41 protein-coding genes, 1 tRNA gene and 2 riboswitches (1 of these 44 running past the window's edge) are annotated in these 57,671 nt (G+C 30.4%); of the genes, 8 read left to right on the top strand and 34 right to left on the bottom strand.

Annotation, left to right across the window (positions count from 1 at the left end; translation table 4 throughout):
- The 4 genes in view from ACNQ2T_RS00815 to pepF are tightly spaced (at most 10 nt apart) and all read right to left on the bottom strand, a layout consistent with a single transcriptional unit that may run on beyond the window.
- Positions 1-531, bottom strand: partial view of an ABC transporter permease gene (locus ACNQ2T_RS00815; RefSeq protein WP_416755676.1) — the beginning only. The gene continues 798 nt to the left of window position 1, outside the view; only the first 531 of its 1,329 coding nucleotides appear in the window; its start codon is at positions 529-531; the stop codon falls past the left edge of the window.
- Positions 531-1,703, bottom strand: a complete 1,173-nt coding sequence (locus tag ACNQ2T_RS00810; protein ID WP_418035745.1) for an ABC transporter permease — start codon at positions 1,701-1,703, stop codon at positions 531-533. The genes ACNQ2T_RS00815 and ACNQ2T_RS00810 overlap by 1 nt, the downstream gene beginning before the upstream one ends.
- Positions 1,704-1,713: 10 nt before the next feature.
- Positions 1,714-5,586 (bottom strand): OppA family ABC transporter substrate-binding lipoprotein, encoded by a 3,873-nt coding sequence (locus ACNQ2T_RS00805; protein ID WP_418035744.1) that lies wholly within the window; start codon positions 5,584-5,586, stop codon positions 1,714-1,716.
- Positions 5,587-5,595: 9 nt separating this feature from the next.
- On the bottom strand, positions 5,596-7,437 hold the full coding sequence (gene pepF, locus ACNQ2T_RS00800; protein ID WP_418035743.1) for an oligoendopeptidase F: 1,842 nt from the start codon (positions 7,435-7,437) through the stop codon (positions 5,596-5,598).
- 93 nt (positions 7,438-7,530) lie between these two features.
- Positions 7,531-7,698: riboswitch (Lysine riboswitch) on the bottom strand.
- 415 nt (positions 7,699-8,113) lie between these two features.
- On the opposite strand from pepF, the gene ACNQ2T_RS00795 reads away from it, so the two are divergent.
- Positions 8,114-8,833: a chromate transporter gene (locus ACNQ2T_RS00795; protein WP_418035742.1), complete on the top strand. Its 720-nt coding sequence runs from the start codon at positions 8,114-8,116 to the stop codon at positions 8,831-8,833.
- The gene (locus ACNQ2T_RS00790; RefSeq protein WP_418006247.1) at positions 8,833-9,489 is read left to right on the top strand and encodes a chromate transporter; all 657 of its coding nucleotides are present in this window, start codon (positions 8,833-8,835) and stop codon (positions 9,487-9,489) included. Before ACNQ2T_RS00795 ends, ACNQ2T_RS00790 begins: the two co-directional genes overlap by 1 nt.
- A gap of 67 nt (positions 9,490-9,556) precedes the next feature.
- Here ACNQ2T_RS00790 and ACNQ2T_RS00785 read toward each other — a convergent pair whose 3' ends face one another.
- The 12 genes from ACNQ2T_RS00785 to secG form a co-directional block, all read right to left on the bottom strand.
- A complete protein-coding gene (locus ACNQ2T_RS00785; RefSeq protein ID WP_418035741.1) occupies positions 9,557-11,710 on the bottom strand; it encodes a coiled-coil domain-containing protein in 2,154 nt (717 codons plus the stop codon).
- Between the two features lies 1 nt (position 11,711).
- Positions 11,712-11,987 (bottom strand): hypothetical protein, encoded by a 276-nt coding sequence (locus ACNQ2T_RS00780; RefSeq protein ID WP_418019724.1) that lies wholly within the window; start codon positions 11,985-11,987, stop codon positions 11,712-11,714.
- Between the two features lie 2 nt (positions 11,988-11,989).
- Positions 11,990-13,015 carry a carbohydrate ABC transporter permease gene (locus ACNQ2T_RS00775; RefSeq protein ID WP_418019723.1) on the bottom strand — a complete coding sequence of 342 codons (1,026 nt, stop codon included), beginning with the start codon at positions 13,013-13,015 and terminating at the stop codon, positions 11,990-11,992.
- On the bottom strand, positions 12,960-14,009 hold the full coding sequence (locus ACNQ2T_RS00770; RefSeq protein ID WP_418019722.1) for a carbohydrate ABC transporter permease: 1,050 nt from the start codon (positions 14,007-14,009) through the stop codon (positions 12,960-12,962). Before ACNQ2T_RS00770 ends, ACNQ2T_RS00775 begins: the two co-directional genes overlap by 56 nt.
- Complete coding sequence (locus tag ACNQ2T_RS00765) at positions 13,993-16,080, bottom strand: ATP-binding cassette domain-containing protein (RefSeq protein ID WP_418019721.1); 2,088 nt, start codon at positions 16,078-16,080, stop codon at positions 13,993-13,995. Before ACNQ2T_RS00765 ends, ACNQ2T_RS00770 begins: the two co-directional genes overlap by 17 nt.
- Positions 16,081-16,191: 111 nt before the next feature.
- A complete protein-coding gene (locus ACNQ2T_RS00760) occupies positions 16,192-17,577 on the bottom strand; it encodes a thermonuclease family protein (RefSeq protein WP_418019720.1) in 1,386 nt (461 codons plus the stop codon).
- A 105-nt stretch (positions 17,578-17,682) separates the two neighbouring features.
- Entirely contained in the window at positions 17,683-20,442 is a 2,760-nt protein-coding gene (locus ACNQ2T_RS00755; protein ID WP_418035740.1) for a P68 family surface lipoprotein, read from the bottom strand.
- 220 nt (positions 20,443-20,662) lie between these two features.
- On the bottom strand, positions 20,663-20,947 hold the full coding sequence (locus ACNQ2T_RS00750) for an antibiotic biosynthesis monooxygenase family protein (protein WP_418018318.1): 285 nt from the start codon (positions 20,945-20,947) through the stop codon (positions 20,663-20,665).
- A 45-nt stretch (positions 20,948-20,992) separates the two neighbouring features.
- On the bottom strand, positions 20,993-22,534 hold the full coding sequence (metG, locus tag ACNQ2T_RS00745) for a methionine--tRNA ligase (RefSeq protein WP_418035739.1): 1,542 nt from the start codon (positions 22,532-22,534) through the stop codon (positions 20,993-20,995).
- 9 nt (positions 22,535-22,543) lie between these two features.
- Positions 22,544-23,329, bottom strand: a complete 786-nt coding sequence (locus ACNQ2T_RS00740; RefSeq protein WP_416755657.1) for a tRNA1(Val) (adenine(37)-N6)-methyltransferase — start codon at positions 23,327-23,329, stop codon at positions 22,544-22,546.
- Positions 23,301-25,505: a ribonuclease R gene (rnr, locus tag ACNQ2T_RS00735; protein ID WP_418035738.1), complete on the bottom strand. Its 2,205-nt coding sequence runs from the start codon at positions 25,503-25,505 to the stop codon at positions 23,301-23,303. Before rnr ends, ACNQ2T_RS00740 begins: the two co-directional genes overlap by 29 nt.
- Position 25,506: 1 nt before the next feature.
- The gene (gene secG, locus ACNQ2T_RS00730) at positions 25,507-25,737 is read right to left on the bottom strand and encodes a preprotein translocase subunit SecG (protein WP_416741926.1); all 231 of its coding nucleotides are present in this window, start codon (positions 25,735-25,737) and stop codon (positions 25,507-25,509) included.
- Positions 25,738-26,152: 415 nt separating this feature from the next.
- Between secG and ACNQ2T_RS00725 the strand changes: the two genes are divergently transcribed.
- Entirely contained in the window at positions 26,153-26,674 is a 522-nt protein-coding gene (locus ACNQ2T_RS00725) for a variable surface lipoprotein (RefSeq protein WP_418035737.1), read from the top strand.
- A gap of 61 nt (positions 26,675-26,735) precedes the next feature.
- On the opposite strand, the gene ACNQ2T_RS00720 is transcribed toward ACNQ2T_RS00725, so the two are convergent.
- Entirely contained in the window at positions 26,736-27,404 is a 669-nt protein-coding gene (locus ACNQ2T_RS00720) for a putative type IV secretion/conjugal transfer ATPase (RefSeq protein ID WP_418035736.1), read from the bottom strand.
- A gap of 363 nt (positions 27,405-27,767) precedes the next feature.
- Between ACNQ2T_RS00720 and ACNQ2T_RS00715 the strand changes: the two genes are divergently transcribed.
- Together ACNQ2T_RS00715 and ACNQ2T_RS00710 are read left to right on the top strand one after the other, a co-directional pair.
- Positions 27,768-30,137, top strand: coding sequence for a hypothetical protein (locus ACNQ2T_RS00715; RefSeq protein ID WP_418035735.1), 2,370 nt, complete (start codon positions 27,768-27,770; stop codon positions 30,135-30,137).
- 8 nt (positions 30,138-30,145) lie between these two features.
- Positions 30,146-31,717, top strand: a complete 1,572-nt coding sequence (locus ACNQ2T_RS00710) for a hypothetical protein (protein WP_418035734.1) — start codon at positions 30,146-30,148, stop codon at positions 31,715-31,717.
- Between the two features lie 42 nt (positions 31,718-31,759).
- Here ACNQ2T_RS00710 and ACNQ2T_RS00705 read toward each other — a convergent pair whose 3' ends face one another.
- The 13 genes from ACNQ2T_RS00705 to ACNQ2T_RS00645 all read right to left on the bottom strand — a co-directional run bounded on the left by ACNQ2T_RS00705 (position 31,760) and on the right by ACNQ2T_RS00645 (position 51,947).
- A complete protein-coding gene (locus tag ACNQ2T_RS00705) occupies positions 31,760-32,848 on the bottom strand; it encodes a zinc-binding metallopeptidase family protein (protein WP_418035733.1) in 1,089 nt (362 codons plus the stop codon).
- Position 32,849: 1 nt separating this feature from the next.
- Positions 32,850-33,356, bottom strand: coding sequence for a redoxin domain-containing protein (locus ACNQ2T_RS00700; protein ID WP_416741922.1), 507 nt, complete (start codon positions 33,354-33,356; stop codon positions 32,850-32,852).
- A 117-nt stretch (positions 33,357-33,473) separates the two neighbouring features.
- A complete protein-coding gene (locus tag ACNQ2T_RS00695) occupies positions 33,474-34,457 on the bottom strand; it encodes a hypothetical protein (RefSeq protein WP_418035732.1) in 984 nt (327 codons plus the stop codon).
- A 122-nt stretch (positions 34,458-34,579) separates the two neighbouring features.
- Positions 34,580-34,663: transfer RNA gene (locus ACNQ2T_RS00690), tRNA-Leu, on the bottom strand.
- Between the two features lie 37 nt (positions 34,664-34,700).
- Complete coding sequence (locus ACNQ2T_RS00685) at positions 34,701-35,198, bottom strand: dUTP diphosphatase (protein ID WP_416755651.1); 498 nt, start codon at positions 35,196-35,198, stop codon at positions 34,701-34,703.
- 130 nt (positions 35,199-35,328) lie between these two features.
- The gene (locus ACNQ2T_RS00680) at positions 35,329-39,855 is read right to left on the bottom strand and encodes a DNA-directed RNA polymerase subunit beta' (RefSeq protein WP_416755649.1); all 4,527 of its coding nucleotides are present in this window, start codon (positions 39,853-39,855) and stop codon (positions 35,329-35,331) included.
- A complete protein-coding gene (gene rpoB / locus ACNQ2T_RS00675; RefSeq protein ID WP_416755648.1) occupies positions 39,848-43,480 on the bottom strand; it encodes a DNA-directed RNA polymerase subunit beta in 3,633 nt (1,210 codons plus the stop codon). The genes ACNQ2T_RS00680 and rpoB overlap by 8 nt, the downstream gene beginning before the upstream one ends.
- Before the next feature lie 220 nt (positions 43,481-43,700).
- Positions 43,701-45,374, bottom strand: a complete 1,674-nt coding sequence (locus ACNQ2T_RS00670) for an ABC transporter permease subunit (protein WP_418035731.1) — start codon at positions 45,372-45,374, stop codon at positions 43,701-43,703.
- Positions 45,367-46,092 carry an ATP-binding cassette domain-containing protein gene (locus tag ACNQ2T_RS00665; protein ID WP_418035730.1) on the bottom strand — a complete coding sequence of 242 codons (726 nt, stop codon included), beginning with the start codon at positions 46,090-46,092 and terminating at the stop codon, positions 45,367-45,369. Before ACNQ2T_RS00665 ends, ACNQ2T_RS00670 begins: the two co-directional genes overlap by 8 nt.
- Positions 46,092-47,330, bottom strand: a complete 1,239-nt coding sequence (cypl, locus tag ACNQ2T_RS00660; RefSeq protein ID WP_418035729.1) for an ABC transporter thiamine pyrophosphate-binding lipoprotein p37/Cypl — start codon at positions 47,328-47,330, stop codon at positions 46,092-46,094. Before cypl ends, ACNQ2T_RS00665 begins: the two co-directional genes overlap by 1 nt.
- Positions 47,331-47,358: 28 nt before the next feature.
- Positions 47,359-47,455: riboswitch (TPP riboswitch) on the bottom strand.
- Between the two features lie 16 nt (positions 47,456-47,471).
- On the bottom strand, positions 47,472-49,943 hold the full coding sequence (locus ACNQ2T_RS00655) for an MAG1360 family OppF-related protein (protein WP_418035728.1): 2,472 nt from the start codon (positions 49,941-49,943) through the stop codon (positions 47,472-47,474).
- A gap of 9 nt (positions 49,944-49,952) precedes the next feature.
- Positions 49,953-50,963, bottom strand: coding sequence for an ECF transporter S component (locus ACNQ2T_RS00650; protein ID WP_416755642.1), 1,011 nt, complete (start codon positions 50,961-50,963; stop codon positions 49,953-49,955).
- 135 nt (positions 50,964-51,098) lie between these two features.
- Positions 51,099-51,947 (bottom strand): HAD family hydrolase, encoded by an 849-nt coding sequence (locus ACNQ2T_RS00645; RefSeq protein WP_418019885.1) that lies wholly within the window; start codon positions 51,945-51,947, stop codon positions 51,099-51,101.
- A gap of 130 nt (positions 51,948-52,077) precedes the next feature.
- On the opposite strand from ACNQ2T_RS00645, the gene ACNQ2T_RS00640 reads away from it, so the two are divergent.
- Genes ACNQ2T_RS00640 through ACNQ2T_RS00630 form a run of 3 tightly spaced genes read left to right on the top strand, consistent with a single transcriptional unit; the run spans position 52,078 to position 53,544 of the window.
- Positions 52,078-52,545, top strand: a complete 468-nt coding sequence (locus ACNQ2T_RS00640; protein ID WP_418035727.1) for a hypothetical protein — start codon at positions 52,078-52,080, stop codon at positions 52,543-52,545.
- A complete protein-coding gene (locus ACNQ2T_RS00635; RefSeq protein ID WP_418018178.1) occupies positions 52,545-53,072 on the top strand; it encodes a hypothetical protein in 528 nt (175 codons plus the stop codon). Before ACNQ2T_RS00640 ends, ACNQ2T_RS00635 begins: the two co-directional genes overlap by 1 nt.
- A complete protein-coding gene (locus ACNQ2T_RS00630) occupies positions 53,065-53,544 on the top strand; it encodes a hypothetical protein (protein WP_416755639.1) in 480 nt (159 codons plus the stop codon). The genes ACNQ2T_RS00635 and ACNQ2T_RS00630 overlap by 8 nt, the downstream gene beginning before the upstream one ends.
- A gap of 72 nt (positions 53,545-53,616) precedes the next feature.
- On the opposite strand, the gene rplA is transcribed toward ACNQ2T_RS00630, so the two are convergent.
- The 4 genes from rplA to ACNQ2T_RS00610 form a co-directional block, all read right to left on the bottom strand.
- A complete protein-coding gene (gene rplA, locus ACNQ2T_RS00625; protein ID WP_416755637.1) occupies positions 53,617-54,312 on the bottom strand; it encodes a 50S ribosomal protein L1 in 696 nt (231 codons plus the stop codon).
- A gap of 2 nt (positions 54,313-54,314) precedes the next feature.
- A complete protein-coding gene (gene rplK, locus ACNQ2T_RS00620; protein WP_416741864.1) occupies positions 54,315-54,905 on the bottom strand; it encodes a 50S ribosomal protein L11 in 591 nt (196 codons plus the stop codon).
- A gap of 311 nt (positions 54,906-55,216) precedes the next feature.
- A complete protein-coding gene (locus ACNQ2T_RS00615; protein WP_418035726.1) occupies positions 55,217-56,164 on the bottom strand; it encodes an IS30 family transposase in 948 nt (315 codons plus the stop codon).
- Between the two features lie 295 nt (positions 56,165-56,459).
- Positions 56,460-57,233: a hypothetical protein gene (locus ACNQ2T_RS00610; protein WP_418035725.1), complete on the bottom strand. Its 774-nt coding sequence runs from the start codon at positions 57,231-57,233 to the stop codon at positions 56,460-56,462.
- Between the last annotated feature and the right edge of the window lie 438 nt (positions 57,234-57,671).

Below are 57,671 nucleotides of genomic sequence, written 5' to 3'. Positions count from 1 at the left end.
GAAGGCATAAGCATTAACCGAGATACTTTGAGTATCACTATTAATTTGTACAATCTTAATAGCATTATTAATATTGTCATCTCCAAAGTACATAAATCTATTTCATAACACTCCACTGTAGTATTCACTACTTGCTCATTCTTGAGTTATCTTAAAGAAGTTAGGAATGTTTTCCGAAGAATATCAAGGTGAAAAGAGTGGAGGTAAATTTTGTACATTTGGTGATGATGTTTCCAACATTTTACCATCTGGTAAATAGATTGGTACAGTTTGTGATAATGGTACAGTAGCTGAATATTTAGCAGCAGCTGTAACCACAATTGAAAGCACTAATATTGCGATAAAGACAATTAGTGAGAGCACTGAAACTCAACTAGTAAAGAAACGTTTAAAGATTTCAACTAGTAATTTCTTTGGCTTTCCAGCAATATTGTTAAGTAGCGATTCTTCACGTGGAGCAAACTGAGTAACGCTAGTTCTAAGTTGATTTAATGATAGATTGTATTTCTTTTCGAACTCTTTAGCATTCATTATTCATTTTCTCCTTTCGCTACGATTTGATTCATTTTAAATTGTTTATTTCTTTCTCTTCTGGCTAACATAAATTTAGTGTAGCTGTATGGAGAAGAAGCTGTATATTTAATTCTAGGGTCTAGTATTGCAAATGATACGTCGACAATAATTGTTGTAAATAAGCTCAAGGTTGTAAAGAAGACAGTTGAGAACATAATAATGTTGATTTCTCCTCTAGGGAAGGCTTGAGCAATAACTTGTGAAGTACCAGGTACATTTCAGTAAGTTTCAATAACAATTCCACCACTAAGTAGTCCAATATATGAAGGAATAAGAATAGCAGCTAGCGGAATTGAAATGTTTCTTAAAACATATTTAAAGAAGATTTCTCTTTTTGATAGTCCTTTTGATTTAGCAATCAAAATATAGTTTGAAGTTAATACAGTAATTACTTGGTTACGTGTATAAGTGATGTATCCTGATAGAGAACCTAATACAATGATAGCAATAGGTGGAATTCAGGAAGCAATCATTTTGCCTATACCATAGGCTTCTACATCTGTTTGGTTGTTAAAGTTAATGAATTGAGGTGGGATATTAACTGAGAATAGAATTGAGATTAAAATAGGTGCAATAACGAATGAAGGAAGGGCAATAAAGACTAGTGCAAAGAAGTTAATTCCTGCATCAAATATGCTTCCTCTTCTATATCCAGCTACAATTCCAAGAGTAATTCCTAAGATAGCAGCAATTACAAAGGCAGGAAGAGTAATGATAATTGAGTATTTAAGATATTTGAAGAAATATTGTGAAATACTTGTTGTATCAGTTTGTTGGAAAATAGTTTGATCGTATGGAACCCCAAATGGGTTAGCACGATTAGTAAAGAGATCTTGAATTCAGTAGCCAAAACGAATGAATGGACTAAGCTTCATAGTCATTCAAGTATCTTTTACTTGTTCATAATTTAAGTTGTTTGGAATTAAGTGATATTGAACTGATTTATCATACAAGTCTCTTAATTCTTTAGCAGTTGAGCTACCAGAGCTACCAGCAGATTGCTGTGCTTGCATAGCTTTTAATGCAAACGGGTTGTCAGAAAATTGCGCCACTAGCAAGTAAACCACACAGGTAATTGCTACTAGTGTAATAATGGCAAACCCTATCCGTTTAAGTATATACTTTCACATAGTTTCCTTTCTATTTCTTTGGTTTTGCTACTCTGTAGTTAGTATTATCAGTAAATCCATTAAAGGTAATTGGAATGATGTAATTTGGATTAGTTAATGCAGGAGCAAAAGGTGATTTAGAAGCTGTTAAATTAAACATGTCAGGAACAGCTCCAGTAATGTTTGAAATTTCTACAGCTAAATCAAGTAAATCTTTTTTAGTTACACTTGGATCATTGTTATATTCAAGTCAGAATTTAGCATTTAAATCATTGTATCCAATGTAATCAGCATTCATTTCACTTGCTTCTAGGGGAACAATTTGTCCATTAACATATTTGCTTGTTCCAAGTCAGTTTTCAATATCTAATATTTCACTTGAAGTTAAATTATTAGCTATATCTTGTAATGAAATTGAAAGTTTGTGGCCTGGTGCTTGGATAAATTTATTAAAGGCTTGGGCTACTTTGTAAAGTTGTGGGTAACCAATTTTTAGCTTATTAGCATATTCTTGGTTAACTATAATGTTTGCAAATACTGCATTAAGGTTTAATCCTTGAGCATAAGCTGTTAGACCTGAACCAATTCCATTATAGTCATATCCTCATCCAACTCTTAAAAATGGTGTAGTGTCATTTAATCAGTAATCAAAGAAAGCGTTTTTGTTTTCAGTAGGGAAGTCCCTAATTGTAAAGTGCATTCTAGGATCAAGTTCATTAATTGCTGCAGCATAGTTTTGGTATGCTAATTTTTGAGCTGGACTAATGTTTCCATATGCTCACATTATTTCCATTTGCACTTGTTGTCCTGAAATTTCAGGGTGTTGTTCATAAACTTGATCAAGTAAAGCTTTCATCCGAGCTTGCATTTGTTTGTAAGCTACTGATTTTGAAGCATTTTGTGCAGCTACGTTAAGGTTTTTTGTATCTGATGGTTTTAAGAATGTTTCTCCAGTTGCATCAAAAACAATTCTTTGCCCAGTTGCAGCATCAATAACAAAGGTACCATTAATAATATCGTGGTTAGGTCTTAAACTATTGTTTGGTAAGGTGCTATCTGAATCACTGGTTTTAATATTAGCATCAGGTGCAAGAGCTGTAATTCATGGGTATGAAGGGTTACCAATGCTTAATTGGTCAGCAAATGAAGCTCAAGCAATGGCTGATGAAATAATATTTCTAAATTCTCCACCAAGACCAACTGTTGTATAAGGTATAAATCCTTTAGCAGTTCCATTACTTAATTCTTTTAGTGAAGTTCCATACATTGCATAAGCAAAAGCTACATTAAAGTGAGGTGTATTAGATGCTTTAGGGAATAAGTTTCAAATGAAAGCTTTCATTAATGAGTCAGCTGCTAGCACTTGAACATATGATAAACCATAAGCCTTAGGATCTTTAAGTACTAGAGACTTGTTATTTTGAGTTAACTCATTAAATCTATAGTTTGCTAAACCACCAGAGATATATTTGTTATATGAACTTACTTTGTAAGCTTCTGGATCCATTGGTGATTGTAAATAACTGGTTGTCATTTTCAACATAGTTTGTTTTGAACCTGTATAGGTGGTATCAAAATAGTATGGATTTAAGTATTGAGATAATGAGAAAGTTTCAGCATCATAAGGTTTTCCATAGTATTTACCAGCAAATAAAGTTGTTTCAGGGTTAATACCATATCAGTAAATTCCTGTTTCACGAGCTAGTCCTGAAGCTGATTTAACAGCTTGCACGATTTCATCATAAGCTTTCTTATCGTTTCTGATTCCTACTTCTTGTGCATAGATATTTTCAGTATTATTAATAGTCATTTGATTAATGTAAGCTGAAGGAGCTGGCACGAAATCATAACCAGTAGCAATAGTATTTAAGAAGTTAATAAATTGTGCTGGTGAAGAGTCAACTTTATTAACCACAAAAAGGTCATCCATAATTTGAGCATTTTGTGGGTTAGGTGCTTGTTGCACACTATTAGCTTTATTTAGCATAGCATGAATATCAATGTTAAATAAGTTATATAGATATGCATTAGGGAATGTACCATCAGCTGAAAATGTCTTTCCAGGTGTGGTCATTAATTTTCTAGCTTCTGCATCAATATAGCTATTTCCTCCATGTGAACGTCTAAATGATGCATCATTCATAAATGTTCTAACAATAGAAGAAAAGAAGTCTTCAGCTTTAATTGGATATTGAGTTCTTTGTCCATTAGCATCAACTCAGAATTGACCAGGTCTAATTCTGAATGAAATTTTTGCAGCTTTGCTTAGGGCTTGAATGAATTCATCTGAGTTAATTGAACGTGGGTTAGATGAACTACGTTTAACTACTGTGGTTGAATATGTACCATCTGGATTATCTCCTTTTGGAGCAAGTCCAGCATCATCACTATCAAATACTTTAGTTTCATAAGAAGTTTTTCCACTTGCATCAGTAGTTGGAATATAAACATAAATTGCATCAGCTAATTCTAGTTTATATCTTTGTAATTCAGGTGACACAATAGCTTGCTTTACAACTTCATTTACACCAGTAGAATCAATTTTATAACTAATATCTTTAACTATATTTGGTCTTCCTAATGTTTCAATTGAAATAAAGCTTAATGTAGTTGAATCAATAGTTGAGGTTGAAACTCTTGAACCGTATGAGGCAGAGAAGTCAGCTGGATAAGCAGAAAGAGCAAAAGTTGAGTTATAAGCATTTTGGAAAACTCTAGCTTTAGCAATTTTATCTCCAACTGGAGAGTTACTAAATTGGATATCTGGATTAATAATAGCTTGTAATTGATCTTTAGTTAAATAAGTTCCTTTTCCTTGTTCAGGATCAAGACCAGTTTTATCTAAAGCTTCTATGTCATAGTTATAAATATCAGTATTAAGTTTCTTAAGAATGTCAAATGTAGTAGTAAATTGGTTATAAGATTCTTGTAATTGTGGATTTAAGGCTGCAATTTTTTGATCAATTGTTGCTTTAAAACTATTGTATTTAGCTTCTTGAGTCTTTAGCTCTTCTTTACTTTGCACAATAACTTGTTCTTGGGCTTTAATTTTTTCTTTTAATTCAGTAACTTTAGCTTGGTAAGCTGTAGCATTACCATTTAATGAGTCCTTTAATAAAGCAGTTTGCACTTGAGCTAAAAGTCCTTGCACAGAGGCAAGTTCAGCTTTAGTAGATGCAATGCTTTTTACTAATTGAGGTCCATCAACATTGGTTCTTTGTTCAACATCTGCTTTTGCTTTTGCAATATTTTCTTTAATTTTAGCAATTTGGTCGTCATCTTTGGCGTTTTCTAATTCACGTTCATTAGCTTTAATACTGATCTTTAAGTTATCAATAGCAGTTTCATTATTACTTAACTTGTCTTCTAAGCCAGATAATGCACCTTTTGTTTTATTTAATTTACCTTCAACCATGTTGTAGCTAACTGTTAGTTTTTTACCATTAGATTCAATTTCAAACTTAATGTTTTTCTTAGCTTCTAATAAGTCTTTAATTGTACTATTAAAGGCATCGTTAGGTAATTGTACAATAGTTTTATTAAATGTAGCAAAGTTTTTAGCTTCTTGAGCAAGCTTGTAATATTGAATTTGAGCATTGAAAGCTGTAATTTCGCTTTGTTGTAATTGCACCTTACTTTCTTGATTTTTAACCAAATTAGATTGTTCTAGTAATGAAGCAAGTAAAGCTGATTTTTGACCATCTAGTTTACTGTATTGTTCCCATGCTGTATTTGCAATTGCATTGTATTGGGCTACTTTTTCTTGTGTTTCTTTTAGTTGCTTGTCATTTGTAATGCTTGGCTTTTGGTCTGCTTGCGGATCGTTACAGCTAGAAGCTAGCATTGGAATTCCAAGGCCTGGAACTAAGAACAAACTAGAAAGTAGTATTGGTCTTTTTTTCATGTACTCCTCCTATTTTTTGACTTTGAAAATTTTATTTCCAAGTTTAATTCATTGATCAATTAAGTCGGATACATAGTCGAAACCTAATTGATAGAATTCTTCGCTTTCTAAATTAACACCAACACTTTTTAAAATTTCAATTGGATAATCTTTACATCCTGCCTTTAAAAAGTTGTTAATGTAGTTTTCTAAAGCACTTGTACCCTCTTTTTGATATTTAGCAAAAAAGTAGTTAGCTACTAATTGCCCTATGGCATACTTGTAAACATAAAATCCATAGTAGAAATGTGGTACATAAATTGCTTTTAGATTTTCTTTAGCATCGTATTTGTAGGTTTTTTTCTTATCACTCTTATATTTTAAAGAATTTTTAAAGTATATATCAGATAATGTTTCATAACTACCAGAAGCATTTCCAGCAGCTATTGCATTATATAAGTCGTATTCATAATTAGCTCATTCAACTTGGCGTAATACAGTGCCAATGAAGCCTGAGATCATGTTTCCTAGTATTTTAAATTTTAATTTGTCGTCATTTGAATTTTTAAGTAAATAATCAAACAACATTAATTCATTAAAGATTGAAGCAATTTCGGCTAAAAAGATTGGATATTGAGATTTAACTAATGGTTGATAAGTAGAAGAGAAATATGAGTGCATTGAGTGTCCAAGCTCATGAGCTAAGGTTTCAACACTATCTAATCTACCATCAAAGTTCATTAAAATGTATTTTTTCTCAATTCCATAAGTTCCACCAATACTGTAGGCACCAGAGCGCTTATTGTCCACTGGCATAAAGTCAACTCAATTTTGACTAAAGGCTTTAGCCACTTGAGCTTGATATTCAGCGCCAAAAGGCTTAGTAGCTTGCGTTACGATGTCTTTAGCTTCTTCTACAGTATATTGTGACTTAACATCAACCAATTCTCTTGAACCATCTCATTTTTGCATTGGTTCCTTGAATTTAGCTTGATAGAACTTTTTATAAGCTTGAGTATATTTTTTAAAGATTGCACTACGTGTTGCTACTTGATCAAAAAGTTTTTGTAAAATAGCATCCGTTACTTTATCTGAGTTAGTTAACATTGCTACTGCTGAAGGGTAATTTCTAATTTTAGCCTCTACCACAATGCTTTTAAATTGTTGATAAAGGGTTTCAGCTAGCACTTGTCTATGTGCATAATAAGCATCCCAATAGTTAGTGTAAGCTTGTTTTCTAACTTCTTTATTATTTGATTTAGCAAATGTTACTCGATTAGTTGGATTCATTTTCATTCTTTTCTTATCTGAAAGTGTGATATATCCATAATCAAGTTCACTGTCTGTTATGATTGAAAAAATATTGTGAGGATCAGGTTCTCCTAGAGAAGACTTAATAATATATTCTTCAACTTCGTCGCTAAGTTTGTGAGAATATTGATCAATAAAGTCTTCAATTTCTCTTTTATATAGAGCTAGTCTTGGGTCTTCTTTTCATTGTTTCATTTGCTCAATGTGGGCAAAGAAACGATTTGTTTCTGAACCATATTCCTCTTCTAATTGTTGATTTAAGAATTCTCATTCCTGTATTAACTGCTTAAATTTAGGATCAACTATATTAATGTTATGGTTATTTGACAAATAATTATCAATTTTATAACTTATTATAGTTTGCTTTTCTGATTCAATTAAATCTTGTAAATATGTATCTATGTTATTGTATTTTGTATCTTTATTTTTTATTCTTGCTTGAAATATTTCTTTATATTGTGCAATCCATGATTCTAAGCTTTGTCCTTCAAGTATAGCTTCAAGATCCCAGCGATATTGAGCTGGTACATCAGAATATTTTTTATATTGTTTAGCTGCCATGTTTTCTCCTTAATAAATATGAAAAAGAAAGTTTTGTAGGCTACAAACCTACAAAACCCATAGCAAAAAATTATTTTTTATCCCTGGAATTTGTAAATCTATAGCACCAATGTTCTTAAACAAAGAGTAGAAATCTTTTATGCTTTTCTACCAGCATCTAGGTTGCCACCATCAATGCTTCGGCTTTTATATCCTTTCAATATTTATCATCGCATGCCTGCTAAAATATTTACTTTTACTAAAAGCTCCTCTATAGTTTATCTTTAGCAATAACAGATTTCTAGGTTGAATCTGTTATTTATATGAGCCAAAAACAGATACAACTAAAACACATTCATCATAATATGTCAGTGACGACGGATGAAGGTGATAATAATATTAGTTGTAATCACGTTTCTTTCTTTTTTCATGGGTTTATTATAACACACATCTAGCCCAAACCATGGAAAAAAATATTTGTTCCACATTTTTTCCATATTTTGACTTTTAGCTGTATCTCATAGGAATAAAGGAACTTTGCATAATTGCTTTAATAAGCTTATTTTAATTTCTTGAAGCAAAAAAGTTAATTTTATCTGTTAGAAAAACTAAAATTTTTCCTTTATAACTTGCTAATAACTACAAAAAGAAAACCCAGATTGCTTATCACATGGTAGAATACAATAGAAAGGATATTATGAAAACAGCTAAAACAAAAGTTGCTAGCAAAGCTAGCTTTTGAGAAGTCTTTCTTTTCATCCTCAAGGTCACTATCATTGGTTTTGGTGGTGGAAATGCCCTTATGCCTGTTATTCAACGGGAAGCAGTTGGAAAGAAGAAATGACTGACAGAAGAAGAATTTGATGATATTGTTATAGTTACCAATATGTTACCTGGTGCTTCTGTAATTCAAACCTTATCTTATATCGCAATCACCTTACTTGGTAAGGTTAAAGGAACTATTTTAACTTTAGTTGCTATCTTACCGCATGTACTTTTAGCTTTTGTCTTCTTAGTAGTGCTAACTAAGTATTTACCAGCAAATTATTTAAAAATAGTTTCAGTTGGAGTATTAGTAGCTATTATTGCATTTCTAATCAATTTTGGAATTAGATATGCTAAACAAGCGCATAAAACTATGGCTACTCCTTTATGAATAATTATTTTTCTTTTCTCAGCAGGATATTCATTATTTATACCTGCACCATATAATTTACCAGTAGTTGCCATTGTAGTGGTAATTGGTATTTATAGTATTTGATATTTAGCAACTAGAAAGAAAAGACAATTAAGTTCGCCTAAACAACAAGCACTTGAACAAAATAAAATTTGTGAGATCTCTAAAGAAGAATTAGAGGAAGCTGATCTCGAAAACAATATGCAATGTCAAGATGTTCAAAGTAAGGAGGATAAATAATGCCAATCATTGGATTTTTAGTTTGCATTCCTTTAATTGTCTTTATATCACTTTCTGTATTTGGTGGCGGGCAAGTCTTTATGCCTATTTTCCAATGATTATGAAACTTGATGCATTCAACTTTTGGAGTTGATAAATTAGATGAAGCTGCTATTAATAATATTTTTACAGTAGCTAATACTACTCCTGGGGTTGTTTCAACTAAGTTTGCTTTCTTTACTGGTTATGTCGTTGCTAATGGTGCTTGATGAGGATATTTAGCTATGTTTGCTACTTATTTAGTCTTTTGCCTTCCTGCCATTGCAGTTATGGTTATAACCATGAAGTATGTTAAGAAATTTAAAACCAATAGCTTTGTAGCAAATATGCTTATTGTTATGAAGCCTATTGTAGCCGGAATTATGATTTCACTGGCTCTTTCACTTCTAATTTCTATTTTAGTACCTGAATACTACTTTAATTCATCAACTAAAGGATATGCAGGAATAAGTGAAAATAACTACTTTACTGGTTATAAAAACATTTTACTTAAGATATATGTTCCATTAGGGATTCTAGGATCATATATTATGGCCAAAAAGAAAGTTTCACTCTTTATTATTATTGTAGTAAACATTATTATTTCACTAATTCTGTTTGCTCCATATGCTGGATAGTCACACTGAGGTGTGATTTTTTATATTAAAAACACACTCATATGATTAGAGTGTGCTTTAATTATTCCTAGTTATTTGTTGCAGGAGTTCCAAAATATGAAACTGTATTATATGCTGAGTCAATTACATATCCTTCTGGTAATGTTTGACTAAATGCATTGTCGATATTGTATTGAGCAAGATCGTTTGTGTATTCGGGAAGGAAGTTTGCTTCTAAATTAGGTTGATATGATAAATAGTTTTTATATACATCAAAGAAATATTTCTTACCTTCTGCATCTTTAAATTCGATTCAGTAGAATGATTTTGCGAAATCAGCATATGGTTGTAATTGAGCTTGTAATGAGCTTAATTGTTTTTCTAATTCTGCTTTCTTTGTTCCATCAGTTTCAGCTTTAATTTTTGCATTTAAAGCATCAACTTGTGGTTGTAATTCAGCAATTTTGGTATTAATTGCCTTTGTGCTTCCTTTAACTAATTGGATGTTGTATAAACCATTTCCAAATAATGTTTCAGAATATAATGCAGCAAGTGATGAAATTGTTGTAACTGAATGAGAAACTTCACCATTTAATATTTTAAATACTCTTAAAATATCGTCTTTAATAAGTTCATTGTCTAACAACCCACCAGTAATTGTTCCTTGCTTAATGTCAGAATTTCCTTTAATTGCAACTAATTGTTGGTTTAATTCTTCTTTTAATTTAGCTACTTCAGTTTCTTTTCCAGCTTCACCTTCATTTTCTTTAATTTGAGCTATTAATTCAACAGCTTTTTGTGAACCTTTTTCAATTTCTTCAAGAAGTGGTTTATAAGGAGCAAGCATTTCTCTTTGAGTTGCTAATTGTTCTTCTAATGAAGCTATATCTCCAGATGCTTTTCCAGCTTTAATTTCATTAATTTGTTCTTGAAGACCGAAAATTTCGATTTCAATGCTATTCATACTGTATAAGTATAACTGAGTAGCGTGTGTTCAGAAGTATAGATAAGGATCTGATAAGAAACTTGCTTGTTGTTCTTGAGTTAAATGAGTTTTTGTAGCAATAGCTTCACGATCATCATTAAGTACAGGATTAAAGACAGTGTATTTTAATGATGATTGACCAGTATCAACGTTTACACCATAAATTAAATATTCCGGCGCAAATCCTAATGAAATACCATTGCTTTCTTTTGCATCTAATTTAACAGCATAGTTAATAAATGCTGTTTTCATAATCCCATAAATATCTTTGAAATATTGAATAGGATTTTTATTCACTTCTTTAAATTTAAGATTTTCTAAAGAATTGAAGAATTTGAGTTGGAATTTTTGAAAATCAGCTGCAGGAATTGAGTTATAGTATTTAACTACCTTTTGGAAGTTAAATGTTCCCTTCATGTTTGCTTGATCTCATTTGAAAATTGCTGTTTCAGGGTTATTTAAACTATTTAAATATGTAGCATAAAATGGTGTGTCTTTTAAGAAATTGTCAACTACAGCTTTTGCATCTGCTTCAGTTACAATTTGTTTTGAGAATTGTTCTTGGTCAAGATATGTATATTCTCTTAACCCTTTAAGTGCTATAACTAATTTAGCTACAACCTTCTTAGCATCTGAGTCTTCACGTGGTTTTTTAGTGTCTTTATCAATAACAACTTTTCCATCATCGTCATATTCAAGAAACTTAATTGAGTTAAATACATCTCTTGGCATTTCGGCAGCTTCAATTAAACCTTTAAGTGTTCTGTATTCAGATGGAATATTAGGATAGAATGTTACGTCTTTCGCACTGGCTATATATTGCTTAAGTTGTTCATTAAGTTGAATGATTTCTTGTTCAATTTTCTTTTGATTATCTACACCAGGAATTTTTTCAATTTTCTTTGGATCTGCAGTAATTTCATTTGTTTTATAGTTTACTGTGAAGACATCTTTAATTGTTACCTTATATCTGTCATTGTTTACTTCTACTATTGATTGTGGATTAATTTTAAAGTTTACAAATGTATAAGTTAATAATCTACCATTAAATAAATTATTTTCAAATTCAACTAAATTAGGTTTTTCAGCTGAAGCAATGTGTTTTTTAACACTGAATCCATTATCGCTAATAAATTTCTTAGAGTATATAATAGTTGGATTATCATCATACATACATGATACAGCACTAAAAGGTATTAAACCAGCTGCTGTAACTGTACCTAAAATTAATGGTAATTTTTTAAATTTAATTTTCATATTAGTAAAACATTTGCACGTAGTTTAATGATTTAATTCCTGAGTACGCAATAACTGAACCCATGACAAATAATAAACAAGCAAATGCTAATCCTCCTATTGAATATGCTTTAATGTATTGATATGAATCAATAATTTGATTATCCAAGATAACTCTTTGACCTAAATCTAAAATTGGTTGAATTTGTGAAATTAAGACTGATAAGGCAATAATAGCAATTAATGACAATACTGCAATAACAGTTCATGTAATAACTTTTCTTTTGTAGTTTTTCATAATTATCCCTTGATTGTTGAACCTTGTCTACTAATAGCAGCCATGATTCTCTTTCTAAAGATTAAGTAAACAATAAACATAGGTAAGATAACCATTAAGCTGGCTGCAAGCTTAACGTTTTGCATTACGTTTGCACCAGATTCAGGGTCATCAGGGTTAATTCCAGCTTTGAATAGTCATACTGAAACAACATCAAGTTTAGCAGATGAAATAGTTGAAACAATTGATGGTCATAAGTATGAGTTTCATGAAGCTAGAGCTGTAAGAATAACAATTGTTAATGTTGTAGGAATAACCATTGGGAAAGCAACTTTGAATAAGTATTTAATTCCTCCGGCTCCATCAACAAGTGATACTTCTTTAATTCTTCCAGGAATTGCTTCGAATGCATTTTTATACATAACAGTATTGAAAATACTTGCTGTGAATGGTAATGCAACTGCAAATAGGAATCCAAAGTATTTAACAGCCATATCAGTTTTTAAAACAACTAAATATTGTCCAGATAATAAGGCTACTTCAGGAAGAACAAGTAAGGCTAAGGCTAAGAATCAAACCACACCTTTACCTCTTCAGTTACGTAATGAGAATGCGTATCCCATTAAGAAAGTAATAAATACTTTAAGAGTAACTGACACTAATACGTTTAAGAATGTTAAAAGCATAGCGCTTCAGTAACCTGAAGACATAGCTCTGCTATATGTATTAGCTACCACGTCACTTCAAGGTGCTAATTGCAGCCCAGTATTGCTGTAGTATGTTAGCCCTTGAGAAAATGATGGTAATAATCTAAATTCATTCTTTAATGAACCAGCTTCAGTATCATTCATGAATGAAATAGAAATCATGTAGAAGAATGGGAATAGAACTACTATTCCAAATAAGACTAAAAGTAATAATTTAAGAGATGTTGTTGTAACAACTTTAGCAACGCTTTTTTCAGTTACTTGAGATGATACTCTTTCCTGATTCTTACGAAGCTTTTTTTGCATTAAGTGCTTGCGTAGCTTTAACTTTAACTCAAACATTTCTTTCTCCTAAGTTATTTAATGATGTTTGCACCATGAAGAATCCACCTCTAACCATTGATGAGAATGTAACTCCAATGATGAAAAGTGAAATAGATGCAGCCCCAGCTAATTGGAAATCACCTGTTTGTGTTTGCAAGTAAACATAAAGCATAAGTGATCCACCCCCTGCGTTAAAGGCATTAACTGGTTTATTTTCGAATAATGCAAGTGGGAATACTTTTAGTCCTCCGATAATTCCTAATGTAATTAGGAAGTTAATTGTACTTTTAATTGATGGAAGTGTAATTGTAAAGAATTGTTTAAATCCATTTGTACCATCAATTGAAGCTGAACGATATAGGTTTTTATCAACACCTAGCATAGCTGTTGTGAAGATTAAAATATTGAATGCTAGACCATTTCAAATACCATTAACAATCATTGCTATTAAAGCATTGAATGTATATTGGTCTTGTGTTTCTAATCAAGCAACATTTGTTCCTAAAATTTTGTTTAATAATCCATATGTACCAAATAGTTGGATAAATGCAAGTGAGACAGCAACACCATTAGTTACATAAGGCATAAAGAATACTGTTTGTCAAAATCCCTTAGCAAATTTTCTGTATAGCTTAGCTATAACAGAAGAGATTACTAAAGAAATAATCATTACAAATGGTAGAACAAACATACCATAAATGAATGAGTTTCTAACCCCAACTGCAAAACGTGGGTCAGAAAAAACTTTAACATAGTTTCCAAAAGTAGGGTTATTTTGCTTATCTTGGAATGAACTAATTAAGTTTAAGAACATAGGTGTGATTGTAAACATTAGTAAAAGAATCAAACCAGGTAAAAGTAATAAAAGTGGTTTTCAAACTGGAGTTCTTTCATCTAATATTGAGTGTGATAAAGTAGATTTTTTAGTTGATTGTTTTTTAACTGATCAACTAAAAAGAAATGGAAGTTTTCTTTGTAATACAGAGTGGGCTTTATTATTTAACAACTTCATATTGAAGTCTTTCTTCACTTGATGCATCAAAAATGTGTAATTTGTTTAATGGTACATCAAAGTAGATTTCATCACCAATGTGGAATTCATAGTTGTTGTCAAGTAAGAAGTTAATTCTTCCTGTACCTTCAACATCCACAACTAGTTTACTTTCTTTTCCGAAGTTTTCTTGAACAACTACTTTACCTTTAAATGAATAGTTATCACCTTTTTCTTTAATAATAAAGTCTTCAGAACGAACACCAATATTTAAAGCAATGTTATCTTTTCCAACTAATTTGATTTGTGGTAATTCTACACCTGCCATTGTTAATTTTCCATTAACAACTTCAGAAGCGAATAATCCCATTTCAGGCATACCAAGGAATCTAGCAACGAATTGGTTTTTAGGTTTGTTGTATAGTTCAAGTGGTGTACCCATTTGTTGAACTTTAGCCATTGACATACAGATAACGATGTCAGAAATAGACATAGCTTCTTCTTGGTCGTGAGTAACAAACACTGTTGTAATTCCTAGTGATTGTTGGATTTCTCTAATTCATTGACGTGTTGAAATACGTAATTTAGCGTCAAGGTTTGAAAGAGGTTCGTCCATTAATAAGATTTCAGGTTTCTTAACAATAGCACGAGCGATTGAAACACGTTGTTGTTGTCCCCCTGAAAGTCTTGTTGGTTTCTTTTGAAGAATGTGAACAATTTCAACACGTGAAGCTACTTCCATAACTTCATTGTGAATTGCTTGTTTTAATGAAATATCGTCTTTAGATAATTCTTTAATTTGAGCTTTTTCTTCTTCATTTAAAAATTCATTGTTTGAATGTTTTAATTCGTTTAAAAGTTTTGCTAATTCATACTTTTTATCTAATTCATTTGATAATTGTTTGAAGTATACACGAGCAACAACAGGAAGTCTTTTAGCATCTTCTGTTAATTTCTTGTATTCTTCATTATTCTTTAGAATATCTTTGAATTCAGCTTTGGCTTGTAAATAGTTTGCTTTTGTTTCTTGCTTTAAAACTTCATATTTAGATAAGATTTCTTCTTGTTTCATTATGAATTTGTATCTTGTAAGAAGTTTTAGAGCTTTTTCTTCAAGTTTAACAATAGCAATTCTATCTTTTAACACAAGGTTATTGAAGTCAACAACTAGTAATTTGCTTACAAATTCTTGAATATCATTAACTCTTTGTTGCATTTCTTCAATTGTAGCTAGCTTTTGGTAGCGTTTGTAAATTGAATCAACGTCTTGTAGAATTTCGGCTTTAACTAATTCTGCTGGAAGTAAATTGTTTGCTAAATCAGAATTGTATTTTTCTTTAATAGCATTAATTTTTTGTTTAGAGTCAGTTTTAATTTTTTTGTTAGTTTTAATTACGTTCTTAGTAAGTAATGAGATTTCTGAATCTTCATGTACTAATGTAATTTTGTATTCTGTATGTGCCTTTTCGTATTTATCAACTAATTTTGCATATAATTCTGCAAGTTTGTGATCTGTTTCTTCAGAAATAACCATTCAGTTATTGAACGCTTCTCTTAATGAAGAAATTTCTTCAGCTGTTGCCCCTAATTTTTTAAGGTATACAATTCTCTTTTCGTTACGTGCTTTTTCACGTGATAAGTAGAATCTTCTTTGTCAATCAGCATCATTTTTTAGAGGAAAGGCAATATTTGCATAAACACTCATGTGTGGGTAAAGTGCATAGTTTTGGAACACGAACCCGATTTTTCTTTTTTGTGGCGTAAAATCAGTAACATCTTTTCCTTTGAAAAGTATTTTTCCAGAGGTTACTGTTAATAAACCAGCAATAGCATTTAGAGTTGTTGTCTTACCTGATCCTGAAGGTCCTAGCAATGTTACTAGTTTACCTTCTGGAATCTTAAAACTAACATTATCTACAGCTAATGTTTCACCAAAGTCAATGTTAAGATTTTTTAATTCAATAGCAGGTATTGATTCTTTATCAATTTGTTCAATTTCATGAACATAATTCTTAATTCTTTTTAAATCTTCTTCATTGACTGTGATTGTTTTATCATTCACAGATGAAATTAATTTATTAATTAGTTTCATTGAATTCCTTTCTATTTGATATATGTAATTATTAAGGTTTTAGAAATATAATAATACTATTATATTTTAGTACAATTTTTCTTCAAGCCTCATAATTAGTATATTTTTTCACTATTTATTTTCTTGAGCAATTTTGTTATAAATTTGTTCAAATGGAACATATGAAGTATTTGGTTTAATTAGATAAATGAATCTTGAAACATCTGTTGGAGTTTCAAAATAGTGGAAAAATCCTCTTTTTGCTTCCACTGCTTCATGCATAGCTTTAGCAATTTCTGGATAAATTAATGCTTCATATGATTTAGGCAATGAATTATAGTTATTAACTGTTACTGTGCCTTTTGCAAGAGGTAAAGTAAATCCTGCTCTAACAACTTCTGTGTTGTATGAATATTGATAATTATCTCCAAAGAATACATCAGCAGTTAATCTACCAAATGTATCTTTTCCATCGATGAAGGCTACACGAACATGGTCTCCATATGTTTTTCATAATTCTTCAGCAAAATGTGTAGGCATTAATGCAAAAGCATATTCAAATGGAGCAGATGTCACTGATCCTGACTTGTTCCCAACAGCTTTTTCTGGTGTATCTATTCCAGCTAATCTAATGATGTGTGAACTTCCAGCCTCAATAGGACCAACATTGTTTCCAATTGTTTTATCAGCTGATGCTTGTACTGTAAATGTATCACCATCTGCTGTGTTAACAATTTGTCCATCGAAGTAAAGTGATGAATCAACTTTGCTTCAATCGATTCCAGAATCTTTAAAGTTTTCTTTATTAAAGGCTGTTTGATATTTAGAAAGCACTGGGTTAATTGTCATTTCATTTTCTTTTGTAATAGAAGATGATAATTCAACAACTTCTGTGTTTTTATTAATGAAAGGCATGTAGACAAAGTTTGATATTGCTTTTATTTTTGTTAAATTTAAAGCAGCTTTTTGATCATTTTGACCTTTAACCCCTAATTTAAGACCTGTATTTCAATCACTAAATGATTGATCAAATGATTGTAAGACATATTTTAATACAATTTTTTCACCATCTGCATTTTCTACATTTACATTGAATTGTTTTGGTATGTTAAAGAATTGTGACGCACTTGGCATAATATATGTAGAGTTTTCAACAGGTCTATATTCAATATTAAATGCGTTTGTAACAGCTTGATTAATATCTGCTGAAAGCTTTTCTAAGGCATCACCAAATTCCATAACCTCAGATCCAACTAGTATTTTTTTAGAAACAATTTTTGCTGTTTTAAGATTTCCTTGAGCATTTGTATCTACATTAAATTTAAATGCATAATCTGAATTAAATTTAACATTAAATGTCTTAATTTCTTTGTCATTTGAGTAATTAATTTTGCTATTTTTTGCGTAAGCTTCTTTTACTGGTGTAAAGTCACATGATACAGCTATTAATGGTGTTGCAAACCCAATAATTGGAAGAATTGAACCCATCATTAATCATTTTTTTGATTTAATTCTCATATTTCTCCTATTCTTTTTTTAGTTTTAAATTAATTATTAATAGCAAAAAATATAATTCATTAGGCACACCTAACAAATTATATTTTCTTTTTTAGATCAATTTAATTATTTGTTGTTAGCACTAATGTTGCTTGTAATTTTGTTAACGAATGAGTTGAAGTCTTGAGCTGCTTCGTTGTTTGAAATTGTCTTTTGTAATCCATCTCAAGCCCCTTCAATTCCTGCTCTGAATGAGTCAGCAATTAATGAACCTGGTTCTTCAAAAATTACATATTTTTCAGGGTTATTTGCAGCTTCTTTAAATAAGTTAAATGCAACTTCTAGGTAATCGTTCTTTTTATTACCAACTCCCATAAATTGAGGATTTTCAACATTTTGGAATCCATTATATGGCATGATGTAACTCATAGCACTTTGAACGAAGTCTCTTGGTGTTGCAGGTGTTCCTTTATCATCTTTACCTTTTGAATTAATTCCTAAATCTTCATATGTTTGAGTACTTGTTACTAATCATTTAACAAATGCTTTTGTAGCAATTTCGTTTTTAAAGTTAGATTTAATTCCAATGATAGATGGACCTTGTGCAAAGATAACATTCTTAGCATTAGATTCTTCTCATTTACCTGGAGTAGCAATTGAAACTAATTCTTGTTTTTCAAGGAATTCTGTTTTTGAAAGAGTTTTCTTTGAAAAGCCATTTGCTTCTAATGATTCGTAGAATGCTTTTGAGAATGATAATTTTGGTGCAGATGCATTATCTTTATTTTTGTCTTTTGACCCATCTTTTGCTTTGTCTTTTCCACCAGTTTTAGGTGCTGTGTCCTTGCTTCCTGCTGCTGGAGCTGGTTGTGTTTCAGCTGTAGCAACTACTGCAGCTGGTTTTTCACCATTTGTTGCTGGTTTTTTATCATCAGCAGGTTTTGCAGTTGGCACAACTGTTTCTAAAGCATTAGGGAATACAACTGTTAATGCATTAGTTTTTGAACCTTGAGTTGTTGTATTTGAATATACAGCCCCCATTTTATCTAGAGCATCTGTAAATAATTTTTTGTTAGCTGTTGAAACTGACTCAAAACTTGGGAAAGTAATCATTACAGCTTTTGCTAGATCAATCTTCTTAGATGCAATTCCTTCTACAAATTTTGTTTGGTCATCTTTTGTAGAGAACATAATAGCATATTGTGGTAAATCATATGTTTGTTTTTCACTGTTTACAGCTGTTGTGATATCTGCCACATAGATTCCATTGTTTTTATCCCCGAATGTAAATAATGGTTTGATTGTATTGAAATCTACTGCACTTGTTGAAACAGTTGCTGTACCATCTGCAACAGCTTTAATTGTAACAACACCTGATCTGTTTGAACCTACATTTGAGAATGAAACATATTTAGAAGTTTCGAATCCAAGTCCATTAATAACTCTTTTTGACGTTGGGTTAAGGAAGTCGATTGTAATCTTTTCAGCTTCAGCAATATAGTTGTGTGAATATCCAGCTGTTGAACCGATTGAGAATGCGAATCTGTGTTTTGTTTGATCACCTGATGAGAATTGTCCTCCAGGGAATAATTTAACCCCACCATTTTTAACAGCTTCTGTCATTACATCATAAATAGTCTTAGATTTTGTGTAAGCATCTGAGTTAGGGTTTTTTAGTGGTTCGTAATTAATTTTAATTGCGTGGTTTCCTGGGTCTTCTTCAACAGCTTGAATCATTTTAGTTGAGTCAGCTCCAAGATCTGAGTATAGAGCTTGTTCATATAATGATGTAGCACTATCAACTCCAAATACGTGTAGGTCTGATTGTGCTCCAAGTGTACTTGTGTTTTCAAATAGTGTTTGAGCTAATTTAGCAAATTCAATAAGTTCTTTGTAGTTGTTTCACATTGAATATGATAATTCATATGCTTTTCCATCTTTAACTAGAAGTTCATTAATCTTTGCAACTGGTTTTCCTCATAATGCAGCAACAGATTCTTTATCTGCAGCTCCTTTTTGTTTCAATAAGTCAACTTGAGCTTGCATTTGAGTGTCACCATCTTTAATTTTTCCACCATTAGCTAAAATTGTTTGGTAGATGTAACTTAAAACTGGTGCATTAATAGCAACAACGTTTGTACTCTTGAATGCTGGAAGAATTCATGATGACATGTTGTCAATGTATTCTGTTTCAGCGTTAATAACTGTGAATTGTGTTGAGAAGTCAGTTAAGTCTGTGTTTAATGCAGCAGAATCTTTTGAGTTAAAGCTTAATAACATACCATTGTTTCCTAATGCAGAAGCAACTGGCGCGTAGTTGAATACTAAATCATAGAATTGTGATGCATTACGTGAAGAAAGGTCAAGATTAACTTTTTGAGCCCCAGCTGAGTAACCTGAACCAATGTTTTTTAATGCAACAGGTAATGCATACATTGAAATTCCATTGCTTGCAACGAAATTAATTGCTTTAGGATCATCTTTAGCATGTTGTGTTTTGTATGCAGCCAATTCTGTTTGCATAGCTGTAACAGCTTTGTTATATGTTTCTGCTAGCGTTACTAAAGCTTTACCTTGAGAACCTGTTTCACTAAATGTATGAGCTATAACGATTTGTTCTTTATAGTTTTGCTTGAAGCCTTGTTGAGAAGGTCTTTTAGCTGAGTTACCTTCTGAGTTCATTGCACGTTGGTATTCAGTAGATGATCTACCTAGTAAAGTAATTTTACCTTCTTGTTTATTAGTCATGTATGAAGGAAGTTTACCAGCATCTATCTTTTGGTCACCTTCATCATCATTATTATGACATCCAGCTGAAAGAGCAACTGTTGTTACACCAACTAGCCCTGCAGCTCCTAGTAATATATTTTTAAATTTAAAATTCATAAATTAAAACTCCTTAATAAACAAATATAAATATATTTGCTCTTGTTTTGTGTTTTGTATTTTTTAAGAAATGTAAGAGCGATATAAATTTGATGTATAGCTGCTCAAGTTACAATTTCTATAATTAATTATAGAGCATTTATTTTTTTATGCTGTGGAAAAAATTTATTTCCACATTTTGTTCCACATTTGCAGATTATATAAAAAAGCTCGCTTTTTATTATTTAGCGAGCTCTATTTCATAGATATTTTGAACTGTTTTAGACATTTTTCTAATAGTTCCAAATTCTTTTTTAAATTCTTCTAACTGGTTAAAAGCCTCAAAAGATTGCTTTGAACTTCAACGTTCGATTACAAGCACTTTATCTTCAGCCTCTAAACCATATTCAAAAGAAAGATTTTCTTCTTTCATTCTTGTTTTTTTAGTTAGGATATATAAATAATCAATGAATCCCTTCATTTTTTCTGGATTAATTATATATCTTGTAGCTTTTGCAAAAATCATATTAAATACTCCTAAACATAGTATTTGGTATTGCTTAAATAAATACTATTTCTTAATTCTTGAAAAAAGAATAAATTCTTTCCCTTGATTAATGTTATCAAATTTAGACCAGTTTGTTACTAAATCAAATGAAAAATTATTTATTCCTAGAATTTGAGCCACTTCTTGAGTTTTTCTTGGCAATACTGGAGCTAAATATAATGAGACAGCATAAATACCATTAAACAATCTAACAAGAATTTGTTCTAAACGTGGTAAATCTTCTTTTAAAGTTCAAGGTTTAGTTTCATCAATATATTTATTTAGTTCACTTGAAAGATCAATTGCCACCTTTAAAGCTTTATCAACTTCTAAAGCATCAAAGTGCGCTTTGTAGCTAACTAGTGAACTAGCTATTTTTTCTTCAATTGCTAGGTCTATGGCAAGATTAGAAGCATGATAGTGTAATGGATTTTCAAAGCTATTAGCTTTCATCTTAACACTACGAGCTACTAAGTTTCCATAGTTATTAATTAAATCAGCATTAATTACATCTATAAAACGATTTTCTTCTCAAACTCCATCTTCTCCAAGAGTAATTTCTGAAGCAAAATAATATTTAATCATTTCTGGATGATATTTTGCAAGTAATTCATATGGATCAACAACATTATTTTTTGATTTAGACATTTTTCCAGTTGGTGTCACAAGTCAACCATGAGCTTGAATTTTACTTGGTTGTTTTAAATTTAAAGCTTGTAAGAAAATTGGTCAATAAATCATATGGAAACGAGAAATTTCTTTTCCAATTAAATGAACAACTTCAGATTCATTTCAATATTGTTCAAATTCTGCACTTTGGCTTGGGTTTTTAACATCAAAGCCAAGGGCAGTTATATAGTTACATAAAGCATCTAATCATACATATAAGGTATGAGTTGGATCTTCATTAATTTTAATTCCTCATTCAATATTGGTTCTAGTTACTGATAAATCTTCTAGTCCCTTGAGTAAGAAATTGTTTTTCATTTCATTAATAATTTTATTTGGACCTAAAAAGTCTGGATGTGAATCAATGTATTGAATTAATCATGGAGCAAATTGATTCATTTTAAAAAAGTAAGAATCTTCTGAAACATTAATTAATTGGTGACCACTTTGGGGGTGGTAATAAGCACCATCTTTATATATAGCTTGAGTTTCAGTTAAAAATTCTTCATCACTCACTGAATAAAGCCCTTCATATTTACCACGATAAATGTAGCCTTTATCTAAGAAGTATGAAAAGATATTTTTAACACTTTCACAGTGGCTTGGAGCACTAGTACGAGAAAAGATATCATAGTTGATATCAAAATCACGTCACATTTGTTGGTATTTTGCAACTAGATTATTTACAAACTCTTGTGGATCTATCCCTTGTTCTGCAGCTTTTTGTTGAATTTTTAAACCATGCTCGTCACTTCCAGTTAGCATTTTAACATTATAACCATCAAGTTTTTTATAGTTAGCAATTACTCAGGCTAATGTAGTGGTATATAGGTGGCCTATATGTAAGTTACCACTTGCATAATAAATTGGTGTTGTTATATAAAAATTCTTTTTCATTTTTGCTCCTTAAACTTTTTTAGGCTTATATAAAGCTTTAATTTCAGGTAAATAAGCATGATTATTCTTATCATTACTGTCATGTAAGTAAAGGTTAGGAAGAAAATGTACTCCTCACCCAGCTTGATAACGAGCTTCAATTAAAGCAAATTTAGGTTTATCATCAATTCTTGGTAGGATAAATTGAATCCTTTTAGGTTCAAATTTATACTTACGTAAATATTCAAAAGTATCAACTAATCGTTCAACAGGTAGCACAATAGTTAAAAACCCTTTTTGTTCTATTATTTTACTGCACCCCATAATTAATTGCTCTAAATTTAAATAAATTTCATGGGTGGCAATTAGCTTTTCTTGACTAATATCCTTTTTGATTTTACTTTTATCATATGGATAAAAAGGTGGATTACAAAAAATAGTTTGATATTTGGCTCTAGCTTCTTTAGTATGCTGCTTTCAAAAATCATTAAAGTCAGCACAAATGACCTTAATTTGATCTTGCATTTGATTCATTTCAACATTTTGTCTAGCTAGCTGTGCAGCTTTTTCTTGAATTTCAACTGCATCAATTTGCAATTTGCTTGAACGTGAAGCTACAAAAATTGATAATGCACCATTGTTGGTACCAATTTCAAGTGCCTTAGTAGTTTTTTGAGTTAAATAAATAAAGTTACCAAGTAAAATGGTATCAACTGAATAGTTGAACATAGTTTTATCTTGGTAAACATATAAATTTGAGTCAAAACCTAAAGAGTTTTTTACTAGTTTATTTTCTTTGTTTCTTAAACTTTGCATTGTTTCTTTCAGCTTCTTCTTTTTGTTTTTTGTTTATATAGTCTTGGTATAAATCAGCTAAAACACAGTCGACTTTACCTTCAACTAAATCTACTCCAACCACTACTACATCAACATAATCCCCTAAAGTAAACTTACGGTTAGCTGAGACTAATTTAGTTAATACATCATTAGCTTCATATTCACCATCAATTAGGGTACTTTTATGCACTAGACCACTAGCTTTAAATTCAAATTCAACAAAGAATCCAAAGTTTAAAATACTTAAAATTTGTACCTTAAAGGTTTTTCCAATTTGGTTCTTTAAGAATTCAGCAAATTTTAAATCATTAACATTCCGTTCAATTTGAACAGCCTTTTGCTCACTCTTAGTATTTAAATCTCCAAAAATAGGTAGCATTTCTCTATATTCATCTAACTTGTCATGCTCTTTATTAATTAAAAAGTTTCTAATGGTACGATGAATTACTAAGTCTGGATATCTACGAATCGGGCTAGTAAAGTGACAATAGAATTTAGATGCTAGTCCAAAGTGTCCAATATTATTATCAGAATAAATAGCTTTTTGCATTGAACGTAAAAACATTAATTTAACAAAATCATCATCACGCTCATTCTTAACTTTTGTAACAAAATCAGCAAATATTTTAGGTGTAATTGTATTAGCTTTCAATTCAGCTGCTGATACATTAATGGCAGCAAGTGAATTCTTTAATAAAGTTAACTTATCTTCATCAGGTGTTTCATGCACACGGTAAAGAACAGGCAATTTAGCATCAAATAAATACTTAGCAACAGTTTCATTAGCTCTAACCATGAAATCTTCAATCAGTACTTCACTAAATCCACGAGGATTGATTTCAATGCTCTTAACTCTTCCTTCTTCATCAAGTTTAATTTTAGGTTCTTGAATTTCGAAATCTACATAACCTTCATTAATTTTGTATTTATGTAAAATTAAACTTAATTCTTGTGCAGTTAATAACATATCCTTTAAGCGTTTAACTTGATTAGGATCATCATTTTCATTTAATAAACCTGTTTTATAAAACTTGTCAACGTTTTTATAAGTTAATCTAAACTTACTTTCAATAATTCCTTGTGAGATTTCAACATTAACATTATTACCTTGTGGGTCAATTTCCATTTCACAAGCTAAAACAAAACGATCTTCGTTTGGATTAAGTGAACAGATTCCATTAGATAATTCAACTGGGAGCATAGGAATAACACGATCAACAAGGTAAATACTTGTTCCACGTTTTAAGGCTTCTTCATTGATAGCTGTTTCTTCTCTAACATAGTAAGAAACGTCAGCAATATAAACTCCTAAAAAGTAGTTTCCGTTGGCAAGCTTTTTAACTGTGATGGCGTCATCAAAGTCTTTAGTGTCATCACCATCAATAGTAACAATCATTTCATCACGGAAGTCTTTACGATTGCTTCAATCTTCAGCCACAATTGTACTTGGTATTTGACTAACTTCCTGCGCCATATTTTCTGGGAATGATAATGGTGCCTTAATTTGTTCAAGATATGATTTAACAAACACCATTGGGTCAGCTTCATTTGTTATTACACGAGCAACTTGAATATCGATACAGTTTCCTTCATAAGCTAAAATGTTGCAAGTTACTAAATCATTTAACTTAGTTGGAACAGTAGAAGAGATTAATTTTCACTTGCTAGTTTTCAGTCTATTGTCAACTGGTACAAAGTATTTGGTGTCATTTTTTTCCTTTATAAAACCAACAACATCTTGGTTGTTTCTTTGTACTATAGCAGTTACTACACCATGGGTTAAATCATCTCCTCCAGGAAGATCAGATTTGTAAACATTAACTTTTACAGTGTCACCATTAATTGCTCCATTAAAGTTAAATGATTTAACATAAACACTTTTTTTAGTGTTATTTTCTTCGTCAATATCATAGTCAACAAAACCAAAGTTTCCTTTTTGAGAAACATTTAAATTACCTTCAATTGTTTCCTCTAGCACTGGTGCATAGTATTCATCACGATTATTTTTAAAAACTAAATACTCACCTTGAAGTTCTGAAAGCACTCTTGTAAGTGATTTGTTATCTCTTGGTAAGATTTTAAAGTGTTTCGCAATTTCTAAGAAAGCTTTTGGCTTTCCATTTTTTATATAGTCATAAATAAGATTTTTTTTCATATTACATTAAGATTCTAATTACTAGTGACCCCACTATGATTAATGTTCCTAGTGTAATCATTGAATATTTTAAAATCTTTTTTACCCCTCTCTCTTTTGAATGTTTAAATAAGTCCAAATCACCAGATCCAACTAAAGCCCCTGAGAAACCATTTGAATCAGGTGACATTAAGAATGAAACTATGATAATTAAGAAACCTATAATTAGTAATACAACTACTAAAGAAGTCATCATTCCTCCTAAAATATTTAAATAGTATTTAAATAATACCACAAAAACTTCAAAAAATGTTGTTTACCAGTTTCCTTTTATCCTTTTGCATAAGCTTTAAAAAAATCTTTTTAACTTTTAGCTTATAAAGTTTGGTTTTGTTCATGACTTTTGTACATATTTTCTAGTAAAAAAATCAAAAGACGAATTTTACTAATATGCCTACAGAATAGGAATATTAGTAAAATAGCCTAGTTAAAGGTAATAAAATTCCTAGAGATTTCTTTCAAGTTACCTAGGCTTTTAAATTTAGGGAGTATAATTAAATTATTATATAGAAATTTATTATTAGTTGCATCAGCCATATCAAACATTACCTTGTCAAACGTTTCAAGCAGCTGTAATAACAAAAACAAAACATTAAGGAGAAACTATTATGAAATTAAGAAAATTAGCATTATTATCACTTACATTAGCTCCAATTATGGCAATGCCTATTGTAGCAGCAAGTTGTTCTACAAAGCAAACACAAGAAGAAAAAGAAAAAAAAGAAGCACAATCACAATTAGTAAAAAGTGTTCAAAGCTGAAAATCACAATTATTAGAACAAAATCAAGAAATCACTGAAAAATACTTACCAATAATTAACAAATTCCAACCAACAGCAGATTTTGATAACCAAAGTGTTCTTATTCAAAAATCTAATCATTATGTGTTATTAAAACAATTTAATGAGCAATTAATTCAAGAATTAAGTAAAGATAATATTACCCAAGAAGAATATGATGCATTAGATAAAAAAGCCAAAGATTTTGATCACCAAGAAATAGAAAACGGTAATAATGTTTATACTATGAAAAAACTATATGAAAATAAATTTATTGAAATTAAACCCGAATTCCAAGATCAAAAAGCTGAAATTGAACAATACATTAAAGAAAATGGACAATGAATTTAATAAATTAAAATAAAAAGAATAATAATTATTAAAAAAGTAGGTTTAATTACCTACTTTTATTTTATTCTTCTTCGATTTCTTGACTTTTAACTTCGTGATCATTTTTAATAAAGTTAGCATATTTTCTAAATGCAATATCACCACCGATATCGATTTGTAATTGAGTTCTTGTTTGAGAAGAAGTAGAAAAGATACAATCTCCTTTTTGAGCAGAAGCAAGATATTCTTTTTCTTGTTCTGTTAAACCACCAATTGGTTCTCAAAGTTTATCAAGTTCAGCAATATCGTTTTCTTTTAAACCAAGCGACATTGAATATTGGGTGTTGTTAATGATACGAGTTGATTGATATAGTATTTCAGGGTCTCCTGTAAAGGTTTTAACATTTTGGGTAGCAATAATTAATGAAGTAGAATACTTACGACAACGAGCACCTGTTTCAGCAAGGAAAGAAGTTGTCATTGGGTTTTTTCTATCAACCATTAAATGCCCTTCATCAAAGATTAAGAATAAGAAAGTTGAATTTCAATCTTTCCCAAATTCCCGTCTTTTTGCATCATTATAAATCTTGTTTCTTCACATTTCCTTATTAGCTAAATCAAGTAATAGCATATAAGAGGCTCTTTGAATGTTAGAAGCAAGGTTAATTAATTTAGAAATGTTAAATGAGTTAAGATATGAACGAGATAAATCAACAGTGGTATTATTAGTATTTCAAAGTTTTTTAACCACAGTATTACCACTAATAAAGTGAATATCTAATTGTCTAATGATTTCGTATTCACTTTCTAAATTAGCACTTTTATCACGTTGTTTATTTTTTTCTTATTTAAAATTCTTTTTTATCTTAACTTGTAATAATTTTTATACCCTTCTGCATGTTTTTTAAGATCAGAAATAGTTTTACTTAATTCATAATCTGTTAGCGCCTTTATTTATTTATTTGTGTCTGTTTTAAAATTCATATAAGAATCTTATACATCAACCATTATTTTCTAAAAAAAAGGGGGTGACAAAATAAATTGTATTTAACAATTCCTAGAGATTTCTTTCAAGTTACCTAGGCTTTTAAATTTAGGGAGTATAATTAAAATTATGAAAAAAATATATAGAAATTTATTATTAGCTAGCTCAGCTATTGCAAGTATTACCTTGCCAATGGTTTCAAGCAGCTGTAATCACAAAAACAAAACAGGACAAAATGAAATTATTAAAAGTGTGGAAGCTTACAGAAATGTCTGCCAGCTTTATGTAAATCAAGCTAATAAATACTTTACACAAGTAATTATTGATACTAAGAATGACAAATTCTTAGCACCAATTGCTGATAAATTTTATGGAGAATTATCACTTTCAAGCCCTAATAGTAAGCTTGATAATCTTTTCTACAACTATTACAATGATATTAAGAATGTAAATAATTTTGCTAGTCAAATGCAACAAACATTCCAAGCAATTTTGACCAAGATAACAAATGTTGATATGGAAAAACCTATTGACTTTTATAGAAATATCTTTCAAAATCACAAATCAATTGGTGATATGTTTAATAACTTTATTCAAACCTATGCAGCTATTCTTGGACAAGCAGAAAAAGTAAATGCTGATAAAGCAAAAGCATATCAAGACAAATTTGTTAATGACTTAGATGGTACCAAAAAAGTCTTTCAATTTTCACTAGTTCCAACAGTTTTACTCCAATTAGAAATTAAAAACTATGGAATGCATGATATGTTGTCATCCTTAAGCAAGACATTAAAACAACCAAATAAAGAACTTACAGAACTAATTGCAAGCAGCGAAACTTGAATTAATAAATGATTACAGTATGTTAATGACTATCAATTACAAAATATTATCAATGATAAATGAGAATTAAGCGATATTATTAGCAATATTCATAATGAATTTGAAAATAATGTTACTAAACCTTTTTATACAAAATTCATGGCACAAATCTTACAACAAAGACAACCAGAAAAAACATTAAATGATCAATTTAACACTAACCCAGTGTATATTAAGTTTAATACTTCAGATAAAAATGTTAATGAATTAACAACTGTCGATCAAGTTTTAAAACAAGATGCAACAGCAAAAGATAAAAAGGCAACTGAAGCAATTCAAAATCTAGTAACTAATTACAGTAATCATGGTAAAACATTAAATCCTAGTTATATTAATGATAATTTTGTCAATGGTGAAAATGTAGGAATTAAATTAGCTTTTCTTTCTAACTCTCAAAAGCAAGAAACAGATTACCTTAAATCCACAATATATAATCGTGATGCTACAACTAAAAAGTTTGCTTCTCAACCAGATATTACTACAGGACTGGCTCAAAAGTTTGATGCAAGTAATGTAAACCATGTAATCAAAGTAACTATGCCTAGCCAAGTAGCTGGTACATTAGGTCTAATTGTCTCTCCATCACAAGAAAGTCCAGAAATGAAAGCATTCTTTGACACCACAAATGGTTATTTACCATTTGGTATCAGAGGATTAAATGCAGTTAAAAACTATTTAATAGGACAAAACTTATTAGTCTTTGACTCCTTATATGCAGGATTAGAAGGAAATAGATCTATTATTAATCAATGAGATCAACTAATTTTCGAAAACTACAACTTTGTTTTAGTAAATAAAAATACAACATTAAATGTTGAAGCTTACATTGGGATTAATGATGACTTATATAACAAATTCTTTTATAACGAATTATTTAAAATTCCTGGTTTAATTAAAACTAGACAAGAACTAGAAAATAAACAAATAGTACTTGAAGGTAAGTATTTACCATGAGTAAAGAATTTCTTAATTCCTAAATATCAACCTAGTGATGGTATGAATTCAACAGACTATTATAATAGTAAGTTAGCTCAAATTATTACTGTTAAGGATGGAAAGAACTACATTACTGTTGATAAATGAATGCAAGCATTAAATAATATATTAGATTATTTAGATGCTGCTCCAAGCAAGGATCAAAGTCAAAAAACTATTCAAGATGCCATTAAGGAACTTGAAGCACAAAAAGATAGTGAAACAAAAGACTATAATGATCAAATTGAAAAAATTAATGTAGAAAAAAACAAGCAAGAAACAATTATAGCTTCAAAAGATTCATCAAATGAAGCTAAAGAAAATGCCAAAAAAGTTCTTGCGCAAATTAAAGATGCTTTAAGCACTGCTAAAAACAGCTATGATAAAAACATGGAAGCATTAGACTCTCAAATTGCAGATGCTAAAGTAACAATCCAAGAATGAATTAGCAAAGCTCAAGACCATGGACTTTCAATCAATCAATATAGTGATATTGCCTTAGTAAAATCTCAAGTTACTTCTATTTTAAATACAGTTAAAGCACCAATTGATCAAGTTCAAAGTCAAATTCAAAGCGAAAATGATAAACTCAATGATATTGGCTTATTAAGTATCCTATTTAGATTACAAAATAATAATTAAGGAGTAGTATGAAATGAACAACTCTAGCAAAATTACTTACACTGCCAAGTATTTCTCTAATAGCGCTTTCTAGTAGCTGTCAACATTCACAGACTCAAAATAACAATCCTATTCATAAGAACTTATATGCTAAAGCCTTTTCTAATGAAGCAAAAGTTTTTATAGATAACTATACTAAGATGCAAAAAGAAATAGTTGACTATATTTTGCAACAAAGTCAAGTTAACTTAGCCCTAAGAGAGCAAATTAAATCTTATCGGCTAGAAAAACCAAGTAGCTTTAATAAATATTTCTTACCATTTGCGCAGCAGAAAGTACAAAATGATAATATTTTTGCTGCAAAATATAAGGAATTTCAAGCTATTTTTCAACAGCCAAATATAACTAGCTTTATTCTGGCTCAAGCTATGAAAAATTTTGTTGATGAAACAATAAATGAATGTAACGAAATGCTAGTGACATTAAACCAATATTTTGATATTAATCAAAACTTTTCTTACAATCTGCAAGAGGAATTTGCTAATGTGCAAGCCATTTACCGAATTTATTATCTAAATTCAATTTACAGTCATATTCTAACTAATATAACTACCTTGCAGGCTAATAAGTCAATTGATCAAGCTAAAATAATTAGTTTTGCGCAAACTATTAAAAATAACTTAAAGCAAGTTAAGACCTTATATCAAGTTAAAACCAACAGCATTGTCGTAAATGCTTCATATAATGCAGGAATTAAACTATCCTTTAGCAATTTGGACCAAATTATTGCTACTTATAAAAAAGAATTTGGATCATTTTATTTACAATCACTTGATTTAAATAAAAATAATGCCTTTACTTCCTCAGTTAGTTCAATGAACAATCAAATGAAAATGCTTATTAGTAAGGAAGGAAATAACTTAGTAACTGACTACTTATTTATTGATCCCCATGCCTTTGTAGTAGCTGCAAATCAACTTGGTAATGATGCTTATATTAGCGAAATTAATAGTTTAAGAAGAGAAAATTACCATATAATTTCAAATTACATTATTGATGACTTAGTTTATGATAAAAAATTGCACCTAAAAAGCAACTTACATAATAATGTGCAATTTGATCTATCTCTTGTGTCTAAAAAACAAGGTAGCTTTAATACACTAGCAAATGTCCCAAGTCCTAATTTTGGTACAAAATTATCGCAAGATAAAGAGCTAGCTAATACAGATTACTTAATGCGCTTACAAGTTAATCAAAATCAGCTCAAATCACTGGGTATTTCACTTATTTCAATCTTACAAAATCCTGTATTCAATGCTCAAGGTAATGTGATTTTAGCTCAACCCGAAAGCTTAGCTGCTACATTAAACTTTGAGGGTGAAAAATTACAAATCTCACTAGCATATAAGGATGAAAATTATATAGTACCCGCTGGTTGAGATACAGTGTTATATCCAAATAAAAAGATTGCTTTAGCTTATAACTTCCCTAAAAATGTTAAATTAAGTATTTTCAACATTTATCTAAAGTTAGATCAAGCCACTTATAACAAGTTAAATCAAATGCAAAATAATGAGACATTTGACTTAAAATTTATATAGAAAAATAACTACTAGTTCGCTAGTAGTTATTTTAGTTACTTATTATTTATATGCGATTTTTTCAGCGTATACTTCAGGTGAAAATTCTTTGATAAATTCTGTCATTAAATCAATTGTAGCTTGAATATCCACAAGAGAACATGAACCAATTGGTGAGTGCAAGTATCTTTGAGGGATTGAAATTGTCATTACTGAAACTCCACCTTCACCATATTGTAATTCAGCAGCGTCAGTTCCACCACCTTCAGCTACATATTTATAAGCAGGAATATCTTTTCTCTTTGAAATATCCATTAAAACTGCAAGTAATTTTGGATCAGGTAATGTACCACCATCTTTAACTAGTAAAGAAACACCTTTACCAAGTACTGGTGTACCAGGTTTACATCCAGTTGTATCATGTGAAGCACCTGTATCAACAGCAAAAGCTACATCTGGGTTAATAATTGAAACAGAAGTTTTAGCACCTCTAGTTCCAACTTCTTCTTGTACAGTTCCTACTAGGTATAAATCACAAGCTAAATCTAAGTCAGCTAGGTTATTAGCAATAAATTCTAAAGCAGTAACACCAGCTCTATTGTCCATAGCTTTTCCACCAATAATGTTGTTAGCAAAGTGGATTGTTTCACCTGATAAGAAAATCTTATCTCCGATTTCAATTCCAGCTTCAAGCACTTCTTGTTTGTTTGCATATCCAAGGTCAACAAATAAATCAGCTTCTTTAATAGCTACAGTGATTTTATCTCTATCCATGATGTGGATTGAAGTGTGTCCAAATACACCTTCAAATCTTTTTCCAGTAGCATTTGAAACAACAGTAGCTTTAGTTCCAATTACAACGCTTGGTCATACACCACCAATTGTTGTAACTAAGATGTTACCATTGTCAGCTATTGATTTAACCATGTAACCAACTTCATCCATGTGAGCTGCAAGCATTACTTTAGGTGCATTTGCAACTTTAGAAGGTTTATGGAAAATAATTGAGCCAAAAGCATCTCTACTGATTTCATATTTGTTTTTGATGTTAGCTCTTAGTTCATTTGCAACTGGTTCTTCGAAGCGAGATATTGCTTCAATTGACATATATTTAGCTAAACGAGTAGCTAATTTTTCATATTTTTTATCCATTTTAATTTTCCTTTAATAATTCATTTAATTTAGCTTCCATTGATTTGAAATCAACTTGCTCATTTGTGTTTTCGTTTATTTGCATATATTTAATCTTGTTTTGATCATCTAGTATAAATAAAGAACGAGCGCATAATTGTAATTGTTCAATTAATACTCCAAGACCACGAGCAACATCGTGTGCTAAGTAGTCTGAATATAATTGCACTCTACCTGTTTCGTGGTCTTCTGCATAGTTACTTAAAGCAGTTGGAAGATCCATTGAAAAAGTCACAAAATCTACATTTTTATATTTATGTGATAATTCAGCCATTCTTAAAATTTGCATATCACACACCATTGTATCAGCAGATGGGAATGTTCCTAACACTAAATACTTGTTTTCACGTTTTGGTGTGCTTTGGTCAAATTTACCTTCCTTGGCACCTTGAAGTACTACTTCATTACCAACAACTGGTGCTGTACCAGCAAGGTTATAATCTTTATTTGCGAATTTAACTGTTCTCATAATTCTCCTTTATTTTTTATTTATTCAATTTTACTAAATGTTAGCTTTTGTGATAATAATTTTTACTTCAAAAATACTCCATTTAATAATCATATGGAGTATTTTTAGGTCTAGGAATTAGTAATAAAAGATAATATCAAAGATTTTCTTATTATCATTTAATTTTGAGTGCACTTCTTTTTTAAAATTAATATATTTAATTGCATTTTCATTAGAATCAAATATCGCATCATAATCATTTGGGAGTGCTGATGAAGTTATAAAAGTTTTATCTTTCAAGATTCAATCTATTATTTGCTTTGCGATTTGCGCACTCATTCTTGCATATGGGTTATCATTAACTTTATCAAAATTAATGTTATATATGTATCCACAACTTGGTTCAATATATCGCTTACTTCAAAATGGATTGAACTGTATTGTTGGAGCAAAGACATCTAAGTCTATTTTTTCATTTACTAATAGACAATCACCATTTGATGTTGCTCATAATATCATTTGTACTAAATCCCATATCTTATGGCGAACTTCGAACATATCCGAACTTCTTTCTAGCGTAAGTGATGTGTGACTTTCATCATTTATAATTGAATTAAGTCTATCGCACATTAACAAGAATAAATGTTCTGCCTTAGTAATTTTCTTCTTAGCAATTGTTTTTTCAAATCCTTGATAATTAGATATATTTTTCATTTTAAAAGTTGGAAAATCATTGTCCACAATTTCATAAAGACTATCTAAATTTTCGACAGCATTGATTAATTCTTCCTTATCTTTTTCGTTCAATATTTTACTATCAATTGATCTAATGGCTTGTTCAGAACTTTGATCAACACTTTTATTTTTTAGAAAGCATAAATTCGTATAAGCCTTTACCATAAGCTTATAATATTCTTTATCACTTATTTTAGTTCCTATATTATCTTGCTTTATATAAGCTGATAATTCACTTGGAATGTTTGCTTTGTCAATTTTAAGATCTTGACTATCAATCTTGTTATCGCTAGCATCATTTGTACTATTGTGATTGCAATTAGTAGCTATTGTACATATAACTGGTAAAGTAATAGTGCTTAAAGTAATTAATAAATTCTTTTTCATGTCTACTCCTGTATCATTTATTTATTTTTATCTCATTTTTATTATATATTTTTTAATTTATTATTCAAGATGCTGGAAATATTTACAAATTAGGGCACAAAAAAAGACTCCGAGGAGTCATATGGTGCCTTAGACAGGACTTGAACCTGCACGGATTGCTCCAGCGGATTTTGAGTCCGCAGCGTCTACCATTCCACCACTAAGGCAATAAGCTATATTATTATATAGCTTTTTATTGTGTAATTAGTAATTATTTGCAATTCTTTCATAATTCTTGCGATTTTTAGCTTCATAAGCTGCAAATAAATCATCATAATTGTAACCTAACATAACAAAACTTCCAAGTGCTACTTGAAATGCTTTAAGAATGTTAGCTTTATTAATATCTTTCATAATATCAGCTATTGCAATAAATAGTTGTTGAAATTGTATGTTGATATCATCACTTAAAATTAAAGGCTCAATTTCGGGATCAATTTCAAATTTATATGAAAAATTGACCAAAAAGTGAATTAAGTCTGCAAACTCTTCAGTTACTGCAGATTTTTTAATATCCTTGTGAATTTTTCAATATTTGAAGCTTTGTACTTCATTAATATATTCAGCTGCTTCAATGATTAGTGCTAGAGTTTTTTGAACTTTGATATCTTCAACATTTAAATCAGGGTTTGCGTCTTGGCTCTTTTTAGCAATTTGTTTATCGAGCTCTTTTTGCATATCAAAAATTTTTGTTAAATTCATAGCTGTATTATATTACTTTTATTTTTTTATGTAAGGAGTTTATATCACTATTGTATAGAGCTAAACTTGCAATACAAAAATACAGCACATAAGCACTGTATTTTTAAATGATTATTTAAAGATATAAGAATTATTCTTCTTCATCCATGTTATCGTCTTCGTATTCATTTGCAATTTCTAATACATCATCATCAATATCAAAGATTTCTTGGTTTTCTTCATCATCTGTCATATCCATTTCATCTTGTGTTTGTAATAATAATGAATCTTCATCAAATGATACTGGAATTTCAATATCATCAAATGTTGAGTTAATTTCATCTTGTTCTTCTTGACTTAATTCAAAATCACCATTTTCTGGATCAATTTTACCTGTGAAGTATGTTTTAGGATCACGAATGTCGTATTTTCCTTTTAATTCATAGTTAGCATTTGTTCCAGCTGGAATCTTATGTCCAAGAATAATGTTTTCTTTAAGTCCTTCAAGATAGTCAACTCTTTTAGCGATAGATGAGTTAACAAGAATTTTAGCTGTTTCTTGGTATGAAGCAGCAGCTAGGAATGAATCACTTAATAAAGGAGTTTGTTTAGCTCCACGGATCTTAACTTCACCGTAAGCTGGACGTTTTCCTGCAGCAAGTAATTTTCCATTTTCTTTTTGATATACAAAGGTGTCAACAAGACTTCCTGTAAAGAAGTTTGAATCCCCTGGATCTGTAATCATAATTTTTGAAAGCATTTGTCTAATGATGATTTCAATGTACTTATCTGAAATTGTAATACCTTGTAAACGATATAGTCTTTGAACTTCTTTTAATAAGTAGTTTTGCACAGCTCTTGTGTCAGCTGCTTCAAGAAGTTGGTTAAGAATAATTGGCCCTTCAAAGATCTTTTGACCACTTACAACCTTATCTCCTAGTTTTACACGTAATTTTTGTGAAACTTTTCCGCTGTATGTTTCAGTAGCAATGCTTCCATCAGCTTTCTTAGTTTCAACGTCAACTAGTAAGATATCACTACTGTCTTTTCCATTTTTATCTGTAGCAGGTGCAATTCTTGTTACTGTTCCATAGACTGTTGAAATAACAGCAGGTTTTCCTCATGGGAAGTCGTAAGCATCGATAAGTTCGATTAGCCGACCAAACCCACCAGTAATATCTTCAACCCCGGCAACCCCTCCGGTGTGGAATGTACGCATTGTAAGTTGTGTACCAGGTTCCCCGATTGATTGAGCAGCAACAACCCCAACAGCTTCACCAATATTAACGATTCTGTTTGTTGCCAAGTCTTTTCCATAACAGTGTTTACATACCCCATTTTTGGTGTGACATGAAAGCACTGAACGAATTTCAACTTGACTTTGTCCATATTCGTTAACAATTTTATCTGCAAGGTCTGGAGTAATTAATGTGTTTGCAGCTACTAATTCATTACCATTTTCATCTAAGATAGCCTTGTTGGTAAATCTACCTTCAATTCTTTCTTGTAATGATTCAATAACAGTATCAGTCTTAGTATCTTTAATGTCTTTAACAACGAATCCAAAGTCAGATCCACAGTCATCTTCTCTAACAACGATACCTTGCGCAACGTCAACAAGTCTACGTGTTAGGTATCCTGATTTAGCTGTGTTAAGCGCTGTATCTGTAAGTCCTTTTCTGGCCCCGTGAGTTGATGAATAGAATTCATAAGCTGTAAGCCCTGAAAGGAATGATGATTTAACTGGGATTTCAACTGTTGAACGAACCACACGGTCGTTTTCAGCATCGGCTTTAAGAACTTTGGTGTTGTTGTTCATAAGTCCACGCATACCAGCAAGTTGGGTAAAGTTTGATGAGTTACCACGAGCTCCTGAGGTGAACATCATGAATAGAGGATTATCGATATCAGATTTTGTAACTTCTTTCAAGTCTTTTTCGATAGAATCCTTAACTTCTGATCATTTTTGAATTGTTAATGTATAACGTTCGTCATCAGTTAAGTATCCTTCTTCGAAGAATTTCTTAAGTTGATCTGTATATTCTTCACCTTTTTTAATCTTTTCAGCAGTTGTATCTAATGTAGTAATGTCATTCATAGAGATAGTTGTACCTGAAATTGTAGAGAATTTAAATCCAAGGTTCTTAACTCTATCTAGTATAGAAGCAACATAGTTTGTGTAATCGAATCAAACTTTTTCAAGTACTTTAGTATATTCAGCTAAAGTTCAAACTGGTTTCATTCCTTCTGCTACATTAGGGTTTTTCTTACTTCATTCGTAGTTAATTGTTTCAAAGTGTTCTTTAATTGAATTTGAAATAATTCTTGCGTGTGAAGTAGGAATTGGTGCATTAGCAAAGTCTACTAATTCTGCACATTCTGTGAAACGATCTTCAAAATTATCTTGTGTTGTTTCGTTAATAATTGAAGCAATATCTTCCATTGTTACAACAGCGACATATTTTTCATATACTCTACGTACGATTTTAGCAATGTCTTTCTTAGAAAGAGCTAAGTTAACTGGCATATTTGCAATTTTAGCTCTAAAGTCATCACCATAGTTAAGTACGTATTTGTTGAGATCTTTATCTGAAGTATCAATCTTTTCACTTTCGCTTACTTTGATGCTTCCATCTGCTTGTGCAACTTCTTTTCTTGTTACATATTTACCAAAAATAAATTCAAAATCAGATGGGAAGGCACGGTTAAGGATAAATTTACCTACTGTAGAAACTAAGTAAGGAGCATTTGTGTATTTTGATACTGATTCCTTGCTCATAGCTGAAATTGGAAGTACAACTCTAGTATGTAAAGTAATGTAGCCATTTTCATAAGCAAGCATCATATCATCAAAGCTTGCATAGAAGTTTCCTTCTCCCTTAACGTTAGCTTTTTCAATTGTTAAGTAGTAAAGACCTAAAATCATATCTTGAGAAGGGTTAATAATAGGTTCCCCATCTTTAGGTCCAAGAATGTTTTTAGAAGCAAGCATAAGTTCTTTTGCTTCACGTACAGCTTGATCTGAAATTGGAACGTGCACAGCCATTTGGTCACCATCGAAGTCAGCGTTGAAAGCTGTAGTTACAAGTGGGTGAAGTTTAATAGCTTTCCCACGGATTAAAACAGGTTGGAAGGCTTGGATTGAAAGTCTGTGAAGTGTAGGAGCACGGTTAAGAAGAACAGGTCTTCCATCAATTGCTTTTTCTACATATGGTCAAATAATTGGGTTTAGAGTTTCAATCATTTTCTTAGCTGATTTAACACTTGTAATTGAAGGTTCACCTTTAATTAATTCTTTAATAATTCAAGGTTCGAATAATTTAGCAGCCATGTCACGAGGAATACCAACTTCGTGCATTCTAAGTGAAGGTCCAACAACGATAACACTACGACCAGAGTAGTCAACACGTTTTCCTAAAAGGTTTTGTCTGAAACGTCCTTTTTTACCAGTTAAGGCATCTGAAATAGATTTTAAAGGATGAGAATCTTTTGATACAACTGGTGTTGGTTTCTTTCTTGCGTTGTCAATTAAAGCATCAACTGCTTCTTGAATCATACGGTATTCGTTTTGCTTAATAAGCATAGGAGCATCAGCTTCATTTCATTTAGCTAAACGATTGTTTCTAATGATAATACGACGATATAGTTCGTTAACATCACTAGTTGAGTGTCTTCCACCATCTAACTGTACTAATGGACGTAAGTCAGCGGGGATAACTGGAAGGTTGTAAATTAACATACTTTTTGGATCTTGTCCAGATTTAATAAATGAGTTAATTACTGTTAAACGTTTGTATAGTTTAGCTCTGTCTTGTTCTTTAGTTGATGATAATCCATTATCTAAGTCCATTTCAGAGTTAATTTTATCGATTTCAGCTTGAACAGCTGCAGCTTCTTCAGCTAAATCGATGTGTGTTAATAAGTATTCAACAGCACGAGATCCTGTGTCAATTTTAGCATCTGAATATTCGTGAATAATTTCGTTGTATTGATAGAAGTCAATCCCGAAATCTTTCCCAATTTTTGATTCAGCATATTCTCTTAATTCGGTTAATGCTGTTTCAATATCTTCATATTCATCTGTATCTTTTTCATAATTACCAAGCATTTCTTCTAATGCTGCTTCATAAATGTTAGCAGCTTCGTTAATGTCAATAATTGTGTTTTTCTTTAAGCTAGTTAAGTTTCCAGCTTCAAGTACGATGTGAGATTTATAGTAAATTAATTTTTCTAAATCTGCTTTTGTTACTTGTTTAGTAGAGTCAGCAACTCTAAGTCCAAGTAATTTTGAAATAATTGAGTGATCTATTTTGAAGAATCAGAAGTGCACAACTGGGTTGTGTAACTTAATGTGTCCCATTCTGCTTCTACGTGTGATTTTAGGTAAAATAACAGGTCTATATTTTTCACAAGCAGGGGTTTTGGTACATACAGAATTTTCATCACTTTTCTTATATTTAGTATTACAGATTGGACATTTGTAATCTGTAACTGGTCCGAAAATTAATTCATCAAATAGCCCATCTTTTTCAGGTCTATATGATTTATAGTTGATGGTTTCTGGTCTTGTAACTTCACCATGTGATCATTCTAAGATGTCTTGATCTGTTGCAAGTGAGAGAGTAATTTTATTAATTTGTTCAACTAATTCGTCTTGTTCTTTATCAAAATTATTCATAACCTTCTCCCCCCATTTCGTTTGTATCAACGTATTGATATTGTGTATGATCGATATTTTCTTCTTCATCAAGTGATCTTGTTGAAGCGTCTAATTTCATTCCAAGACCTTTAAGTTCATAACTAAGAACGTTAAATGATTCTGGAATTCCAGGCATTGGTAATTCTTTTCCAGATACTAATGCTGAATATAAGGCATTACGTCCTGTAATGTCATCAGATTTAAATGTAAGGATTTCTTGAAGTACGTTTGTAGCTCCATAAGATTCAATAGCTCATGTTTCCATTTCTCCGAATCTTTGTCCCCCATTTTGAGATTTACCTCCAAGAGGTTGTTGTGTAATAAGTGAGTATGGTCCAACACTACGTGCGTGCATCTTATCATCAACCATGTGGTTAAGTTTAAGCATGTACATAACACCAACTGAAATAGGTTTATCAAATTTTCTACCTGTAATTGGGTCAATTAAGGTTTGTTTTCCACTCTTGTCAAGCCCAGCTTCAACTAAAGCATTTTCAATGTCAGTTTTCTTAACCCCATCAAATGAAGGAGTAACGAATTTAACACCTAATTTTCTAGCTGCCATTCCAAGGTGAAGTTCAAGAACTTGCCCAATGTTCATACGTGAAGGAACCCCTTGAGGGTTAAGCATAATGTCAAGTGGTGTTCCATCTTCTAAGTATGGCATGTCTTCTTCTGGTAATACGATTGAGATAACCCCTTTGTTACCGTGACGTCCAGCCATCTTATCCCCAACTTTAATCTTACGTTTTTGGGCGATTGAAACTTTAACAATTTTATCTACACCTTCTTCTAAGATGTCTCCAGCTTCACGTGAAAGTACTTCAACATGGATAACTGTACCAGCGTGTCCATTTTTAACTTTTAATGAAGTATCTTTAGTTGTTTGTGGACGTTGTTGAAGGATAGCCATAAGAAGTTTTTCTTCTTGAGATGGGTTATCTTCTCCTTTAGGTGAAAGTCTACCTACAAGTACGTCTCCAGGTAATACTTCAGAACCAACTTTAACAATACCTCTTTCATCAAGGTTTCTTAAAGCAAATTTTGAAACGTTGTTAATTGCGTTTGTTAATTCATCATCACCAGCACGTGATGTTCTGAATTGAATAGTTTGTTCTTCGATGTGAATTGATGTATAAACATCATCTTTAACAAGTCTTTCATTTATGATAACAGCATCCTCAAAGTTATATCCGTTTCATGTAGTGAATCCTACAAGTACGTTTTTACCAAGTGCCATTTCTCCATCTTTGAATGAGCTACCATCAACAAGTAAGTCACCTTTTTGTACTTCTTGTCCAACTGCAACAATAGGTTTTTGTTGAATTAAAGTACCTTGGTTACTTCTTTCAAAGTTTCTTAATGAATATCTATCTGTGTTGCCTTTTTCGTTCTTGATCATAATTTTTGATCCATCAACGAAAGTAACAACCCCAGGGTTTTTAGCAACTAAGTTGTATGAAGAGTATTTAGCAATGTCTGCTTCAATTCCTGTAGCAACAAAAGGTGCTTCAGCTTGAAGAAGAGGAACTGCTTGACGTTGCATGTTTGATCCCATAAGTGCACGGTTGGCATCGTCGTTTTCTAGGAATGGGATAGCTGCAGCAGCAACAGAAACGATTTGTTTTGATGAAACCTCAATATAGTCAATTTCATCTGGTGTACCTATAATATAGTTATAGTCACGTCTAATTGTTAAGTATGGATCAACAATTTTGTTGTTATCATCAACTCTAACTGAAGATTGAGCAAATGAGAACCCAATTTCTTCAGCAGCTGTTAGATAGTGAGTTGTTGAGTAGTCAACAACACCATTGTTAACTTTAAAGTAAGGAGTCTTTAAGAATCCTAAATCATCAACTTTTGCATATGTTGCATAGTTAAGGATAAGACCGATGTTAGGTCCTTCAGGTGTTTCGATAGGACAAATTCTTCCGTAGTGAGTTGCATGAACGTCACGAACTTCGAATTGTGCTGTATCACGGTTAAGACCACCAGGCCCTAGAGATGTAACACGACGTTTGTTTGAAACTTCAGCAAGTGGGTTGATTTGATCCATGAATTGTGAAAGTTTTGAAGAGTTAAAGAATTGTTTCATTTGGTTTGTTACAAGTTTATTGTTTGTAACGTTTTTAGCTGTAACTTTATCAGCTTCTTTAGCTCCCATACGTTCACGTGTTGCTTTTTCAAGTTTAGTTAAAGCAACTGATAATTGGCCTTCAAGTAATTCCCCAACTGAAACAATACGTTTGTTTGTAAGTGAGTCAGGATCATCATCTTGTCCAATACCATCAATTAAGTTAAAGTAGTAATTAATTGCAGCAACGATGTCTGAAATTAATAAGTGTGTTTCTGTTGATTTTGGATCGTTACCAATTACTAAAACTGGTTCATCTTCTTTTTCTTCCATTCATTTTCTTGATGGATATACACTTAGTTTAACGATATTAATTCTTTTTGCTAATGTCTTGTTTTGGTTAATAAGCTTGTGGTATACCATTTCTGGATCAATACCAGGAATTTTTTCACTTCTTACTAAACCTTCGTTAAAGGCATTTTGAATTTCTTTAGCTTTCTTAATGTCGATAAATGTTCCTTTAGGATATAAAACAACTTTTTCTCCTAATTCAACTGATTTAACAACAAAGTCTTCAGCTAAGTATGTATTTGTTATACGATCAACAAGTGAAAGTTTCTTGTTAAGCATGTAACGTCCAGTTGTTGATAAGTTGTAACGTTTTTTATCAAACAACATTCCAGGGATAAGTGAACGTTTAGCTTCTTCTGAAATACGATCACCTTTTCTTAAACCTCTGAATAATTCTTCTTGACATTGATCAAGAATTTCAGCTTCAGTAAATTCTGAATTTTCAATTAACTTGTCTTTTTTAAGTGTTTCTTCAAGTAATTCACTTGTTCCAAATAATTCTCTAATTGTTTTTGGTGTGAATCCAAATGACCCTAAGAAAGTTGCTAAGTTAACATTCTTGTTTTTATCAATTTTGATTTTAACTGTGTCTAATGTTGAAGATGTAACTTTGTGTGACACTTCAAGTCATGACCCAATTCTTGGTAAAATTTCTAATTTGTTGAATAAGTCATCTGATTGTTTGTTACGTACACCAAGTCCGAAGTAGGCACCAGGTGATCTGATTAACTGAGAAACGATAACTTTTTCTGACCCGTTAATGATGAAACTTCCACCAGAAGTCATGTAAGGAATTTCTCCTAAAAGAACTTCATCAATTTTAACTTCTCCAGTATTTGTGATTTCTCTTTTTAAGCTGACATAAACTTTAACACTGAAGTTAATTCCTTTAGCTTTACATTTTTTAATTTCTTCGCTTTCGCTAGTAATTTTCTTAAATGGTAGTTCTAATCTAACTGACCCTTTAACGTAATCTAAACGAACTTCTTTGTTAGCAGCTTCGATTGGATAAACTTCAAGTAGACATTCTTGAATTCTTTTGTTAATGAAAAGTTCGAAACTTTCTTTACTTGTTTCAAGAATATCAAAAAGAGGTAAAGATTCTTTTGTTACTGAGTAATCTCTTCTCTCTGTGACAGGACCAAATTTACGAATTTTATAATTTTTTTGCTCCATATATTTATTCTCATCCTTTCTGAAAATATAGACCTCTAATTAAAAAATACATTATTAAAATGTATATTTACGTAAGGTATATAAATTTTATCACATAAGATTTTTTTTAATTGTAGGAAATCAACTTTTTTAGTGTATAACAAGCAGAGGTTAAAATGAACAAAAAAGCGCCCTGTTTTCAGTTAAAAAACAGCACACTATTATAACTTATTTCTCTATGCTATAGGCTTGAATAAAACTTAGCATAACGAGTACTTATTTTTGTTAAGTCTCTATTTTTATTGCTTTTATTACGCAGAAAAATATTTTTTTCTTTATAAATTCAAAAACTAATTTCTAAAATTATGAAAAATATATAGGCTGGAAGTATCACTGGGAAAATCTTGTTATACTCTGATTTATCTTGATATTGTAAGACTAAATTATAAATTCCTAGATTAGCAAAGGTACCATATGAAATTGAATTTCTAACCGCATCCTCACCTTGGAAGATAAAGACTGAAAGCAATTGCTTATTGACGTAAGGCAAGACATAATAACGATAAATTTTAAATTTACTTCAGCCTTTTACCTTATATAAGGCAATGACATTACTTGGTAAAGTGTTGATAGATTCAGCTATTTGTTTCACCATTTTTCTAAAGGCTGAAACAACTAAAGCAATTGTAATAGCAGTAACTGAATCCATGAGTGGATTGAATACTAAAAATCAAAAATAAGTTGGAATCACCTTTATAAAGGTTAATAGTATTTTACTTGCAATAACTGAGTAATTCTTATTGATTCTTTCAGCAAGTATATAGGCATACATAATAGCTAGAAAATAAGCTAGTGTTATTGAAATATAGGCTTGTTGTAGGATTATAAAGTATTGTCCCATTAACCCTCAATTAAAGGATGAGAAATCAAATGCAAAAACACTTGAAAAGTATTGTTTTAAGGTAATGGTATATATTTTAGAATCTGCTAGTGAAATAAGTCCTCAAATCATAATAACAAAATAGCAAATTAGCATTAAAGATAAGACATATTTTTTTCAATTATAACTTCAACTCTTTATCGTTTGTTTAGAAGCATGTAATTGGGGTTTTTGTACAAGTAAGACTTTATTTAATAAATATAAAATTGCTTCAATAATAAGGATAAAGATTGCAATAAAGAGCAATGTTATTCCAAAGCTGTCTTGGTAGTGCTTTGGATCGGCAAAAACAACACCAAGACCATTAATTCCAACTAAACCAAGAATAGTTAATCAGCGAATATTGGATTCATATGATAAAAAGAAGTTGAGGAAAAACTTAATTTTTACCTGTTGGTAAATATTCTTATAAAAAGACTGTAATTTGTTGACTCCCAAAGCTAAGTCACGAAAGTATTGCTTAGTTGAGCAACTTTCAATTAAATCAGCAATATAACGATTCATTCACAGTCAAGTGAATCAGAAATAAATAATAAAAGAAGCCAGTTCAGCACTAAAGGCATTTTTAAACAGTAAGATGAAAACAATGACTGGAAAAGCTCTTAGCAACATTAAAACAATTTTTACTAGAAATGGAAGATATTTATGTTTATGAATATTTGTTGCACTGCAATATCCAGTTATTAGCGCCAATAAGAAACCAAAAAAGGTTCCAATAGTAACGCTTTTTAAAGTAATTAAAAAGTAATTTCAGTTAATAAGTCAAATATTGCTTGAGAGTTCTTTATTATGGCTTGCAAAGCTAAAAATAGATTTAAAGTTATCTCAAGCATCGTGTCAACTCGGAGTGTTGACTGAATAGAAAAAATTTAAATTATATAAAGAATAGAGAAAGAAAGTTATCAGAAACAAGATAAGTATTGATTTAAAAACTCTTCTTTTACGTAATGTACTAGTAAAAGTTGCTTTATTCATCAAAATATAGGGCTAAAAGTTCCTTGTTGTAATCTTGTTTCTGGATTATATCAACTATTTTTCCACCTTTGATCGCAACTAGGCGATCACAATATTGCATAGCTAAATCAATATCATGAATAGCTGTAATTATTAGCTTTTGATCTTTTAAGCCTTCTAGATAAGCAAAAATCTTATGAGAGTTATTCATATCTAAATTGCTAGTTACTTCATCACAAAGTAAAATTTCAGAAGCATTAAATACACCAGCAATAAAATTAAAACGTTGTTTTTGTCCACTAGAAAGCATGCTTAATGGAGTAAGAGCATAATCTTGTAATTCAAAATGTGTAAATAGCTCTCATAATTGACTAACTTGAGCAGCAGTTAAATGATGAAATAATGCATTTAGACCACTACTATAGTTATTAAAGTTAAACAAAATGTTTTTATAGGCATCATAATTTGGCAAAGAAAGTGTCTCAGCATCAATAAAGGAAATAAGGGACTTATAATGTTTAAGTCCTTTTTTAGATAATTTATTTACAACTTGGCCCTTATAGACAATTTCACCTTTTAGCACTATATCTAAGTCAAAAATAGACTTTAATATAGTGCTTTTCCCTTGTCCACTACGTCCAATTAGGCCAACTATTTCTCCTTTATGAAAATCTAAATTCAGATTTGATAAAACTTCCTTATTTTCATAACTGAGCGCTACATTCTTAAATTCAAGCATTATTCTCCTATAATTGTGTCAATTTTGTTTTTAAAGTTTTGTAATGTGTCATCACTATAAGACACAAATCCTATATTTCTTCCATAAATAGGATTTAAACCAGAAGCTAAATCATTTAGTGCTTCTGTAACTAGTTTAAGATCATTGTCAGCAACTTGTTTTGAAGCAATACCAATGTTGTATGGTAATGGATCAGTTACTGTTAAGAATGAAATCTTTTGATTTGGACGAATGGTGTTATTTACAGCATATGCATATTGTTTAGAAGCTTTAAAGTGTGTAAATGCATAAACACCCTCATTATCAAAAAATATGTGAATGTTGCTATTTTTAGGGTCGTTAGCATCTTTTAAAGCAGCTTTTACAAATGTATTTTGATATTGCTTATTAGATTGTAAGTCAGCAAAAGAAAGAAATTGTTTGTTATTTGCTGAGTTAAATTGTTTTTTCATTAAAGCTTCAGGTAAGATGTATTTGCTTCCTGAACTAGCTTTTCCAAGACCAATTCCATATGAAAGGAATTGTGCTAAATTCTTGTTAGCTCAAGCTTGTTTAATTTTAGCTGTCATATCATCATCTGCAACAATAGCTATTAGCCCTCTTTGGTAGCTAACTAAATTATCAGTAGATGTGGAAGAGTAATCTTGATAAAACTTAGTATAAGCACTACCATTTCATCCGTTCCCATTAGCTACATCATTTCATTGTTCAGATCAAGGAATTAAATCAAATTTAGCTTGCTCATTTTGAGCAATTGTTTCTAAGTTACTATCTGTAGTTGAAAATGTAGCATCTTTAATATCACCTGCAAATTTTGAAGTTCAAGTTTGAATGATATTTGGGTTAAAGTTTGCTAAATAATTCTTTTCTGAAATAATACTTCCAGAAGAAATAAATCCTAAGTCTGTTTCTCCTTTAGAAATATTTTGAGCTACTGTTTTGTATTTATCGTCATTTACCATTTTGACTTTAACAGTAAAGTTAGCTTTTTTAGCTGCTAAATATTGGTTCATTCTATTTTCAATATCGTTTCTTAAACTTGCAATACCTTGAGTGTTGTTTTCAAGTTCTCATGGAGTAATTAAGTCAAGTTTAAGTTGTTTTAAACCTGTAACATCTGAATTAATTGCATTAGAATCTTTGCCTGCTTGGCCACTGCCATTGCATTGTGATGCAATAATTGGGAGAGTAGCTGTAACTAAACTTGCTCCCATCAATAATGTTTTAAATTTGTTCATAAAAAAATCCTTCCTTGGACAGGGAGGAACGTAAAAAGAGAAGACTCGCTACGCTAGTATTAACTAGATCAGCTTATAAGAGTGTTTCTCAACCTGTTTTGCAACAAGTACCTCTGTCCTTGGAAGAATTATATAATAAAATTAAAATAATTTGCTTTCAACTTCAGGAGAAATTATTTCGCCTTCAACTTCGTGATTTTCAATGTGATTGCTTAGTTTAATTTCTTTAGTAAATTGCTTATCATCTTTGTCATAAGGCTCTGGTATCAGTTTAACATTTACATCAGTTAAAATGAATTCATCATTAACAAACACCGATTGGAACTGTTCACTAATTTTAGTGTCAGAAGGCTTGCCATCGCTAAACAAGCGTTCAGATTCACTGGTTTGATTATTCTTATTAATCATGTTCCATTTTTGGTATTCGCTTAGTGTACAGTAAACAAAGTGTGAAGGACGAGAATCTAAAGTATATAGTCCTTGTTTGATAAATAATTGTACATAGTCACGATTTAATTGTTGATTTAATGAAGAAATCTTATGATTAATTAGTAACTTAATATCTGGATTAACTGGATGAGAGAAAATTTCTTTGACTTTAGCCCCCTCAAGTAATTGCATATCATTAAAGAAGTAAACGTAATCCATTGTTTCTTTAATAAATTTTAGGTTTGAGGTAATAAAGACTGTGGCAATATTGTTAGCTTCCACTATTTTAAATAATACCCGTAAGAATTCGCTGCGTGCTTCTTCAGCAATATTTTCCATGTTATCTTGTAGTAATAAAACTTCAATCTTGCTAAGTCCAAACTTTGTAAGCTTAATTTTAGCTTTATCAATAATATCTAGATCCTTAAAAGGTCTAACATAGTTAGGAATTGAAACTGAAGCAGTTTCATATGATTCAATAAACCGAATCATAGCAGCTGAATCCTTTAAAAATTTCTTACTTGCCTTTTGCTTATTAGATGAATAATTAATTAAATCCATTAGCAAGTTGCAAATTCAATTTTTAGTTAAAAATTTTTTAAAATCAACTAGTGTTTTAATTGCATTTTCATTATGTAAAAGTGTCATTTTAACTAAGAGAGAATTTATAATGGAAATTACAGTTCTTTCAGTACGTCTAACATTTAATTTAAGGCGATTAAGTTTGAATTCTTTTGATTTCAATAAGGAATTAAATAGTTTTTCTTCAGAATACTTAGATCAATCTAATTCAGCTTGAGCATACTTGATTTTTTCTTCTAACTCATGTACTGAGACTACATTTTTATAGTTAGATAAATGGTTAAAACGTAAATTCTTAACTTGACGAATAGCATTTTGGTTATTAGCAATACGTTCAGTTAGCTGGTCATACATATTTTTTGACATTGCAATATAAGGCTTAATGTTAAATGAGAATTCTTGATTTATAAACTCTTTAATTTTAGATACTGTAGCATTCTTATACTTATCTTTAGTTTCAGTAAAGTTATTAGTAATAAAGATACTAATTTCAGAATCAATCATTAATTTTAAGTCTTCTAATTGTTGCTCATTAAGATATTGGATCCGTCTAAAGTTCTTAATTCAAATGTTTAATTCTTTTTTCTTAATTAAAATATCCTTTAATAAGTCAAAATACTCATCATTAATTGAAGGAAGTAACTTTTTCTTTTGCTCAAGTAAACTAATTTCCTTATGTATTAGTGATATTTGGTAATACATGGTTTTTTTAGCATACTTAGCAATAGAATTTTTTAAGTCTTTGTAATAGTTAATTTCGCTGGTTAAATCACGTATTTTTAAGTCATTTTCGACCTTGAGCAATGAAACATTATTAATTTGATTCATATATGAGAGTTTAATTTTGCTTTGCTCAATTAAATTCTTTTGCTCATTGATATTGCTGGTTTGAATACCACTTTCAAGTCTACGATATTCATTTTTAAGTTCTTTAAAGACATCAAAATATTCCTTAATTGTATTAACAATATAAGAGTTAATTACAAAATTTAAATTTTCAATATGTCCACTTAATGCATCTTGATCATTGTTGTTGTTTGCAAATAATAAGCTTTGTTCTAAACCACGAATGGTTTTAATAAATTCATTATTAGTATCCATAATATTTGAAGAGTGATTCTTTAAAATATTAAAGATCAAATTCTTCATTGTGTAGTCTAAATTAGAATAAATATTATTTAAGTTAGCCAGATTGATTACACTTTTAATTGAGTTTTGACAATCAGCTCATAATTCAAATAAAGGTATATTTAAGTCGTCTTGGTCAACAATTTCATTAATATTGAAGTAAGAAACTTTAGCTAAAATATCCTTTTTCTTAGTCGAAAAGTTTTGATAATTATTGAAATCATAGTATTCTTTGACATTTGGATTATAGTATGTCATAACTGTGTTTTTATCTTTTAAAATGAACTTACCTAAATTATGAAATGTAATGTTTTCATTATCACTAGGGATATAGAAAGCTGTTTTGTTATTTTGATAAATAGATAAAAAAGGGATAGAAATATTAGAACTTGGCCAAATACCTGTTCTATTTTTACTATACCCTTTAGGAATAAAGATATTTTCAATTGTTAGTATTTTTTTATTTTTTGCCATACACCCTTCTTAATATGCTAAGTGTTCATTTTTGTTAATTAACTTAGAAACCACTTGATAAGCATAATAAATAACAAAAACATTAAATCAAATCTTAATTGGACTTGTTAAAATATGTTGCGTAATTCATACAAAAATATCAGCTGTTTCACTATTTCCTAGTGAATATAAGTCAGCAAATGAAAGAATTGGGATATTAACAAGTTCCAAGAAAGCACAGAAAACAATAATAGGAACAAAAACTAGGTATTTATCAGTGCGCATTGCAAAACGACCAACTAAGATAAAAATAACTAGTAATGTCATACCTGAAGTCATTAATGCAAGTAGAATTCATCTATTTTTAATAAATCCATTTTGGATAATTTCATCACTAACAAAGAAACCAATATATCAAGCAATAATTGAAATTGCAAGCACTAAAAATAAAGCACCTGAAATGCAATAAACATTTTTTAAAGCTACATTTGAGGAGTCTTGGTTAATAAATTGTCTCTTATTATTTAGTTTTACAATCTTATTTGCAATTTCAATTGCTTTCTTTCTATTTCCAGCAGCAGATTCAAATTTATATTTATAGGCAAGTAAATTAATCTTAATAGAAAGACGATTTAAACGATATTCTTTTGAGAATGCAAAACGTAAAAATCCCATGTAGTATAAACCAAATATCCCTGAAATTAAGCCATTAACAGCTGTGGCAGCAGTATAAATTGGGTTATATCCAGCAGGTGGAACGAATAATAATGAGATTAAATCAGCAACAATTCCAACAAAGACTCCAATAACTGGCCCAAAAATAAAACCAGAAATTTTAACCGGTAAGCCGATAAAAGAGAATTTATAAGATGGAATATTTACAATAGGAATAATTTGAGCTGAAACTACAGTGAAGGCAACAGAAATAGCAATTAAAATAGCAACAAAAACCATTTTGCGAATGGTTCATTTAGGAAAAAGGCCTAAATCCGAAAGTTTGACTTTAAATTTGTTGACTGAATTAATTGCTGGTTTTTTCATATTTAAATTTTATATTATTACGCTGTAAACATAACAAAAATTATTAAAACTTCTAGCACTTATTCTAGTAAATGATCGTTTCTTTTTGCTTAGAAAAATGGGAGCAAAAGAAAAAAAGTGAGCTTACTCACTTAATTATTTGTTTTTAGGCTTTTGTTGAGATATTGCTCTTTTTAGTTCAAAGTCTGAACGATATAAATAATCATCAATTGCTTCAGCTAAGCCATCTTGTTCAACAGCACTTGTATAGAATTTTGCAGCTGCTTTAGTTGCTTCATCCGCATTATCCATTGCATATGAATATCCTGCTGCTAAAAACATAGGAATGTCATTAGCACTATCACCAATTGCCATAACATCTGCTAAATCAGCATGGAAGACATTTTCACAAAGTCATTTCATTCCAGATGCCTTTGAAATACCAATATTAGTAATTTCAATGTATTTATTAGAAACATTAATAATGTCTAGTTCTACACCACTGGCTAAACAAGCTTGATAGAAGGCTAAAATAGCTTCCGGTGTACCATAGGCTTCAATTTTATGTAAGTCTTGATTAATTCTACCATCAGTAATCCAATCATTATATTCGTTAAAAGTGGTTAGAAATTCTCTAGTTACATCATTACTATTGTACATGTAGTATTGATCACTACCCATGTAGTATAATGTTACGCCATGTTGTAATGCTAATGGTCAGATAACTTCAGCTTTCTTTGTGTCGATATATTCAACATGTAAAGCTTTCTTTTCTAAATTGTCATATATCATTGCTCCATTTGAACAACATAAATATCTGGCATTTAGTGTATCAGCTAGACGTTGAATCTTTTCTAATGGTGGATTTCCAGTATTGATTACAAATGGGATATTTTTGTCAGCTAATTCTCTTACTTTAGCTTTATTAACTTCTGATAATTGTTTGTGTGGAAATGGGTAAATTGTACCATCCACATCACTAAAAATTGCTCATGTTTTATTCATGTGTATATTATAGACCATTACTGTATAAAAACAATTTTTTAATGCATTTTTTAGGTCTATTTAGTTGTTTTTTAGCTCACTTTCATATCTAAAATGTTTGAGAAAAATTAGAATGTTATACAATTTTTATATGCAAGAAATTATAAAAAATTTAATCAAAAAATTAGAGAAAGATAAGCGTAGATTAAGACGCTATAAAATGCTAGATGACTTATTTTCAGTCTTAATTGCATTTTTAAATATTGCTGCAATTGTACTAGCTTCTTTAGCATTATCAATTTTGTCAAAAGAAACTCCAAACAAACAATCACAAGCTGACTATAAATCTTATGTCAATGTGGTTGTATTAGCAAGTTTTATTATTATTTCATTCTTTTTAAACTTGTTTATAGCAATTTATAGATATAACACCCACAGTGATTTGTATAAAAAAATCTATACCACAATCTCATACTTACAAGTGAAATATAATGCTAATGAAATATCTACTGAAACTATGGAAAATATCATTGATGCTTTATGAAAACAAGCTTCTACTCGGAAAAAGATCATCATAGCAGAAGTGCTCAAATCTGAATTAACTAATGGAGGTAAATAATGAAAAGTAAAAATAGTTTAACTAGTTACCAAGCTTATTTACTCCTAGTTAAGAAAGTTAAAATCAAGGTAGGTATTTATGGGTTTATGTATTACTTATTAAACTCTTTAATTATTATATTTACCTTACTTAATGGGCTAATTGCAATTTTATATTTAGCTGGAGCTAGCAAGAACTTTGCTACAGTTGATGGAATTACTTATCCAGATAATAACCCTTATTATACTGATATGTTGAATGGAAATTCTAACTCTAACTATGTTATCATGACCACTATAATAAATGCTTCAATTACTTTTTTAACTGGTTTATTAACATTCTTTGTTATTAACAAGAAATACACATTTTATTTAAGTAAATATAAGATTTTACAATTTGAAGCTGTAATCTTTAAACAAAGAATCTTTGTTTATAAGAATCTTGATAAAATTAAAGCTGAATTTTTATTCTATAAACGTTGCTTAGCAATTATGGAAGTAGATCGTTTCAAATCAAGTGACTTGACAGGAGGATATTTACATGGATAAGCATTTAATCGACATCGATAAAGTTAACTTACATGCCAAAAAACATGATTTTAAACTCAGTGAAGAAAAACTAAAAGCATTAGTAACTGAACACAAAAATAATACTAGCTTACATAATAAAGTTCATAAGCTTAAGAGAAAATCATTTAATAAATATATTATTTCCAGAAGTTTCTTTGTTTTTCTTAATGTATTAGCTATTTTTATTGCTGCAAGTATTGTGATCTTAAACTTATATTCAATTAGATTTAACAAATATCCTGATACAACTATGGTTTATTTTGTACTAATTGCTGTACTTTCAGTAATTACTACTTTAGTTGTTAGTTTGCAAAGCTTCTTTGGTATTACAGATAAAAAGACAACATTAAAAGATACCATTTCTAACCTTGATGAAGTAATTAATACTATTTCAACTAAAGAAGATCTCTCAGCTGAAGAATATGACAAGATTATTAAATTATTAGATTAACTCACATATGTGAGTTTTTCTTTTGCTCACAATAAAAAAACTAGGATTGCTCCTAGTTTGCAATAGAAATTATTATTTTTCTATTTTAATTTTAACACTTGGTCCCATTGAAGCTGAAACTGTTAAGTTTAAGATGTAAGCACCTTTAACTGCAGCAGGTTTTAACTTCTTGATTAATGAAATAAGTGTTTGTGCATTATCTACTAAAGCTTCTGTAGACATGCTTGCTTTACCGATAAGAGAGTGTACGATTCCAGCTTTATCTGTACGGTAGTTTGCTTTACCTTTTTTAAGTTCTTCAACAGCTTTTTCAGGAGTTGGAGTAACTGTACCTGTTTTAGGGTTTGGCATTAGACCTTTAGGCCCAAGTTTTTTCCCGTATTTTCCAAGTAAAGGCATCATTGCTGGGTCAGCAACCATAACATCAAAATCAAAGTTATCTTCTTTAATTCTTTGTTCTAAAGCTTGAGCATCAACAACAATGTCTGCTCCAGCTTCAGCAGCTAATTTTTGTTTTTCAACATTGTTTGTAGCTACTAATACACGAACTGATTTACCTGTTCCGTGAGGAAGTAAAACAGCACCACGTAATTGTTGATCAGCTTTTCTAACATCTAGGTTTAAGTTGAAAGCAAGGTCGATTGAAGCATCAAATTTAGCGTATGAAGTTTTTTTAGCAAGTTCAATAGCTTGTGCTAAATCATAAGCAACTGTTCTATCAAATGATTCACGAGCTGCTTTTAAATTTTTAGAAACTCTTTTAGCCATAATTATTCTTCTCCTTCGTTTGCTTTTTCATCTGTAATAACATTAACTTCAATAGCTTGACCTTTTGTGTTAACAAGGTCTTCTAAATCGTTATTTAAAGCTTCTTCTTTAGCAGCTGCTAATTTTGCAGCTTTTGCAGCAGCCTTAGCTTCTGCTTTAGCTTTAAAGATGTCATCATATCCTTCAACTAAAACACCCATTTGTCTTGCTGTTCCAGCTACTGTAGCCATAGCTGAGTAAATGTCGTCTGTGTTAAGATCTGGCATTTTATATTCAGCGATTTCTTTAAGTTGATCTTTTGTAATAGTTGCAACAATTGTTGTTTTAGCATTTGCTGCTCCTGTTTGAATTTTAGCAGCTTGTTTGATTTTGAATGATGCTGGAGCTGTGAATAATTTGAATTCAAATGATTTGTCTTTGTACACTGTAATTTGAACTGGAACTGGTTCTCCAGCTCTGTCTCTTGTAGCATCGTTAAATGCTTTTGTAAATTCAGGCATGTTTACACCTACACCAGCTAATGCTGGTCCAGGTTTAGCTTGACCTGCAGGGAATTGCAATTTAGCAATACGTTGTATTTCTTTTTTTGCCATTATGTATCCTTTCGATATTGTGGTCTAGCGATATATTTGATATCTCCCACTAGTAGAGGCAATATAAATATTGCTTATTTATTATATAAAAAAAGTTGTTTTTTCCTAATTTAATACTAAATTTAATTAGTCTAAAAATAAGGGATAAACAACATAAAATAAGAATTACCAATATATAAATGAGATAATTTGCTTTTTTAGTATATAAAAACCCTTGCCATTATAGCAAGGGGCTAAAATGCAATTTCCATTGCAACACTAAAATATCTGGCTTTTTATACCAGATATTTTTCTTCCCCTCAATTTTTTATTTAGTATTTATTTTTAAAAAATTTATTTCTTTTAGTATTAGATGGTTGTTTTAGTTTTGATCTAATAAAGTATTTTTCATCACCTGGAATTGGAACCCATTTATCCTTATAATAGTTTCAGTCAAAGAATAATTCATCGGCAGATTGTCATCCAAGAATTTCTCTTGGCATTGAATTTATTCTGTTCTGTGTTAGCAATATTTCTTCTTCAGGAATTTTATTAAAATTAGTACCTTTTGGATATTCTCTTCTGACTAATCCATTAAAATGTTCATTGCTACCTTTTTGAAAAGAAGCATAAGGATCAGCACGATAAATGTATATGCTAAGTCTATAAGCAAGATAAAACAATTTTGAAAATTCAACTCCATTATCACAGGTAATACTTTTCACGTTCAATTCTTTTTCTTGAACAAGATCCCATATAACTTTTCCCACATTTCATGGGTTTTTTCCTTTGTATTTAATAATGAATCCATATCGAGTCATTCGCTCTGTAAATGTGATTAAATTGTAGTTATCTTTTCCATTTCTACCTATAATAAAGTCAATTTCTCAATGGCCAAACTCAGATCTGTCATTGATTTTTTGAGGTCTACATCAAAATGGTCTTAGTCTTCTTAGGCCAACTAATTTCTCAGATGCACTTTTTGCTCTTTTACCACCTTTTTTGTAGAATTTTCTTAATCTTTCATGTCTTGTTATATCTCATGCATATGAATTAATTCAGTTAAAAACTGTTCTCAAAGAGGGTGTTTTGAATGAATAATTAAACTTAATATACATATAAGTTGCCTTAATTCCAAAAGCCTTTTTGTTGTATTTGCGAATAAATACATCAGTAAATTCAGGATAACTTTCAATTTGATTTCTTAATTGAAAATAACATTTTCAATGATATCTGATTTGTGCTTTTTCTTCTGCATATTCCGCTGAATATCCATACAAATCTGAATTTAGTCCCAGCTCTCTTGATATAGAACTTTTGTTAAATTTGGTGATTTCTGATATTTCATTTATTGAATAATTTTCTTTTAATAAAGCCTCTATAAGATACCTTGTTTTTAGGGTTATTCTTGTATAATTAATGTGAAATCCTTTCAGAGGGGTTTTGAGTGGAGCGCAAAAAAACAGTGCTCCACTTTTATTATACCTTAATAAAAGTGTTGCACTGGAGATTGCAATTAAGCCCCTTGCCATTATAGCAAGGGTTATAGCAGAAAATTACAACTAAATAACTTACTTAAGCCTTTCAATTAATTAATTTAATCTCGAAAGCGCCAACTTTACTTTGCACTTCTTTTTTTCTTGCAAAATCTTGTAGTTCTTTAATAGATAAGTTATCATACTTTATGGTATTATTTTTATATTTAGAGTAGCTTATATTAATATCATCTTGCATGCGTTGTTCTTTGGCTTTCTTTGCAGTAGCTACTCCTACTTCATAGCCTTTATTAACAACGCCTTCAGCAAAGTGCGCATTATTAATTTTTCTATATAAAGAACTTAATTTTGTACATTTATTTCCGTTTTTAACTTCGAAAATCCCTTGTGCATTGTAAATGGATTGCAAATAATTTATGGTATTATTTTTTAAACACTTTCATAAATATTTTTCAGCTTGCCTGTTTCCATTGTTCGATATAATTTTAGTTATTTCTTTTTCAAATTTCGGCTTGCTGCCATCTAATAATTTTCAAAAATTATATAGGATTAATTCCTTTAACTCTTCAATGGTTTCAATAATGTATCACTTTATGTTTTTGATATTACTTGCAATAATAGATATATTAACATCGCTTGATAAACTGAACATATTCATTATATAAGCTGCTGATTTAGATTTTAGGTTAGAAATTAATTCATCTTCTGAAACATTATTAGGTAGTGACTGTCCTTTGTCATGGATCAGTCAATTTATAAATATAGCTATACTATTATTTGAACCAATAAGAGAAAAGAATTTTTCACCGTTATTCTTATCCTTATAAAAATGTCTTGCCTCGTTACTTTGCATAACTTTGCATTAAGTTTATTCGTTGTAGCTTTTCTTGCTACATAATTATTATTGCACATTTCAAGCATTTTTTTCAACTCAAATCAAAAATTTTTTTGCCCATGATAATTCAAAAATTATCCACCTAGTGAAATTTATGTTTGCCCCCATTTTTTAGGCATAAAAAGCACTTTACAATATGCTAATATAGCATATGGAATAGTTTTCATTTTTAGGGTAATTTTAAAAAAATTTTTTTATTTTTAAAACTAAATTAACTAATTACTCATTTTTTTAATATTTTTGATCAATCTATTTTTACTATTTTTTGTATCAATATATTTGTGTTTTTTTAAAAAAAGTAAATAAAAAAACGCCTTTAGCGTTATTTATATGTTCATTGAAAACTGAATAGTAATTAAATAATTCATTAAAATGTCTGAATACATTAACTTTTAA

Source organism: Mycoplasma haliaeeti (assembly GCF_048284645.1).
Lineage (GTDB): Bacteria > Bacillota_I > Bacilli_A > Mycoplasmatales > Metamycoplasmataceae > Mycoplasmopsis.
The sequence above is the reverse complement of the archived record's forward strand: the minus strand, read 5'-3'. Positions and strand labels throughout refer to the sequence as shown.